Here is a 56,515-nt window from a genome sequence, read left to right on the forward strand (position 1 = left end):
CGACGGCGGCGAGCGCGTCGTCGACGAGCCGATCCCGATCCGCACGGCTGAGCTTCTTGTGCTTCAGCGGCAGCTCGACGTTGCCGCGGACGGTCAGCCACGGGTAAAGGCTGCGGCCGTACTCCTGGAAGACCAGGGCCATGTTGGGCGGCGGCCCGGTGACCTTCCGGCCGCCGAGCTCGATGACCCCCGACGTGGGCTTCAGCAGGCCGGCGATGCACTTCAGCAAGGTCGTCTTGCCGCACCCCGACGGGCCGACGATGCACACCAGCTCACCGGCATCCATCCGGAATCCGATGTCGCCGATCGCCTCGACGTTCCCCGTCGACGACTCGTACACCTTGCGCAGCTGCTCGACGTTCAGCAGCGGCTCACTCTTGCGCAGCGCGTCAGGCACGCTCCACCTCCTTGATTCCGTGGTACCAGCGAAGCACGCGCCGCTCGACGAACCCGAAGATCACCGCGAGCAGGACACCGATGAGGCCGAGCAGCACGATGCCGCTCCACATCTCGGCGATGAGGTAGTTGCGCTGGAAGAAGACGATTCGATAGCCGAGGCCCGAGGACGAGAAGAACATCTCGGAGATCACCATCAGGATGAGCGCGATCGAGAGGCACTGCCGCACGCCCGTCATGATCCGCGGGCTCGCCGCCGGAAGCACCAGGTAGCGCAGCCGCTCGCCGGAGGTCACCGCGAACGACCGTGCGGTCTCGGTCATCACCGAGTCCGTCGAGCGGACTCCCTCGATGGTGTTGAGCAGCACGGGCCAGATCGCGCCGGCGACGATCACGACCACCTTCATGAGGTCGTTCGCACCGACGAGCACGGCGACGATCGGGATGAGGACCGGCGGCGGCACCGCGCGGAAGAACTCGAACACGGGCTCGAGCAGCTCTCGCAGCCACTGCACCAGGCCGATGACGATGCCGGCCGCGATGCCCAGGCCGACCGCCAGCACGATGCCGATCGCGAGCCGGCCGAGGCTGGGCAGCACATCGTCGAAGAACGCCGGCCCCACCCAGGTCTCGACGAACGCCTCGGCGATGACGAGCGGGCTCGGGAAGAACGGGACGGAGGAGACGGACGACCAGATGCCCCACACGACGAGCAGGAGGATGGGCAGCCCGAGCGCGTAGGCGGTGTTTTCGCCGAACTTCGCCCAGACGCGCGACGGACGGCGCGGCGTGACGACGGTGCTCGTGTAGAGGGTCACAGGACCTCCTCCCCTCGGATGGACTGGTGCCAGGACAGCGACCGGCGCTCGATCGCGCGGAAGATGAGGTTGACGAGCAGGCCGAGCATGCCGGTCACGATGACGAGGGCATAAACCGTCGTCCATTGCCCCGACTCGCGAGCCAGCATGATGGCGCGGCCCAGCCCGGGGATGCTGATGAACATCTCGGCGGTGATGGCGAGGATCAGCGCGACGGTCGCGGCGAGCCGGAGGCCCGTCATGAGGTACGGCAGCGCGGTCGGGAAGACGAGGTTGACGATCCGCGATCCCCGCGACAGCCCGAAGCTGCGAGCCGTGTCGCGGGCGACGGCGTCGACGTCGGCGACGCCGTAGAGCACCTGGATGAACACCTGCCAGAAGCTCGCGTACACGATGATGAGGAGCGCCGCCTGCAGCTGATAGCCGAACATGAGGATCGCGAGCGGGATCAACGCGACCGACGGGATCGGCCGCAGGAACTCCACCGTGGTGTGGGTGGCGCGGCGGAGGAACGGCACCAGGCCGATGATCGTGCCGAGCACGACGGCGAGCACCGTCGCGATCACGAGGCCCAGCGCCCAGGACGTCAGCGTGCGGCCGACGTTGCGCCAGAACTCCAGATCGCCGAAGAGCACGAACAGCTGCGCGATCGTCTCCGTCGCCGTCGGGAAGTACGCCGGGTTCACGATCCCGAGCGTCGGCAGCAGCTGCCAGGTCGCCAGGAACCCGATGATTCCGGCCACGCCGAGCACGAGCTTGCGCAGGGTGCGGTGCTGGCGGGCGTGCGGCGTCGTGGCAGCGATCGCCGGAGCGTCAGCGGTGGCGGTCACGGTGCCTCCGTTCGGTGCGGTCGGGTGGTGGGGCACGTGGATGGAGGCGGATGCCGCGGGCCGCGGCATCCGTCACCATCCCACGTTCGCGCTACTGCTGCTGGAGCAGCCGGTCGAAGTCGGGCTCGGCCTCGATGTAGGCGTACTCGACCGCCAGTGCACCGAGGTCCTCGATGCCGGCGTCGGCGAGGTCCCACGTGAAGGTCGGGAGCGTGATGCCGGCAGCGGCCTCCTCGGGGATCTCGAGGTTGGTCGCGATCGCGGCGCGCACCGCGTCCTCGTTCTCGCTCGCCCACTCCAGGGCCTCGGCCATCGCGGCCGAGTAGTCGGCGACGAGCTCGGGGTCGTCGTCGAGGAGCGCCTGCGTCGTGATGTTGGTGAGCACCGAGAGCCCGGGGATCGTCGCCTGGTACGGCGCGACCACCGAGACGCCGCCGTCGCCGAGCACCATGCCGCGGAACGGGTCGGGCGCCCACGCGGCGTCCATCGTGCCGGCGGCGAGCTGAGCGGGCACGTCGGGGAACGCGACCTCGACGAACTCGATCGTCGACGGGTCGCCGCCGTCATCCTCGACCGCCTTGCGGATCGTGAGGTCTCCGGCGGCGCCGATGGTGTTCACCGAGACCTTCTTGCCGGCGAGGTCGGCCGGTCGCATGATGCCGGAGTCGCCCAGCGCGACGACCGCGTTGACGTCGTCGCCCTCGGCGAGGCTGTTGGCGTAGTTGCCGACGATCACGACGCCGAGATCCTGCGCGTCGGCACGGATGGGGCCGAACGGCTGGCCGATGGCGAACTGGATGTCGCCGCTCAGCAGTGCCGGGATGGCGTTGGCGCCGCCCTGCGCGGGGACGACCTCGATCTCGAGGCCGTGGTCTTCGAAGATGCCCTCGTCGATGGCGGCCCAGAGGGCGCCGGACTCGGCGATCGGCAGCGCGGCGACGCGGACTGCGGTCAGCTCGCCCGAGTCCTCCTCGCCGCCGGACGTAGCGGTGGATTCGGGATCGGCGGCGGAATCGGTGCAGCCGCTCAGCGCGAGCGCGGCGGCGGCGAGAACACCGAGGGTGGCAAGACTCTTCTTCATTGACGGGCCTCTCAGGAGCGGGTGCTGTGGGCACCGGCGGCCGCGTCCGTCCGACGGGAGTCGGCGTCGGCACCGCGGCGTGCCGGACACAGTCATCGTGCGCCACTCCGGATCGATTGTCAATGCTTTTGTGACGCCCGTCACGGATTGCGTGAACTAGACGCGCACCATGGCTGTCGGCATCCGCTCAATGGAAACTGCCGCGTGCGTCGCGGCCCGCGCCGCGCAGGATGGGTGCGCACGCACAGCGTGCCTATTGCCATTACCTATGGTGATAGGTATTCTCTGGATACCGCGGTGCAGCGACGCACGCGGAAGAGGAAAGGACCTCCCTCATGGCCCACGCGACTCCCGCCTCGCCCTCGGCGGCCGCTCTCGTCGAAGGCTTCTCACTGGAGATGACCGGCAAGGACATCGCCGGACTCGAAGAGGCGCGCGACACGATCCCGCAGGGGACGAAGGTCAACGTGACGTTCCTCGGCAACGAAGACCTCGAGATGCGCGTCGCGGCCGCGAAGGCCGTCAAGGAGATGGGGTTCGTCCCCGTCCCCCACATCTCGGCACGGCGGCTGAAGTCGCAGGGCGAGCTCGAGGAGTTCCTCGGGCGCCTGCAGGAGGTCGGCGCGACCGAGCACGTGTTCGCCGTCGGCGGCGACCCCGCCGAGCCCGAGGGCCCGTACCCCGACGCGCTGACCGTGATCCGCTCGGGCGTGCTGCAGCAGTTCGGCGTGCGCGAGGTGTCGATCGCCGGCTACCCCGAAGGCCACCCCGACATCCCCGCCGACGTGCTGTGGCGCCACCTCGACGAGAAGGCGCTCACGCTGGCGCAGCAGGGAATGGATGCCGTCATCCTGACCCAGTTCGCCTTCGACACCGATCCCGTGATGACGTGGATCGGGCAGGTCCGCGACCGCGGCATCGATGCGCCGATCCGCATCGGCACCCCTGGCCCCGCCGGCATCAAGCGGCTGATCGGCTTCGCGCGCCGATTCGGCGTGGGCGCCAACGCGATGATCGTGAAGAAGTACGGGTTCTCGCTCACCAACCTCATGGGCACCGCCGGCCCCGACCGCTTCGTGTCGGACCTGGCCTCGCTGCTGGCGGACCCTTCGACAGGCTCAGGGACCGGGGGTGGCTCCGGCGACGTGAAGCTGCACTTCTACACGTTCGGCGGCCTGCTCGCGACGAGCAACTGGGCGCGTGAGTTCGTGGCCGCGCAGTCCTCGGGAGCGCGCCGATGACGGCGCACCTCGACGCGCACCGCGACCACGCCTGCCTGACCGTGCACGGTCCCGACCAGCCGGGGATCGTCGCCGCCGTGACCGCCCTGGTCACGCGCGTCGGCGGGAACATCGTCACGCTCGACCAGTACTCCGACAACCCCGAGGGCGGCGAGTTCTTCCAGCGCGTGGTGTTCCATCGCCCCGACCTGCAGGCGGCGCTGCCCGACATCGAGGCCGATCTCGACCGGACGCTCACCCCGCTCGCGCTGGAGTGGCGCGTCACCGACCAGTCCATCCCGAAGCGGATGGCGATCCTGGCCTCGACGAGCGACCACTGCCTGCTCGAGCTGCTGTGGCGGCACCGTCGCGGCGAGCTGCCGGTGACGATCCCGATGGTCATCTCCAATCACACCAACACCGCGGAGGATGTGCGGGCCTTCGGCATCCCGTTCTTCCACGTTCCCTCGCAGGGCGCCGACAAGTCCGCCGCCGAGGCCAGGATCGTCGAGCTGCTGAAGGGCAACGTCGACTTCGTCGTGCTCGCCCGGTACATGCAGATCCTCTCGGACTCGTTCCTGGACGAGGTCGGGGTGCCGGTGATCAACATCCACCACTCGTTCCTGCCGGCGTTCATCGGCGCCGCTCCCTACCGCAAGGCCAAGGAGCGGGGCGTCAAGCTCATCGGCGCGACGTCGCACTACGTCACCGCCGACCTCGACGAGGGCCCGATCATCGAGCAGGACGTCGCCCGTGTCACCCATGCGATGACCGCCGGCGACCTGCAGGCCCGCGGCGCGTACGTCGAGCGCGCCGTGCTGTCCCGGGCGGTCCAGTGGCACGCCGAGGACCGCGTCATCCGCCACGGCAACAGCACGATCGTGTTCACCTAACCAAGCCCCAGTCGCTGAGCCCGTCGAAGCGCACCAACCGGTCGAAACGCTCGGCCCGCGGCATCCGTCCCCATCACCACACCCCACGAACAGAGAGGTTCATCATGGCGAAGAATCTGCAGGAGCTGCTCGACGGCCACAACGCCGTCGAGATGCTGCGCAACTCGCAGATCGGCTCGTACATCTACCCGGTCGTCCCCGCGGACTTCCAGAACTGGATCAAGGAGCAGAAGGCGTGGCGCGACACCGCCGTGCTCTACGACCAGTCGCACCACATGGACAATGTGTTCCTCAAGGGCTCGGATGCCATCCGGCTGATCTCCGACACGGCCATCAACTCCGTGGCGACCTTCCCCGTGAACCGCGCGAAGCAGTACGTGCCGACGACCGCGTCGGGGCACGTCATCGGCGACGGCATCCTCTTCCACGAGGCCGAGGACGAGTACGTCTACGTCGGCCGCGCTCCCGCGTCGAACTGGCTGCTCTACCACGGTGAGACCGGGGGCTATTCGAACCTCGACGTCACCGTCGACCGCCGCTCGCCCTCGCGCCCGTACGGCGACGCCGTGAGCCGGCGCTACTACCGGTTCCAGATCCAGGGACCGGCGGCGTGGCAGGTGATCGAGAAGCTCAACGGCGGCCCGCTCGAGCAGCTGAAGTTCTTCAGCATGTCGTCCATGCAGATCGGCGGCGCCAACGTCCGCACCCTCCGCCACGGCATGGCGGGCGCGCCCGGTCTCGAGGTGTGGGGGCCGTACGAGGACCACCACCGCGTGCGCGACATCATCGTCGAGGCCGGCTCCGAGTTCGGGCTGGTGCCCGTCGGGTCGCGCGCCTACCCGTCGAACACGCTCGAGTCGGGCTGGATCCCCTCGCCGCTGCCCGCGATCTACTCCGGCGAGGAGGAGCGCGGCTACCGCGAGTGGCTCGGCGTCGACAGCTACGAGGCCACGGGCACGCTCGCGGGCTCGTTCGTCTCGGACGACATCGAGGACTACTACCTCACGCCGTGGGAGCTCGGCTACGGCTCGTTCGTGAAGTTCGACCACGACTTCATCGGCCGCGACGCGCTCGAGAAGATCGATCCGGCGACGCAGCGGCGCAAGGTCACGCTCGCGTGGAACGCCGAGGACGTCACGAAGATCTTCGCGTCGCTCTTCGACGTCGAGGGCGACAGCTACAAGTTCTTCGACCTGCCGCTGGCGAACTACGGGTCGGCCAACTACGACTCGGTGACGGATGCCGGAGGCGACGTCGTCGGCTTCTCGATGTTCACCGGGTACAGCGCCAACGAGAAGCGCGCGCTCTCGCTCGCCACGGTCAACCCCGACGTGCCCGAGGGCGCCGAGGTGACGGTGGTGTGGGGCGAGCCCGACGGCGGCACGAAGAAGGCGTCGGTCGAGCCGCACAAGCAGCTCGAGGTGCGCGCGGTGGTCTCCCCCGTGCCGTATTCGACGGTCGTCCGCCAGAGCTACCACGGCGGCTGGCGCACCGGGTACCAAGAGTCCGCCTGAGATCGAACGCCACGGCCCGTCCGGTCGTTGAGCGAGCGAGCAACGCGGTCGTTGAGCGAGCTTGCGAGTCGAAACGCAGAGACGGAACGCGCCTGCCCATCTCCGAGGCTCAGTGCGTTTCGTCTCGCTTCGCTCGCTCAACGACCGGGACCGCCCCGCTAACCTCGGGAAGGCGAAGGGAGTCGCATGAGTCTGCGGTACGCGCTGCTGGCGATCCTGCGGGTGGGCCCACTCTCGGGGTACGACCTGCAGAAGCAGTTCAACCAGTCCGTCGGGCATGTGTGGCACGCGCCCGACTCCCAGATCTATCCCGAGCTGCGCAAGATGGAGGAGCTCGGCCTCATCGAGGGCGAGGAGCAGGCGCGCGGCGAGCGCGGCACGCGCCGGATGTACCACGTGACGGATGCCGGAAACCGCGCCTTCCACGACTGGATGGCCTCTCCCCTCGACTACCAGCGCGTGCGCGACCCCGCGCATCTGCGGGCGGCGTACCTCGAGACGACCACGCCCGAGGCGGCGCGCACCTTCCTGGAGCGCCACATCGCGCAGTGGGAGAGCGAGCTGGCGCAGTGGGAGGGCGAGCTCGAGCGCATCGACGCCATCGCCAACCCGATGCTCGTGCGCCGGCTCGCCGTGACGGCGGATGCCGACCGCGAGCGCACCATCGCCTACAAGCGCTTCGCGTACGAGGGCCTCGTCGAGCGCGCGCAGGGCGAGATCGCCTGGGCCCGTCGCGGCCTCGAACTCATCGACCGCCTCGAAGGCGCTTCGACAAGCTCAGCGACCGGCACCGCTGGTCACTGACCACCACCGGTCCCTGAGCCCGCCGAAGGGCGGTTCCTGATCCCGGTCGGTGAGCCGAGGGCGCTCTCGCGCCCGTAGGCGGAGCGCCACGGCCCGACGAATGCGCCGGGTGCAGGCGTTTCGTCTCGCTCGTTCCTCACTCGCTCAACGACCGAGAGAAAGGGTCCGGTCGTTGAGCGAGGGAGCGCCAGCGACCGAGACGAAACGCCTCCGACGCGGTCGCAACACCTGGTATCGCGAAGGCTGGCGCCCGCGGCCGGTCAGGGCTCAGTCTTCGTCGTCGGAGGCTTGCAGGTCGAACGCCAGTCGCCGGAGTGTCGTCAGGGCGGCGGCACGCTCGTCCGCACTCAGTCGCCGAAGCAGATCGGCGAAGGCGTCGTCGAGCGCCCGCCCGGCTTCCTCCGCCACCGCCTCTCCCTGCGGCGTCGCGCGGATCAGCCAGACCCGGCCGTCACGGGGATCCTTCGTACGGACGACGAGCCCCATGGCGACGACCTCGTCGACGAGACGCACCACGTGCGCTTTGTCCAACCAGAGGATGCGCCCGATATCGCGCTGCGAGAGGCCCCCGGACGACGCGGCGATCTCGACGAGTGAGTAGCTTCGGGTGCGCAGCCCGAAGCGCGCGAGCGCCCGGTTCGACACCGTCGCGGCGACGGACGTGAACCGCGCGGAGAGGAAGCCAGGATTGCCGACGAGGCGTCCTGCGGCGCGCGCATCGTTCACCTGTGCCAACGATTCCCCATCTCGTGCCGGCCGTCTGGCTCGCAGTCTAGTCACGCGCTCACCCGCTCACTGAGAAAACAGTTGCAATCCGCAACTATCTTGCCTAGCTTGTCAGCACGCCCGCAACGCAGCCGGCGCATCCCAGATCGTCCGGCGAGAACGACCTCGGCGGACCGGACCCGGAAGAGGGCTCTCATGTCACGCTTCTTCAACGGCATACGCCGGGGCATCTCCCGAGACGAACGACCGCGGCACGCGAGGATGCACCATCGCATGTCGGCGCTCGTCGGCGCGGCCGCGGCATCCGTCATCCTCACTGTCGGCCTCGCGATGCCCGCCGCCGCCGCGCCGCCAGCCGGCCAGGAAGCGCTGCCGCAGCTTTCGGCCGCCCAGCCGGGCACGCTGCAGGCGTGCGAAAGTCTCGTGGGCTTCACGTTCCCCTCGACGAAGATCACCCAGGTCTCCCGCGTCGCGGCGGGGACGGTCAGCAACGGCGGTCAGCCGATCGGCGAGCACTGCCTGGTGCGCGGCACCATGAACGAGCGTGTGAGCACGTTCGACGGCCAGACGTACGCCATCGGGTTCGAGATGCGGCTTCCCTCGGCGTGGGCGGGGCGCTTCCTCTACCAGGGCAACGGCGGCCTGGACGGCTCGATCGCCCCGGCGCTCGGCGCCACGCGCGGAGGGGAGAGCGGTCTGCAGATGGGATTCGCTGTCATCAGCTCCGACGCCGGGCACAACGGCAGCCAGAACCCGTTGTTCGGCCGTGAGCCGCAGGCGCGCCTCGACTACGGCTACCAGGCCGTCGGCACGCTCACGCCGATGGCCAAGGCGCTGATCACCGACGCCTACGGCCGCGAGCCCGACCGCTCGTACATCACGGGCGGGTCGAACGGAGGCCGCCACACGATGGTGGCCGCCGCCCGGTATGCCGACGAGTACGACGGCTTCCTGGCGATCGCGCCCGGCTTCAACCTGCCGCAGGCGGCGGTCGCACAGCTGTGGGGCGCGCAGCAGTGGGTGCAGGTCGCAACCACGCCGGCCGACCTCAGCACGGCCTTCACGCCGGCTGAGCGCACGCTGGTCGCGCAGGCGATCCTGACCCGCTGCGACGGGCTCGACGGCCTCGCCGACGGAATGGTCTTCGAGAGCACCACGTGCCAGCAGGCGTTCTCGATCAAGCGGGACGTGCCGCGCTGCGACGGCGATCGCGACGGGACGTGCCTGACGAAAGAGCAGCAGTCCGTCATCGAGGACGTGTTCGCCGGTGCGCGCACGAGCAACAACAAGGAGATCTACTCCTCGTTCCCCTTCGACCCGGGCCTCACGCAGAGCGGCTGGGCGGGCTGGAAGTTCGGCGCCCCGATCACCCGCGACGCTCCGGCCGTCGGCTTCATCTTCACCACGCCACCGGCTGACCCGAGCATCCTGGCGGATCTGCCGGGCTACGCGCTGGGCTTCGACGTCGACACCGAAGCGGCGAAGATCTACGCCACGTCGGGCATCTACACCGAGAGTTCGATGTCGTTCATGACGCCGCCCGACCCCACGCACCTCGACACGCTGCGTGACCGCGGCGCGAAGATGATCGTGATCCACGGCGCCTCGGACGGCGTGTTCTCGCCCGACGACACCGCCGCCTGGTTCGACGAGCTCGACCGGAACGAGGGCGGCGACGCGGAGCAGTTCGCGCGGTACTTCGAGGTTCCCGGCATGGGTCACGTCGCCGGCGGACCGGCCACCGACCAGCACGGCGGGCTCTCCGCGCTGGTCGACTGGGTCGAGCAGGGATCCGCGCCCGAGCAGCTGGTCGCGTCGGTCAACCCCGCCAACGCCGAGGTGCCGGCGGATTGGTCGCCGACCCGCTCGCGCCCGCTCTGCGTCTACCCGCAGGTCGCGCAGTACGTTTCGGGCGACCCCGAGACCGCGTCCAGCTTCGCCTGCGAGACGCCGCACCCCGGCCTCGCCTACGGCACGCGCTGACGCGTCGACCTGCATGCGCGAGAGGGTGGGTCCGGTGGGACCCACCCTCTCGCCGCTCCCGGTTGCGGCGCTCCCGGTCGACCGGGAGCCGGTCTCGGCTAGGCCGAGAGTGTGCCGATGGAAGCCCGGATCCGCGTGAAACGCCCCCGATTGACCGGCTCAACCACACGACATACCGTCGGCCCGCGCCCTCGACCGCGCCGCCACCTCGGGGCTCCACCTTCGACCTGGTCGTCGTCGTTGTCGGTTCCTCCCCAGGCGCTGCCAGCAACCTTCATCGCGGAGCAATCCACAATGGCTTTTACGCATCTGATCTGCGCATTTGAATGTCGGAGGCCCTCACCAAAATGGGGGTATGACAAACCTCGCCGACGCTCTCACAGAGCTCGGCGATGCGCTCGCGAAAGTGTCAGCGGCGGCGCTCGCCGACGGCGGGTTGCGGGGGTGCGATGACACCGACGTGCTCGGTGCACTCGCGACGGCCGGCCGAGTCCGGCGGAGCGCGGAAGCGGTCATGGTCGAGGCTGTCGCGGTGATCGTGGACCGTGATGGTGGCGTCGGTCACGCTGACCGGGTCACGACGCGGTACGGATGCCGCAACATGAGCGAACTCGTGCAGCGCGCGACGCGCGTGTCGGGGCGGACGGCGTCCGACATGATCGCCGCTGCGCACGCAGTGCAGCAGCCTGTCGCGTTGTCCACCGGTGAGGTGCTGCCGGCGGAGTTCCCCGGGCTGCGAGCCGGGCTGAGCGCGGGTCAGGTCGGGCTCGACGGGATGATCGCGGTCACCGGCGCGTTCCGCGGCTGTCAGACCGGTCGCGCCGAGATGCTCGCGGCCGACGCTGAGTTGGCCGCGGCCGCGTGTGGCGAGGGGGTGGATGCCGCACCGCCGGCGTCGGCGGACGAGTTGCGCGCCCTGGCGCAGGTGTGGGCGGCGTACCTCGACCAGGACGGCGCCGAGCCCGAAGACGCCCGCGCGCTCCGCAAGCGAGGCATCACCGTGGGTCGTCGCGGCGACGACGGTCTGGTCCCCCTCCGCGGACGCCTGCTCCCCGAACTGGCCGCGCAGCTGCAGCTCGGGTTCGACAGCGTTCTCAATCCGCGCGCGGACGGCGCACCGGCACCAGGGCCCTGCTTCGTCGAGGATTCGGACCGCGATCCATGGGAGCCCGTGGCGTCGGCGGCCGATCAGCGCAGCCCCGCCCAGAAGCAGCACGACGCGTTCGCGGTGCTGCTCACCGCCGCCGCGGCATCCGGCGAACTGCCCACCCTCGGCGGGGCGGCGCCCACCCTGGTCGTGTCCGTGCGGGCGGAAGACCTCGCCGCCGGCCGCGGTCGCGCCCACCTCCCCGGCGACGACCAGCCGGTCCCGCTCACCGTCGCCCGGCACATCGCCTGCACCGGCGCCATCCAGCGCGTCGTGCTGGGCGAGAACGGGCGGATCGTGTCGATCACGACCCTGGACCGCATCTTCAACCACCACCAGCGCAAGGCGATCACCCTCCGCGACGGTGGCTGCGTCATCCCGGGCTGTCAGGTGCCCCCGCAATGGTGCGAAATTCATCACGTCGAGGAGCACTCCCGCGGCGGCCCGACCCACACCGACAACGGAGTGTTGCTCTGCTGGTTCCACCACCGCACCATCGACACCGGCGGCTGGCAGATCCGCATGATCGACGGCATCCCATATGTGAAGGGTCCGTACTGGTGGGACGCGCAGGTGAAGTGGCGGCCCGCCACGAAGTCCCCCACCCGAAGACGCGACCTCATCGCCCTGCGCACATGACCCGGCGGGCCGAGTTGAGCGTCCAGCACGCGTAGCGATCTTCAGTGACCTGGTCGAGCACGACAATCACCTGCATGTCCACGGCCGGATGGTGGTTCCTGGGTCGACGGCGCGACGGAGTGGTGGGTCGGGTCTTCCCGGAGTCCCGAAGTCACTGCTCGAGAAATCGCACCGGGAGATCGGCGATGTGCAGCCGGGAGGACCGGATGATCTCCTCGATCGCTCCGTGCTGATCGTCCGGGGCGACGATCTGCACCTTTTCGACCCCGTCGATCGGCGTGCCGCCGCCGTCGGCCCAGTAACTGCTGACCGCACGATCTTCGGCGAGCTCGGTGAGCAGCGCGAGGTACCTGTCGCTCTCACCCGGCTCCAGGATGAGACCGAGGTTGGCAGAGTTGATCTCGACGACGTGGCTCCCAGCGAGACCGGCTGCTGCGAGCAGATCGTCGGCGTGGTCGATCAGCGGAAGAAGGTGCGTGAGGTCCGCTGGCACGTCTTCCTCGAGCGCAACGAGAGCCAATCTGCCGTCCTCCCACACGGCTGGCTGAACGGCGACACCGGGGGCGACACGATCCAGTTCGTCGACAACACGCACCGCATCCAGGCCGAAGTCAGGGCAGCGGCTCTCACCACCCGCAGCGTCGGAAGCTGTTGGTGCCGCGTGCAGCGACACCTCGGTACCGGCCGCCGTGCTGACGCGAACAGACCATGTGATGGGGTCGGGGTAGTCGGTCGAGCAGGCTGCTTCAAGCAGTCTTGGAAGCCCCGCCTGATTCACCGTGACGGACATCCATGACGTGGGGTTCGAGAACGTCGGCGCTTCGACCCACCGTTCCTTGTCGACGCGATCTATGCCGGGGAGGTTCTCTATCTCTCTTTCGAAGTCGTCGAACTCGGGCGTCGGGCGTTCGAAGTGGGTCTCGTCGATCATCCACCCGAACGTGACTACGGCGCCGCACACGACGCCGACGATCGCGAGTGCCCCAATCGACAGCCACACGGGCTTCACGTTCTTCGTGCGGCGGCTATCGGTGTCGTCGCCCCCGGGCGCCGGGTCAGGGACCACGGCGAGGGTCCTCGCCATCGCATCACCTCCGAAGGAAGCCCGCTTGCCTCGTTGGCATCGAACGTACCGCTCGAGGGCGACCCCTGACGTGTCGTGATCTGAAACCGAAGGCGAACATCTCCGGGGTCTGCCGCTGCGGCCGATTGGGTCACAGGCAGGGCGGAATCGCCGTGTATCGGACGCTTGCGTGGCGTCTCGCATCACACGACGGACAGAACGCCGATAGCGGCGAGCACCACCCATGCCAGGTAGACGAGGAGGCAGAACCTGTCCGGCCAACCGATTCGGATCTCAGGCGAGCCGCCCTCCCCATGGGCGGGAGCCACGGCGATGAGGAACCACACCAGGCCGGCCCACGGAACGACGGAGGCGATCGCCAGCATCCATCCCAGCGTGGGCGTCACTCCAATCCCCGCGATCAACGCAGCAGGGGGAAAGCCTGCGAGGAGCACGATTCCCAGTACCGTGTGCGCCCTGCCCACGCGCGTGGCCTGAGCGCGCGGAGTCATGATCGGATCGGCGTCGATGAACGCGGCACCGAGCGCGCCCAGTGCGACAGCAGCAAGGCCGAGGGTCCACGCGCCGCCGAACGGCCACAAGGCGACGCAGATTGCGGCGGGGCTGATGGCCATCGTCACGAAGGCGAGGCGCATGACCCACCCGTATTGCCCGACGGAGTACTCACTGATCATCCGCCACGACGGGTCATACTCGGGCTCGAGCACGTGAAGGATCGCGATCAGCCCCACCGTGATCCCGCCGGCGACGAGCGCCGTCACGGCGGCGATGGCAACGACGCTCAATATCCGACAGCCATACCTGGAACGACCACGGGCTTCCTCCTGCGGGGCACTCTATCCCGGCGGTGGCGCGGGGTCCCGGCTGAGCCGCCTGGCCTCCGCGTCACGTGGGTGGTCGCAGCACGGACCGCGGACACCGATCGAATGCCGGAGACGCTGCGCTTCTCCCACGTCCCCTGGCTGCGTTTCGCCTGTCGTGCGGATGTGCTGCTGGCACCGCCCTCTTGCGATCTCCTCTAGCGCCGCGCTGCTCGCCGTTTGCCGCGGGTTGGCTCGCCCTGCAAAGCTCCCCAGATACGATCGCACCCCTTCGCTGACCGCCGAGCAGATGCGAGCGCCCGCCGACACGCGCCCCTGATCGATCGAAGGATCTGCGCGATCGCCTGCCAGCGCGCGCCGAACAGGGCCTTGCCGAACGAGTGATCTGGATCTGTCATGTCGCGCCCCCACCGGTGGCATCCATGTCGAGCGATGCAGGCTCCATCACTAGCGCAGTGCGAAGACCCGCTCGCGGGCTGCCCTCCATCGAGGGCTGGACGCCGGGGTCTGGGGCGTTCTTCTCAGGCTACGCGGAGACGGGCAGACGCTGCGCGTTGCGGATCGGCTTCAACAGACCCAGCTCGCGAACAAAGCCCACGATCAGCGGTGCTCGTCCGCGACAGCCCCTGTGATAGCGGTCGAGTGTCGAGAGTACTGGCTCACCCAGAGCCCAGCGACGGTTTCGATATCACCGTCATGTGTGAAGCCGAGAGCTTCGTAAAGGGCGCGAGCGGGCGCATTCTCACGTCCGGTTGCGACGATGGCTCGCGCCTCGAGTGACATGACTTCGGTCACGAGGGACGATCCGAGACCCCTTCGGTGATACCTCGGGTCGATCATGAGACGGTCAATGTCAACCGACCCTCCCTCCACCGAGTACCCCAAGGCTCCAGCGATCCGGTCGCCATCGAGGGTCACGACCCAGTGCAGCTGCGCGGAGATGAGATCCTGCACTGATTCATGTAGTGGCGGGATTCGGTCGTCACCGATGAGCGCGGCCTCGACTCTGTACGCGCGTTGCTGGAGTTCCAGCAGATGCGGAGCCAAGCTCGCGACATCTTCGGGCTGAAGCTTCCGCGTGATCATGACCTCCTATCTTGGCAGCACGCTCGCGCACGCCCGCACAGATCCCCTTGGGGCACAGGCCGATTGAGGGATCCCTATCCGGGCAAGCGCTCGATTCGGATCCGTCTGCGAGCATCAGCACGGTGAGGGGCGCCTGTCGCGCATGTGGCAGACGGCGACTGGGATGCGGAGTGCTCTGACGAGGCGAAGTCCTGCACGATCCATTGCCGGAAGCTCCGCATCCGGCGCTCGAACTGGTCGCCGTGCGGGGCGGTCAGCCTTGGCTGGCGCGGACGAATCCGGTTCTGAAGGCGACGGACACGGCTTGTGCTCTGTCGGTGATGCCGAGCTTTAGGAAGATTCGATGGACGTGCGTCTTCACCGTGGCTTCGCTCAGGAACATGTCAGTCGCGATCTGTGAATTCGATCGCCCGTTCGCCATCGCCGCGAGAACTTCCCGCTCTCGACGGGTCAGCTGGTCGATCTCGGCGGAGGTCGGGAGCGAAGGCTCGGCACGTGATGCGAGCTCGTTCAGCAAAGATCGCGTCACCGTAGGGTCGAGCCACCCATCGCCCTTCGCGAGCGACCTCACCGCCTCCGGCAGAACCGCGGGGGCGGCGCTCTTGAGCAGGAACCCCGCGGCGCCGGCGCGGACGGCATCGCGTACAGCGGTGTCGTCGCTGAACGTCGTGAGGATCAGGATGCCCGGCGGCCCGCCATGTTCGTCCCTGTATTCGGGCGAGGTGAGGATCCTGGTCGCCTCGACGCCGTCCACACGCGGCATTCGCACGTCCATGACGACGACGTCGGGTTGCAGCTCTGCGACCAACGTCACGCCGGCCTGCCCGTCGGATGCCTCGCCGATGACCTCGATGCCGTCCTCGGCGTCGAGAAGCATGCGCAATCCGGCTCTGATGAGCGCTTCGTCATCGACGAGCACGACCCGCACGGAACGACCCGTGCCGGCGTCCTCAGGCTCGGTCGACATGTGCTCAGTGTCCCGCGGACGAGTGGTGTTGCGCCATGCCCCTGCTTGAGCGATGGATCCGGCATCAACCCTGGGATCGACCTGTGGGATCGACGCGCAGGTGGATGCGCGGGCCGGGTGGGCGCGGGAAGCTTGCATCATCCGGAAGGGAGGTGTCATGGGAGACGCGTACCGACCGTCGATCTCGCGTCGACGCCGACTTCGTCCGGCGTGGCCCGTGCGGTTCGATGTGCTGGTCGTCGGCTGTCTCGTTGCGTTCGACCTCGTCGTGCTCTTCACGATCGACGCGCACCGGAGCGGCGAGTGGCTCCTGCTGCTCGCTATCGTGGTCATCACCAGCCCGCTCCTATGGAGATCTCAAGCACCGGTACTCGCTCTTGCCGGCGTGATCGCTCTGCAGTGGGCGCTCCTGGCGCCCATCGGCGGCCTCACTGTCGGCGGAGGACTGCTCTGCATGCTCACCGTCGCGGTCGGCCTCGGCGCGGTCGCGGCTCGTCGTCATCTCTGGATCTCGCTGATCTGCCTGTGCGTAACGTACGCCCACACGACCCTCGTGTTCGTCGTCGCCTTTCCCGCGTCGAGCGCGGCTTGGAATTCCTTCGCCACCGCAGTCGTGTGTGCAGTCTCATGGGGGCTGGGCGCTTTCGCGCATGTGATTCGGACGCGGCTCGGACAGCTTCAGATTGATCAGGAGCGCGCAGCCGCGGCGGTGCTCGCCGAACGATCCCGAATCGCCTCGGAGCTCAGTACCATCGTCCGTGGCGCGGTGGCCGCCATGGTGGCCGAAGCGTCGGTCGCGCGCGTCACGATCGCGGACAATCGAGGCCGCGCGGTCGCTGCGTTCGCAGCGGTCGAGCGGACCGGGGTCGAAGCCATGCATGAGCTCCGGCGCCTGCTGCATCTGCTCCACGACGACCCGCAACTCGCCGTCGAGGAGCGAACCGAGCACGCCGACGACCCAGTCAGAGGGCGGTTTCGAGATCGCTTGACGATGGTCAGCGACCGCGATGCTCTCGTCACGATCAGCGCCATCGCGGGAACGATGCTTCTGGCATCGCTTTCATACGAGGGTGGGATGCGGCTGCTGGCGAGCCTCTTCCTCGGTCTGACGCTGTGCGTCCTGTTGTGGCGTCATCAGTTCCCCGTGGTGGTCTTCGGATCAGTCATCGCCGCGACGGCGCTCGCGGTCGTCCTCTTCCACGGCGGCGACTTCGTGTTCGACAATCAGACCCCGATCATTCCGGTCCTGGTCGCCCTAGCCGCCGTCGCCAGCGCGACATCCCTGTGGATCTCCATCCCGGCTTCGCTGATCGCCTGGGCGTACCTCTCCATCACAGCTTTCGAATACCCAGAAGTGATGGCATCGAACCTCATCGGCAGCGCGGCCATCGTCATCGCTGTATGGCTGGCGGGCGTGGTCACTGGACGAAGGCGGCGGCAGATCGATCGATTGGAGACCGCCGGCGGCGCCGCCCGTCACGCGATTCAACAGGAACGAGCGCGGCTTGCCTACGAACTCCATGACGTCATCGGCCACTCGATCACGGTCATGGTGCTGCAGGCTGCCGGAGCACGACGAATCATCGAGCAGAGCCCGGAGCGCGCGGCGGCGGCGATCGCGCCCATCGAAGAGTCAGGCGCAGAGGCCATGCGCGAACTCGATCAGCTCGTCGTCATACTTAGAGAGGATGACGCGACCGTCAGTCCCGACACAGCGGCGGATACTGCGCGCATCGGCGAACTGGACAGACTCGTCGAACGAACACGTCGCACCGTCAAAGACATCCACCTCGAGGTGATCGGCGCGCCCAAGCGCCTCGAGCCGAGCGTGGATATCGCCGCCTACTGCGTCGCACGCGAGGCGCTCACCAACGCCGTCAAGCACTCCGGACTGGATGCGCATATCGTCGTCACGGTTTCGTGGATGCCACAGCTCGTGCGGGTTGAAATCGCCAGCGATCCCGGACCGGAGTTCGTCGTGCCGACCCCGGAGCTGTCGGGAGGCTACGGCCTGCTGGGCCTTCGCGAGCGGGTGGATCTGGCAGGAGGCGAACTGCGCTGGTCTTCGAACGGCGAGACGTTCACGGTCGACGCGCGGCTGCCTGTTGCCGAGCCATCCGCACCTGCTGTGCACACGGCCTGAACCGTAGGCGAGGCTGGCCTTGCGAGGCTCGAACGGCGACGGACTTACCGTGTGTTCGAGGGGTTGGGTCATCCGTTCAGCGAGGTGCCGACACGGGCAGAAGGCCGCGCGCGCGGCCCTCAACAGGCGGGAGTCCGACCCCCCGCACGCATCGCAGCGAATGGCTTCCGAACGCCGCCCCCGGTCCACAGATCACGCCGGCCCTCTCAGGCACAACGACTTCGCCCTCGATCGCCGATGACGCGGAGGCGGTCGAGAAGGGGGCCGGCGCTGCGCCGATGCCGACGGCCGTCAGCACAGTGATCGCCGCGACAGCCGAGAGTCGTCGCAGGCGGCTCGACTCTCGTCGTTCACGAATGCGGGGCGATCGCTGTGTGCGCATGGCGTCCTCCCGGATGGCTGACTTGAGCCTGCTCCGGCGAGGCACCCCGCACATCGACCCGGGGTGTGCATTCGCCTGTACACCCACGGGTGCACCCGATGTGGGATCCGCTCGCGGCAGTCCACCCCCGGATCGACGCCGAAGTGACGCCCCCAGGGCGACGCGGCTCCCGCTTAGTGACCGGCACTCTGAATCCACTCGAAGAAAGGATCACGACATGGACAGCACAACGTCCGCCCGCGGAACCCACCTATTGCGTCTGATGTCAGGCGCCGGCGCTCTCTTCGGCGGAGTCGGGCTCGCGTGCACGGCAATCATCCACTCCGGTCAAGCCATCGGCTGTGTCGGACCCGAGGAGTGCGCAAGTCGCCCGATGCGGACCATGACACCGTTGATCGGGGTGATGGGCACCGCGGCCCTCGTCCTGCTGGTCCTCGGCGTCGCGGGGCTCGCGCTCCTGATGATTCGCGCAGGTCTCAAGCCGACTACGGCGGGGGCGGGACTCATCCTGCTCGGGATGGGCGTCGGACTGCTGCTGACGGGGGGCATCATCCAAACGGCGCTCGGCGACTTCCCGTGGATGCCGCTGTTTGTCGGGCCGGGAGTCATCGCCGTGCTGGCGGGGATCGCGCTCGTCGCGTGGTGCAGTGCCGCAGTCGGACTGCTGCCCCTGTGGATGGCGATCCTTGTCGGCGTGAGCGCAGCGGGGGCGCTCGCATCGAACGAGCAGAACACGACGATCCTCTTCGTCGTACCGTTCGCGATCGCTCTGGCGCTCATGGGCGGATACCTGTGCGTGTCGGCACTCCCTTCCCCGCGCTCGCGGGCATACGAGTCACGGGCGAGCACTAGCTGACTGAAGTCTCGTCGCTGGAGGAAGACCGGAGAGATGAAATGAGTACAGCACCCACTGAAGTAGCGACGTCCGAATCCAACGCCTCACCGGCGCGCACCGCTGTGGTCTCGCTTTTGTCAGCAATCGCCGTCGCCGCGGTGGCGGCTGCCCTGGGCAGCTGGGAGCTTCCGGCCGCGGCAGTCGCCTCGATCGCAACGGCATCCGGAGCATTGGTCCCGGCGTTGGCGATCAAACGCTCTGACCGTCGACGAGCTCACAAGACTCGGACGAGTGAGCTGCTCGCGGGGCGCTTCAAGCGACCTCCGGTCTACGTCCTGATCGTCGCGAGTGGGATGCTGGGCCTCGCCTTTCTGCTCAGTCTGGTGTTTGGCTACATGCTCGCATACATGACGCTGGCGGATGCAGAGTCGTCGGGCCACCTGACAGGAGCCGACTACAACGATCTGGTCGAGCGAGGCTCCGGAGCCGGCACGGCCGCAGGCCTAGTGTTGATTGTCATGCTCGCCGCATCCATGCCGGTCGGCAGGTACGTCGCGCACCGCATTCCTTCCCGTTCCTGGGCGTGGGGACTTGCCGCCGTGCTGGTGAACGAGGCGGTGCTCTACGCGAGCGGGAGCCTGGTCGTGGGAGATTGGTCGCTGCCACCCATCGAATACTTCGTCGTCTACACCTTGCCTGTCACGATCGGTGTCCTCCTGGGGATCTGGCGTGGGGGTAGGACCCGAGCACTGTTCTGGGCGAAACGGCTCTTCAAAGGGCTGTCGGAGACCGACCGTCGAACGGTCCTCAGCCTCATGGACGAATCGGTGTTGAGTGTGTCACCATCCGAGGCGTCCAGACGTCCGCGTGAGATGGCCTGACCCGCCGGACTGCGATCAAACGCGCACGCGCCGGTCGATGACGGGCAACCTGCCTCAAGCCGTCCAGGGATCCTCATGGGGCGCCCGGTAAGGGGCGGTCGCCGAGCCATTACGGGCACACGAGTAGTCGCGGTCAGTCAGCACGGGTCAAGGCGGAGGGTGGACGCCGCGGCTTCCGCGGTGACCATGCTGCGGGCTGCGAGATCGCCGTACTTCTTGCGGTAACCGGCGTCGACCGCGGCAGCATCCGTCACACCGGTCGCCGTGACGATCACGTCGATCGAGACGTCGCCGACACGGATTCGTGAGGCCGCCGACCTGACTGCCGCGCCGTACCATCCGGTGTCGCGCCGGTGCCATGTGCGGACGAAGACATCGGTTCCAGCGACGACGACCCAGATCGGGGTCCAGCGGCTGAGGCCGCCTTCGTGACGCGAAGCCGAGACCTCGATCTCGATCGCGTCGTCGAGCACGCGCAACTGCGCGGGGGTCCACGATGAACCGGAGTCGCTGTCAGAGGGCGCTGGATCGGGCATGGATCAGCGCCTCATCTCGCCGAGCGCGGCGAAGCGAATCATGTGCGCCTCGCCGGCATGCAAGGTGTACTCGTGCAGCATCTTGATGAGCGACCATCGCAGCGTCCGGCCATGACCGGGCCCGCGCGCATCGAGCGACGGCGAGGCCGCGATCGCGGCATCCGCTCGCTTCACCTCTGTCAGCCACCCGCTGATGTCATCGCCGACGCTCTCCAGCGATCCGCCTGTGAAGTCGTCGTCGCCGTAGAAGTCTCGCGCACCCTCACCGCTCAGACCCCACGCTAGATATCCCGCCTCCATCTGCCGCATGTGGCGAACGAGACCCAGAACCGATAACTCCACGGGCGGTACCGACCATCGCAGGGCCCGCTCCGCGGACAGGTCGCGGAGCTTCCGAAGGAACTCATGGCGCTGATACTCGAGCCATGCGACAAGGTCCGCGCGCTCGTCGCCGGTGTCATCTGGCTCGCTCCAGCGCGACACGTCGACATCCGAGAGCACAGGAACGGATGCCTCGTGCTGGGCGCGCTCGACATCGGATGGGTCGTTCGCGGGCCAGTCGCGCTGCAGGCCGATCGCGTCGGTCAGCGCCTCCACCGCGTCGGCGAGTTCGTCCAGCTCATCCGCGGACAAGGCGGGCAACGCGGCCGCGATGCGCGACACCTGCACGAGCGGCGCTGCGCCTTTTGATGAGTTCCAGGTCATGGGCGTCATTCTCGACCTCGCGCGTCGCGCTCGCTACAACCGGATGACGTCGTACGCGACAAAGGTGGCACATCATCCCAGCTGACCAGCTACCTAATCCTCCGCCTCCAAGGTTTCAGCCCCGCGATCCGCAGACGGTGCGAACACGATGCTGACCGATTGAAGTCACCACCTGAGCGCCCATAATTCCCCGCAGCGGATCCCCCAGCGGGCACGGGCACGATGAGGGGCGCCCGTCGCGCTTCACTGTGTTTTGTGTACCAGAGCCGCAAACGATAAGGGAGCGCCCGGAGGCGCCCCCTTGTGGTCGCGACCTTGGTTAGGTCGCGCAGTTGGTGTAGATGATCAGAGGTGAGGGTAGGCCTCGACCTTGCTGTCCAGCGGCACCATCCAGAACTCGACGTTCCACGCCGCCGTGCCGCCGGAGGGCACGCGGTCGGTGAAGGTGTAGTCGACGCCCACGATCTTCCCGCCGCCGTCGCGGGCGATCAGATCGATGCGAACCATGTCCTGGTCCTCGGAGAAGTTACTGGTGACGGTGCCGTTGACGGTCATGTAGTCGTACTCGGAGCCAGTCGTGATCGGCCCCATGGTGAACGACCCCGTCTCGGCGGCAGGCGAGTGAGTGGCCGCGTCCGCGGTAGGCCCGCGCACCTCAATGTGGTCGATCTGCGCCGAGCCGATGTCAAAGAAGTCCCCGACGTACCACGAGGTGCCCGACAGGATGGTGCCGTACGTGCTGTCGGTGTCAATCAGCACGCCGTTCGCGTCGTAGGCCTCCACGTCGACGCCGGCGCCGGCGAAGATGTAGTCCACGTTCGGGTTGGTAACCTCCACGGCGTACCAGCCCATGCCGCTCTCCATGTCCACGCCGAACGCGGTTTCCCCCAGCACCAGATCCTCGGCGTCGGCGACCGCCGGCTCCTCGTCGACCGCCGGCTCCTCGTCGGCCGACGTCTCGTCGTCGGCGACGTCGGAGGTGCCGACCTCCTCGGTGACGGAGTCGTCGATGGCGTCGCTGACGGCGCCGGCAGCGAGCGCCATGAATACGATCACGCCGACGATCGTGCCGACCACGGAGACGATGATTGCGGTCAGGCCCTGCCACTTGGGTTTGTCCTTTTGGAACAGGGCGATGATGCCGAGGATGAAGCCGATCGGCAGGAGAATCCACCCGACAATCAGAGCGCCGGGAATGCACGCGAAGATGAATCCGACGGCGGCTACTGCGAGGGCGACGATTCCGAGGATGTTGCGAGGCTTCTTCTCGGGTGCGGGGGCGGTCGGCGGCGCGGGAACGGCGCCGGTCACGGTGGCGATGCCCCCGACAGGACGCACCTGGTCGGTCCACGAGGTTCCGTCCCAGTAGCGCTCCTGGCCTTCAACGCCTGCAGGGAACCATCCGGCGGGTGCGGATGTAGGGGTCGAATCGGTCAAGTTGTTCCTTCCACGGAAAGGCCACGTCCGACGCCGTGACCCCGGTACACGAGTGCTCGCCGGGCACAGGCGAGCTAGCGAGATCTTATGAGAAGGTCCTCATCAGACCCGCGACTTTCGCTCAGGTTTCAGCCAGATTCGCGTCAGGCCATCGACCTCGCGGCGGCGGGAGACTTCCGGCGACATAGACGCGACGAGGGCGGAGGAGATGGATTCCCCGGGCATGCTTCATGTCAGTGGACGCGAGTTGCGGGAATGCCGATGCTCGTGGACATCGACTGCGCCTCCGCCGCGGGATGTCCGACATGTCGACCGTCGATACAGTGTGGCCATGAAGCGCGCCGCACTCGTTCTCGCCCTGGCATTGGCCCTCACCGGGTGTGCGTCCTCGCCCGCCGCCGAGCACGAAGGGCCGACGAAGACGCCGGCCGCCGAAGAAGAGAAGCCCACGCCCACGCCGACCGCGGAGGCTGACGCGCTCGTGCTGTGCGAGCTGATGTCGCAGAAGCTCTTCGCGTACCCCGATTACGTCCTGGCTATCGCCAACGGCGAGTTCGATCAGGCCACCCACGACGACTACTACGCGTGGGCGGAGGAGATGAAGTCAGTCGCGCCCGCGGACGCGAACGTGCCGCTGGCGAAGTTCACCGACCCCATCTACCAGGTGCAGGAGGTTGTCGAAGTCGGTGGCGGGTCGCTGACGTTCAACACCGACGACTACAAGGCGGGCAACCTCGAGATCATGGAGTACTGCGTGGACGCAGGCTTCAAAGTCGACAACTGAGCCCGATGCTTCCGACGCAGACCGGCCTGCTGACCGGCAAGACTCACCTGTCCCAGTACATGGCGGAGACGTACCCGAACACCCTTCCGTTGCGCCGCAGCATCCGTGACGCGTGAGGCCCCTTCGGCTTCACACCGGGCACCAGCAGCGACGGCGGTCCGGCGGGGTCCGCGTTCGACATGCTGGTCACCCTGACAGTCCAACCGGACCGTGTGCCGCTCGACCCGGCGCCGTCGTTGCTGTGGCGGCGCGAACAGGCCGAGCTTGCCGCGTCGTCATCGAGCGTGCCGCGGCCGGTGTGAAGTCCGGAGACCGCAGCGACGATATCCTGCGCGCGCTGTGGATCCTCGGGCTGCTCGTGAATTCCATCCGGTCCATTCAGTCGTATCTGTACAGCCCCGTCACCGCCGCCGTCCACGACTCGTCCGGCGTGAACTCCGCCCGCGTGGATGGGCCTACCGCGCGGATTCCAACGGGAGATTGCGACCCCGCGCGGCATCATCCGCGCCGAAGCCGAGCAGAGTGCCCGCAGGCTCGGTCACTGGCCGAGGCTGCGGGCACTGAGCATGCCGAAGGGCGTCAGTGGGCCATCGACGCCAGCGCCTCCGGGTCGATGGTCGCAATCGAGCGGGTGTCCTGGAAGGCACGCACGCCCTCGATGCCCTGCTCGCGACCGAAGCCCGACTGCTTCATGCCGCCGAACGGCGCGCGCAGGTCGAGGCGCGTCGCGCCGTGGTCGTTGACCCAGACGTAGCCGCACTCGAGCTGCGAACCCACGCGCTGCGCGGCATCCGGCGACCCGGTCCACACCGATCCGCACAGCCCGCCCCAGGTGTCGTTGGCGAGGCGCACCGCCTCGGTCTCGTCGTCGAACGGGATCAGCGGGATGACGGGACCGAACTGCTCCTGCGTGACCACGCGCAGATCGAGCCCCGGGTCGACGACGATCGCGGGGCGCACGAAGTTGCCGGCGGCGAGGTCACCCTCGGGCAGGGAGCCGAACTCGCGGACGTCGGCTCCGGCATCCTTCGCCTCCTGGATGATCTCGTCGACGAACGCCTTCTGCGCCGGCTGGTGCAGCGGCCCCATCGTGGTCCCCTCGTCGAGTCCGTGGCCGAGCTTCGCCTTCTCGAGGCGCTCGCTCAGCCCCGAGACGAGCTCGTCGAGACGCGAACGGTGCACGTAGACGCGCTTGGCGTTCATGCAGATCTGGCCGGTGGTGTCGTAGATCGCGGCGTAGAGCCGGTCGAGGTGCGCGTCGTCGAGGATCGCGTCGTCGAGGAAGACCGCCGCGTCGTTCCCGCCCAGCTCGAGCGTCACGCGGGTGAGCGTCTTGGACGCCATCTCCATGATCCGCTTGCCGCCGTTCACACTTCCGGTGAAGCAGACCTTGGCGACGTCGGGGTTCTGGATGAGGTCGGCCATGACCTGGTCGCGTCCCGTCACGACGTTCAGCACGCCCGGCGGCAGCTTCTCGGCCACCCGCTGCACGACACGCGTCGTCGCCAGCGGCGCCGAGGGCGGCGGCTTCACGATCGCGGTGTTGCCCGCGAGCAGCGCGTGCGGCAGCGAGGCACCCAGGATCGCGATCGGCCAGTTGAACGGCACGATCACCGTCACGACACCCAGCGGCTGGTACGACACCTCGGTCGACACCGGGATCGCGCCGGGCACCGGCGGCAGCGTCTTGGAGGCATCCACCTCGTCGGCGAGCATGAGGGCGAGGTTCCAGCGGATCTCGAACACCAGCCCGTCGATCCACGCCTCCATCCGCACCTTGCCGTTCTCCTGCGACAGGATCGCGGCGTCCTCGTCGCGGTCGTCCGCGATACCCGCGATGGCCTCGGCCATCTTCGCGGCACGCTCCTGCGGCGTGAGCGCCGCCCACGCCGGGAAGGCCTGCTTCGCCGCGGCGACCGCATCCTTCACATCAGAGACGGATGCCGCAGCCGCCTCGCCGACGACCACCCCGGGCCGACCGGGGTCGGGGATGGTCAGCACGTCCTCGGTGAAGCGCTCCTCACCGCCGATGTAGAGTCCAGTCCGAACCGCTGTCCCCATCGTCGTCTCGCCCATGGGACGCCTGCCTTTCGTCTTCTCCGCCTCCGGCTCTCACCGGGGCTGTGCCTTCGGGATCCCGGCTCTCACCCGGGGCTGTGCTCTCAGGCTCCGGTTCTCGCCGGAGCTGTGCTGTCGGGTCGGCAGCGGGTCGGCGGCGGGTGTGCGCCGTCGCCCACCTCATCAAGAGTGCCTCTCGCACCCAGGTGAATCAAGATTGTTGACGATTTTCGCGCGAATTTCGTATGAAATGCTTCCGGGTGGGACGCTGGTCGAGAGATAGTGTCAGTGCACGGACGAAGGCGCCGAAGGGGATGGGGCGAGATGACGGATGCCGCAGTGCGCAGTGACGACGACGCGATGGATCGCCCCGATCTGACGCAGGTGATCCGCGAGGCGATCCTCGATGCGCAGTTCGCCCCGCACCAGCGCCTCATCGAAGCCGACCTGAGCGAACGGTACGGCGCCTCGCGCGCCTCGGTGCGCACCGCGCTCCTCAACCTCGCCGGCGAGGGACTCGTCGAGCGCCTGCCCAACCGCGGCGCACGCGTGCGCGCGATCACCGTCGACGAGGCGATCGAGATCGTGGAGGTGCGCATCGGCCTCGAGACGCTCTGCGCGCGCAAGGCCGCCGAGAACCTCACCCCCGCCGACGCCGAACGTCTGCGTGCCCTGCGCGCCGAGATCGAGGCGGCGATCGGCTCGGGCGACCTCATGGCGTACTCGCGGCTCAACCAGGAACTCGACCGCCGCATCCGCGACCTCAGCCGCCACGGCACGGCGACCCAACTGCTCGAGCGGCTGCGTGCGCAGTCGGCGCGCCACCAGTTCCGTCTCGCGTTCCACCCCGGCCGCGCAGCGACGTCGGCTCCCGAGCACATCGCGATCATCGACGCGATCCTCGCCAAAGACCCCGACGCCGCCGAGGCCGCGACCCGCGCCCACCTCTCGGGCATCGTCGAGGTGCTGCACGGCCTGGAGTGAGCCACGCGCCGCGCGCCGCAGCATCCGTCGCCCGAAACAGGTGATCTGGCGAGCACAGGACGATCCACCGCGAAACTTCCTCTCTCCGCCAGAACACCTGTTCTGGGCAATGCGCGACGCCGGACCATGCGACGAACGAATGAGGAAGGGGCGACCGGATGCCTCCGGCCGCCCCTTCCCCTCACTCAAACGCCGTGCGAGCTAGATCACTCGTCCCAGCTCTCGGCCGGGGCGTAGCCCTTGCCGTTGTACTTCTGCACCTGCACGGTCGAGACGGCGGGCTGGCCGTCCTGGGTCGTGTCGACGGTGGAGCCCTCGAGCATGAGCGGCGCCGTGAAGCCCGAGACGTCGCGCAGCGCTTCCATGAAGTTCTCGCGCGTCGGCTCGGTCATGCTGCCGAACACCTCCTCGAGCGTCGCCCCGATCTGGTACGACCAGACGCAGTGCGGGAAGGCGGGGACGTCCGGGTAGTTCGCGTACTCCTTCAGCCCCTCGAGGAAGGCGGCGCCGTCCTCGCTCTCGGCGAACGTCGGCGCGGCCGCCGACTGCGCGAACGCCACGGTGTACACGCCGGGGAAGGCCGCCGCGCCACCGGGCTCGAGGATGGCCGTCGGGCTCGACGTGTTCGACGGCAGGAACCAGGACGGAAGCCAGCCGAGCTCCTGCGACTTCTGCAGCGACGAGATCACCAGCGGGGTGATCGACATGGCGTTGAAGAACACGTCGGCGCCCGAGCCGGCCAGTTCGGTCAGCTGCGCGTCCACCGAGGTGTCGGTGGCCTCGTAGGTGAGCTCCTTGACGACCTCGATGTTGTCGGCGCCCTCGATGGCGGTCTTGAAGCCCTCGACGTAGCCCTCGCCGTAGTCGTCGTTCTGTGACAGGATCGCGACCTTGTGGTCTTCGGCGGATCCGGCGAGCAGCTCGCCGAACGCCTCGCCCTCGTTCTGGTAGATCGGCACGAAGCCGAGCTGCCACGGGCTCTCCTCCTGGTTGCTGAAGATCGGGTCGCCCGTCATGATCAGCACCTGCGGCACCTCGTCGGCGATCGCCGCATCGAGCCACGCCCGGTTGGTGGGCGTGCCGAGGCCGGCGGTCATCGCGAAGACGCTGCTCTTGAGCTGGTCGTAGTTGGCCTTGGCCTTCTGCGGGTCGTACTCGTCGTCCAGCGCCTCGATCTCGACCGTGCGGGTGTTGCCGTCGCCGAACTCCACCCCGCCCTCGGCGTTCTTGGCGCCGAAGTACGCGGTGATTCCGGCGACCGTGCACGTGCCCGGGCCGGCGGTCGGACCCGACAGCGGCGTGGTGATGCCGAGGGTGATCGAGTCGTCGGTGATACCGGGGCTCGCCTCGGCGGCGCCGCCGTCGTCGGTGTCGTTCGGCGAGCCGCCGCCGCGTGCGCAGCCGGCAGCGAGGACGGCAACGATGCCGATCCCCGCGACGACCGAGGCGACGCGCATCCTTCTGCGATTCGTGCTCATGGGTCATGCCTCTCTGTGTGTTACGACTGCGTCGTAGATGGTGGTGGTGATTGCGTCGTAGGTGGTGGTGGTTGCGTCGAAGGGGCGCCCAGTGCGTCTCCGACGGTGGAGGCGCCGGCGACGGATGCCGCGGCATCCGCCTGCATGGCACCGCCGACGGGTCCACCCGGGCGACCGGAGCCGGCGTCGCGCCCGCGTCGCCGCCACAGGCTCGGAAGCGAGACCAGCCCGCCGGGCAGGATGAACAGCACCACCAGGAGGATGGCGCCCTGCAGCATGGCGGTGATGTTCGGGTCGATGAGGTTGGTGACCTGCGGCAGCAGCACGTACCAGACGCCCCCGAGGAGCGAGCCGAGGATGCTGCCGGCGCCGCCGATCACCATCGACGCGAGCAGCTCGATCGAGTGGCCGAAGTGCAGCGTCTCGGGCGACGTGTACTGGATGACGACCATGTAGAGGAAGCCGCTCACGCCGCCGATCAGCGATGCGATCGTGAACGCGAGCACCTTGAAGCGGTACGGCGACACCCCCAGCGACCCGGCGACCGCCTCGTTCCCCTTCACGATCGCGAAGGCCCTGCCGTACTTGCCCCGCACGAGGTTGCGCGTGAGCATGAAGGTGATGCCGCCGATGAGGAAGACGATGTAGAGCTGCCACTGGTCGTCGTACAGGCCGGTCCACTCCGGTGCGTCCGAGAAGCGGGCGGAGGTGCCCTGCGAGCCGCCCGTGAAGTCCGACAGGCGCTTGGCGAGGGGCACGCCGATGATCGGCAGCGCGATCGTGACCATGGCGATGGCGAGGCCGCCGAGACGCGCGGCGGCGAGGGCGATGACCAGGCCGATGACCGCGGGGACGAGGCACGCGAGCACGAAGACGAGCAGGATGTTCCAGTCGGCGTTGACCCCGAACGCCGTGACGTAGGCGCCGACGCCGACGAAGAAGATCTGGCCGAGCGAGACCTGGCCGGTGTAGCCCATCACGACGTTGAGGCCCAGGACGGCGACGGCGAAGACGCCGATGCGCGCGATCGTCTGGTTCGCGAACTCCGGGAGCATCAGCGGCAGCACGATCATCAGCACGATGACGAGCCCGATGACGGCCCAGCGCACCCAGGGGCGCTCGAGCAGGGGCGACCGGTGCGAGAGGTCCGTGTTCGCAGCCATCAGACGCGCACCACCGCTTTCCGCCCGAACAGGCCCTGTGGTCGCAGGAAGAGCACGACGAAGATGAGGATGAAGGGCACCGCGATCTTCAGGTCGTGACCGATGAACGGCACGTAGACGGCGGCGAGGTTCTCCAGCACGCCGATGAGCCACGCGGCCACCACCACCCCGATCGGGCTCGACAGACCGCCGAGGATGCACGCGGCGAGCGCGTAGACGAGGGCGGAGTCCATCATCCCGGGCGTCAGGGTCAGCTGCGGCGCCACGAGCACCCCGGCGACCGCGCCGAGCACGGCGGCCAGGCCCCAGCCGATCATGAGGTTGCGGCCGACGTTCACGCCCGAGAATGCGGCGGACGCGGGATTGATCGCGACGGCCCGCAGCGCGAGACCGAGCTTGGTGCCCAGGAACAGCGCCTGCAGCAGCAGCATGCAGGCGACGATCACGATGAAGGTGCCGAGCGAGCGGACGCTGATCACCGCGCCCGCGATCTGGATGGTCTCCAGCGGGAACAGCGAGGGGAACAGCCGGTTGTTGTACGTCCAGATCCAGGCGCAGAACCCCGTGATCAGGGTGAGCAGGCCGATCGTCACGACGACGGCGGTGTCGGGGTCGCCGCGTTCGAAGCGCCGGATGAGATACCGCTCGATGACGGCTCCGAGGAAGAACGAGATGACGACGGCGGCGAGGATCGCGAGCAGGAGCGGGATGCCGAGACCGTTCAGCGCCCAGGCGACGTAGGCGGACAGCACCGCCATGCCGCCCTGCGCGAAGTTGATGAGCCCGGTCGCCTGGTTCACCAGCACGATCGCGAGCGCGAGAGCGGCGTAGATCGAGCCGGTGGAGAGGCCGTCGATGACGAGCTGGATGAACGTGCCCACGTCAGCCTCCCAGGTATGCGCGGCGGATCTCGTCCATGCCCCTCAGCTCCGCCGAGGTGCCGGTGAGGGCGTTCCGCCCGGTCTCGAGCACCGTGGCGCTGTCGACGAGGGTGAAGGCGAGGTTGGCGTTCTGCTCGACCACGAGCATCGCGATGCCCGATTCGCTGCGCAGCCGGCCGATCGCCTGGTACACGCTCTTCGCGGTGCCGGGAGCGAGACCGAGGGACGCCTCGTCCAGCAGCAGCAGCCGCGGCTTCGACATGATGGCGCGGGCGATCGCGAGCATCTGCTGCTCGCCGCCCGAAAGGGCCGAGCCGTTGGAGCGGATCCGGTCCTGCAGCTGCGGGAACAGGTCGAGGCAGTAGTCCATGTCAGACGCGATGCCCTTGCGGTCCTTGCGCTTGTAGGCACCGACCCGGAGGTTCTCCCGCACCGTCAGATCGCCGAGCGTGCCGCGTCCCTCCGGCACGTGCGCGATCCCGAGTGCGGCGACCTGGTCGGGACGCAGTCCCCGCAGCTCCTTGCCGTCGAAGCGGATCGTGCCCGTCGAGCGCACGGTGCCCGAGATCGCTCGCAGCGTGGTTGTCTTTCCGGCGCCGTTCGCACCGAGGATGCCGACCGCGCCGCCGTCGGGGACCGTCAGCGAGACGCCCTCGAGCACCTGGATGCGGCCGTAGAAGGCGCGCACGTCGGCCAGTTCAAGCAGCGTCATCGACGGCATCCTTCCCGATGTAGGCCTCGATGACGCGGGGGTCGGCCTGCGCCTCGGCGGCCGAGCCCTCCATCAGCTTCCGGCCGTGATCGAGCACCACGACGCGGTCGGTGAGCGCCGAGATGAGCCCCATGTTGTGCTCGACGATCACCACCGTGATGTCTTCATCGCGCACCCGCCGCACCGTCTCGATGAGCTGCTCCACCTCGGAGTGCGGGAGCCCTGCGGCCGGTTCGTCGAGGAGCAGGAGGCCGGGGTGGGTGAGCAGCGCGCGGCAGAGCTCGATGCCCTTGTGCAGTCCGTGCGACAGCTCGTCGGCCCGCATCTTGGCGGCCCACCCGAGGCCGTTGCGGTCGAGGAGGTCGAGCGCCTCCTGCCGCAGCGCCTTCTCGGAGCGCACCGTGCGAGGCAGCCGCAGGGACCACTCCACCGGACCGCCGGGGAGACGCGTATGGGCGCCGAGGAGCACGTTCTCGAGCACGGTCTCGCGCAGCTGGAGCGCGGGATGCTGGAACGTGCGTGCGAGCCCCTGCCGCGCGAGCGTGGCCGGCGACGACCCGACGACCTCGACGTCGTCGATCGTGATGGAGCCGGCGCTCGGCCGGTAGTGACCGCTCACGCAGTTGAAGAGCGACGTCTTGCCGGCGCCGTTGGGCCCGACCAGGCCGAAGATCTGGCCCGGCTCCACGGTGAAGCTCACGTCCTCGAGCACCTTGACGCCGCCGAAGTGAAGGCTGACGTCGCGCACTGCGAGTCGAGCGCCCATGGCCCCACCTTTCGCGTCATCGCGTGTGGTCATCAAGGGGACTCGAGTCCTCCCCCTGCTGGGAAAACTACGGATCCCCGGAAAGATTGTCAACGATTTTGGTGTGAAGTTTCGCAACCGTGACCCTGCGATCCGATGCTGGCCCGCCCGACCGAGGGATGCGGCATCCGATTCCGTTCAACGGAACACCCGCGCCCAGCCACCAGAAGCAGCTCTTACGCTGACCGCAGCTTCCGCAACAACGAAGGAGGGTCGACGATGACCACGACCGACTCAGCAGAGACACTCGCCCAGGCGATCGATCGCGCAGGCAGCCCGGTGGATCTGCTGCGCAACCAGAACTGGCCGGCGTTCACCTTCCCGGTGGCGCCAGAGTTCACCAACTGGCGTGACGAGCAGCGGGCCTGGAACACCTCGGTGGCGCTGATGGACCAGTCGCACCACATGACGCAGCTGTTCCTCGACGGCGCCGACCTCATCCCGCTCCTGAGCTCGATCTCGCCGAACACCTTCGCGACGTTCCGGCCGGGCGTCGCCAAGCAGCTCATCTCGGTCAACAAGGACGGCTACCTGATCGGCGACGGCATCCTGTTCTACAACGCCGAAGGCCCCGAGGGTCTGGTGCTCATCGGGCACCACATCCTCATCGACTGGGTGCGCTTCAACGTCGAGAAGGCGAAGGATGCCGGCAAGGACGTGCGGTACCGCCTCGAGGCCAACTCGCACATGCGCCAAGGGCCGCCGACGTTCTACCGCTACGAGCTGCAGGGCCCCCACGCCGACCTCGTCATGGAGAAGGTGTTCGGCGGGCCGGCGCCCGAGATCAAGTTCTTCCACATCGGCGACGTCACCATCGCGGGGCGGCCGGTCAAGGCGCTCCGCCACGGCATGGCCGGGCAGCCCGGGTTCGAGTTCTACGGACCGTGGGAGGACAACGAGATCGTCCTGAACGCCCTCATGGAGGCGGGCGCCGAGCACGACATCCGCCGCGTCGGAGCCAAGGCGTACTCGTCGTCGCCGCTGGAATCCGGCTGGGTGCCGACGCCCTTCCCCGCCGTCTTCGACGAGGACTTCGCCGAGTACCGCGCGTGGCTCCCCGCTGCGCGCATCGGGTCGGTCGCCGGCTCGCTGTACTCGACCGACGTCCACGACTTCTACCTGACGCCGTTCGACATCGGGCTCGGGCGCTCCGTGCGCTTCGACCACGACTTCCACGGACGCGAGGCGCTCGAGAAGCACGCCGAGAACCAGCGCCGCCGCAAGGTCACGCTGATCTGGAACGCCGACGACGTCGCGGCGGTCGTGCGCTCGCAGGTCGAGCCCGGCACGCCGGCCAAGTACCTCGACTTCCCGAAGGCCCGCTACGGGCTCTACCAGATGGACGAGATCCTGAAGGACGGCGAGCGCGTGGGGATCTCGACGGATGCCGGTTACGTGGCGTACGACCAGCTCTACATGTCGCTGGCCACCCTGGACGTGGGCCTCCGCGACGGCGACGAGGTCGAGGTGGTGTGGGGCGAGGACCCCATCTCGCGCAAGGACTCGGTCGACGCCGACCACCGCCAGGTGCGGATCCGCGCGACCGTCGCCCCCGCCCCGTACCACGACTACGCACGCACGGTCTATCGCGCGAACGCCTGAGCCGCGTCCGGGGCGTTTCGTCTCGCTTCGCTCGCTCAACGACCGGGTCCCGGTCGTTGGGCGGCGTGATCCAGTCGTTGAGCGAGCGAGGAACGAGCGAGACGAAACGCCCCACCCCCGGTCGTTGAGCGAGCGAGGAACGAGCGAGACGAAACGCCCCACCCCCGGGTCGTTGAGCGAGCGAGGAACGAGCGAGACGAAACGCCCCACCCCCGGTCGTTGAGCGAGCGAGGAACGAGCGAGTCGGAACGCCCCTGGCTTCCGCTCAACGGAACCCCCGGCGCTGGCGGGGTTACGATGGCGGCGTCATCGAGGAGGATGCCGTGGCACGAGGATCTGCGGGCGAGTCGGTCCTGCACCGCCACCTGCGCGTGCTCGAGAGCTTCGACGCGTGGCATCCGTTCCTCACGCTCAGTGAGATCGCGGACGCCGCGGGCGTGCCCCGCTCGAGCGCGCACCGCCTGATCGCCGAGCTCGAGCGCGAGGGGCTGCTCGAGCGGCTGCCCGACCGCACGTACCGCCTCGGCGTGCGGCTGTGGGAGTTCGCCAGCCGCACGCCGGGTGCCGTCGGTCTCCGCGAGATCGCCCGGCCCTGGCTGGGCGCCGTGCACGAACGGGTGCGACAGCACGCGCAACTGGGGGTGCTGAGCGGGCGCGACGTGCTGTTCATCGACCGGATGTCGACCCGCGAGGCCGTCGTGAACGCGACGCTCATCGGCGGCCGCATCCCGCTGCACGCGTCGTCGAGCGGTCTCGCGCTGCTGGCCTACGCCGACAGCGCCCTCGTGAACGACGTGATCGCGCGCGGGCTGCGTCCGTACACGCCGCGCACCATCCGCACGGGCGCAGAGCTGCGCGCGCAGCTGCGACGCGTGCGCGAGGACGGGTACGCCGTGACGGAGGGGGCGATCCACCCCGAGTCGCGCGGCATCGCGGTGCCGGTGATGGGGCCGGGCGGCAGCGTCTACGCCGCGATCGGCGTGGTGGTGCCCAACGACGGCGCCTCGACCCACGGCTACGCCGAGCTGCTGCGCCGCGCCGCCACCGGCATCGCGCGCGAGCTCGCCGCCGCCTACCGGCCCGACGTCGACGAGCGCACGCACGGCATCCGCTCGCTCGTCAGCGGGTCGCGCCGCTCGCTCGAGTACCTCGAGAGCCTCGACACCGACCCGCACGACGCCGGTGTGCAGGTCGCCGCGGGCGCCGTCGAGCCCGCCACCGCGGCCGGCGCGCAGGTCGCCGCGGGCGCCGTCGAGCCCGCCACCGAGGCCGGCCGCGGCCCCGCACGGGTGCTCTAGGGTGTCGGCCATGACGACGATCGCGGTCCTCGGGCTCGGCGAAGCGGGGCGTCGTTACGCCCGCGGCCTCGCGCATGCCGGAGCCGACGTCCGCGCCTTCGACCCCGCCCACGATCTGGGCGACCCCGACGTGCCGCAGTTCTCGACGCTGGCCGACGCTCTCGCCGGGGCCGACGTGGCGCTGAGCCTCGTCACCGGGCATGCCGCGGCATCCGTCGCCCGCGAGGCGCTGCCGCACATCGCCGCGGGTGCCGTCTACGCCGACCTCAACACCGCTGCGCCCGACCTCAAGCAGCGCATCGCCCGCCTCGCCGCCGACCGCGGACTCGCGATGGCCGACGTCGCGGTGCTCGCGCCCGTGGTGCGCGCCGGTCACCGGACGCCGCTCCTCGCGAGCGGGCCCGGGGCGCGCGAGTTCGCCGAACGCGTGCGGCCGTTCGAGGTGCCCGTCGAGGTCATCGACGGCGGCGCGGGCGAGGCCGCGCGCCTGCGGCTGCTGCGGAGCGTGTTCATGAAGGGACTCGCGGCGCTCGTGCTCGAGGGGCTCGGCGCCGCGCGCGCCGCCGGCGCCGAGGAGTGGCTGCGCGCACAGATGGCGGACGAGCTGGGTCCCGACGGCGCCGCACTGGTGGACCGGCTCGTCGACGGCTCGACCCTGCACGCCGTGCGCCGCGAGCACGAGGTGCGCGCCGCACTGGCGGCACTCGAGTCGTCGGGACAGCCCGCCGACATGACGCGCGCGACGCTCGCATGGTTCGAGCGGCTCGTCGCAGAGCGCGATCAGGACTGAAGCCCCGGCAACATACCCGCATCCTCCGCCCGGCACAACGGCGAGACGCATTGGACGGAAGTGCCGTTGCCGCGGGCTCGAGCGGATGACATCCTCGCCGCACACGCACGGCGCCGGCCCCACGGCGGCTGCAATTCACAACGCGAAGGAGCGTCGATGAAATCCACGTTCAGGCGGCTGACAGCGGTGTCGCTGGGCATCGCCGCAGCTCTCGTCCTCACGGCCGGCGTCTCGTCGGCCACGGCAGCACCGGGTGGTCCCCACGCCGGGTCGCCGACCCTCACGGCATCGGAGTGCACGTCGCTCGCGGGCCTCACCATCCCCGCGAAGGACATCGGACTGCCGACGAGCGGCGCCGACGTCGAGACGGCGGTGTGGGATGCCGCCGGCAGCTACTGCGCGGTCACCGGCTGGATCCGCGCGGTCACGGCCCCGCAGGACATGCAGTTCCGGGTCAACCTCCCCGCCCTCTGGAACGAGCGCACCCTGCAGTTCGGCGGCGGAGGGTTCGACGGGTCGCTGGTCACTGCGACCGGGGCCTACACCGCGCAGCCCGCGGGCACCCCGACCGCACTGTCGCAGGGCTGGGTCACCCTCGGCTCCGACGGCGGGCACCAGGGAGCACCCGGGTTCGACGGCACCTTCCAGCTCGACGAGGAGCTGTTCCTCAACTACGGGCAGTGGTCGGTGAAGAAGGCGCACGACGCGGCCGCGGTCGTGATCGAGGCGGCCTACGGCATGGAGGCCGAGTGGTCGTACTTCATCGGCGGCTCCCAAGGCGGGCACGAGGCCCTCGACGCGGCGGCGCGGTACCCGAAGGACTACGACGGCGTCATCGCGAACTACCCGGCCTACAACGTCACGATGATGCACGTGGGAGCGGTCAACTTCCGCGATGCGCTGCAGCTCGAGGGCGGGGCCGGGCACCTCAACTCCGCCGAGACGGCGACGATCACGAACGCGGTCTACGCCACCTGCGACGGGCTCGACGGGGCGGTCGACGGGATCATCAGCGATGTCGCCGGCTGCGACGCGGCGTTCGACATCCAGTCGCTCGCGTGCCCGGCGGGAGTGGATGCCGCCACCGTCGACACGTGCCTCTCGGCGGTCGAGATCGCCGCCGCGGTGAAGATCAGCACCGACTACGACCTGGGAATCGACATCGAGGGCAACTCGATCTTCGCGAAGAGCGCACTCCTCGAGGGCGCGCTCTACCAGGGCTTCGCGGGCTTCGGCTCGAGCGCACAGGCGCAGGGGCTGCAGTTCGCCGTGTTCGAGGCGACGATGCGGTATGGGGTGGCGGGGAATCCTCCCGGCTTCGACCCGTACACGGTCGATCCGCTGGACTACGCCGACCGGGTGCAGGAGGTGGGCGAGATCATGGACGTGACGGATGTCTCGCTCAACCAGTTCCGCGCACACGGGGGCAAGATCATCCTGACCCACGGCACCATCGACGACTTCATCACGCCGCACAACACCGTGCAGTACTGGGAGGCGCTCCAGGACGAGTTCGGCAAGCGCCTCGACAGGTTCGCGAAGTTCTACATGGTGCCCGGCTGGGGTCATGGCCAGGGTCGATTCGTGGCGCAGTACGACGGTCTCGACGCCATCGTCGACTGGGTCGAGCAGGGCGTCGCCCCGTCCGGCCTCGTCGCGAGCGACGGCAACGCGGGCGCCGATCGCACGCGCCCGATGTGCGAGTACCCGGCGTGGCCGCAGTACTCGGGCCCCGGATCGATCGACGACGCGAGATCGTACGCCTGTGTGACGGGATGACCGCACGCCCCGTCGCGTGACGCACGAAGGCCCCGGGTTTCGCCCCGGGGCCTTCCGTCCGTGGCCCTCGCGCCGATCAGCCGGCGGATGCCGCGGGCAGGGTGTGCGCGTCGCGCGACGCGAAGTAGTCCAGCGACCTCCGCGAGGTGCTGGCGAGCGTGCGCATGCCGTGCCCACCCGCACCGCCCGCCGCCTCGAGTGCGCGGGAGATGCCGGCCGCGGCCACGGTGAGGAGCTCGACCGCCGCCTGCGGCGAGGTGCGATCGTTGGGGACGACGACGCCCAGCGACGCGTGCACCAGACCGTGCGCATCGAGGACCGGCACCGCGATGCCCCGCGATTCGCCGTGGATGTGCCCGTCGGTGACGGCGAAACCGTCCGCCCGCACCCGCCGCAGTCGCGCGCGCAGCTCGTCCCCGGTGCGGATGGTCGCCGACGTGTAGACCGGCCAGCCGGCCGCGATCACGTCCGCCACGATGCCCGGCTCGGAGTGCGCGAGCAGCACCAGGCCGCTCGAACTGACCGGCAGCGGCACGCGGCCGCCGATCACGGTGGCGTTGACCACGGCCTCCCGGGTCGAGAGACGCTCGATGAAGAGCACGTCCCGCCCGCTCCGCACCCCGAGCTGCGTGTGCTGACGCACGCGCGAATGCACCGCCTCGAGCCACGGCCGCGCCAGTTCGCGCAGGCCCAGCGCCCCGGGGGTCCGCGACGCGAACTCCCACAGCCGGATGCCGAGCCGGTACGAGCGGTCCGGCATCCGTTCGAGCAGGCCCTCCCGCTCGAGCTCGGCGACGAGGCGATGGGTGGTCGATACAGCGAGGCCGGTCGTCTCGACGATCTCGGTCAGCGTGAGGAACGGGCGCAGCACATCGAACGCCTGCAGCACCCGCAGGTGCTTGTGCAGGACGGACTCGCCGTCCGAGCCCCGTGCCACGTCGAACCTCCCTCGAGCTACGCCGCTCCCGCGGTGCGCCAGCCGCCGTGATACTCCTGCCGCACGGTCTCGGCGTACGGCACGGGGCTGACGACGGCGCGCACCGCGATCTGCTCGTGCGGTTCGACCGTGGTCTTCTGCGAACCGCCGTCGGGCTCGCCCCACACCACGCGCACCTCCGCGCCGATCGGCACGTCGCGGTCGACGGTCGCGAGCGACAGACCGCGCTTCTCGTTGGCGGTGACGCCGGTGAAGAGCGACAGTCCGACCGTGCTGCCGTCGGCGTCGAGCACCGCGTCGTAGTTCGACGAGCCGTAGTTCGCGTTCGGCAGGTCGAAGAACTGGTACCCGGGGCCTTCGCGGTCAAGCACGCTGGTGAGGATGCGGCCGAGGTCTTCGTCGTTCCAGGCGAGCGTGACCTTCTTGCGCTGCGCCTCGGGGTCGACCTGCTCGAGGGCCTCGCGGCCGATGAAGTCGTGGTCGAACTTCACGAACGAGCCGTAGCCGAGGTCCCACGGGTTGAGGTAGTAGTCCTCGATGTCGTCGGACACGAACGACCCGGCGAGGGCGTTGATCGCCTCGTAGCTGCTCGCGGGCAGCCACTCCCGGTAGCGCCGCTCGATCTCTCCGCCCGTGTAGATCGCGGGGAGCGGCGACGGGATCCACCCCGACTCGAGGGTGTTCGACGAGTACGCGCGCGAACCGCACGGCTCGATGCCGAACTCGCGTCCCGCCTCGAGCACGGCATCCCGGATCCTGCCGTGCTGCGCGTACGACCCCCAGATCTCGAGGCCGGGCGCACCGGCCATGCCGTGCCGGAGCGTGCGCACGTGCTCGCCGGCGATCTCGAGCTCGCCCATGTGGAAGAAGCGCACCTGCTCCACCTCGCGGCCCGCGAGCTTCTCGATGATCTGCCAGGCGTTCGGACCCTGGATCTGGAAGCGGTAGAACTCCCGCGTCACCGCCTCGCCGTACGGCCGCGACGGCGAGCGGTCGTCGTAGCGGGTCTCGACGTCGTAACCGCCGGTCTCGGCGTGGAACTGCAGCCAGTTGGCGCCGGGCGCGCGGCCCACGTAGACGTACTCGTCCTCGGCCAGGTGGAAGAGGATGCCGTCGCCGATCACCCCGCCGGTCGATGAGGTCGGCACGAACTGCTTGGCCGTGTTCACCGGGAACTTCGCGAACGAGTTGATACCGGTGTCCGACAGCAGCTTCAGCGCGTCGGGGCCGGTCATGAAGAAGTTCACCATGTGGTGCGTCTGGTCGTAGAGCACCGCGGTCTCGCGCCAGGCCTTCTGCTCGCGCCGCCAGTTCGTGAACTCCGCGGGCACGACGGGGTAGATGTAGGTGCCGAGCTGCGAGTTCCGCAGCATCTCGACGACGCTCCCCCGTTGATCCATGAGCTCCTGCAGGTTGCTCGCCATGAGTTCCTCGACTTCCTCGTCCAGTGTTTCCGGGGTGACCTGAGCGCGATGCTACGTGTCCGCTATACCTACGTCCAGAGGTATTTGGTCGCCATGATTGTAGACAATATGTTGACCATTTCGCCACGGGTGTGATTCGCTGGCCCCATGACAGACACTGCCGACACGCTCCTCGTCGTCAGCGCCCACGCCGGCGACTTCGTCTGGCGGGCGGGCGGCGCGATCGCCGCCGCAGCCCTCCGCGGCGAGCGCGCGGTGGTCGCGTGCCTGTCGTACGGCGAGCGCGGCGAGTCGGCCAGCCAGTGGCTCGATGGCAAGTCGCTGGATGAGATCAAGCGCATCCGCCGCGACGAGGCCGAGGCCGCGGCATCCGCTCTCGGAGCCGAGATCGAGTTCCTCGACCTCGGCGACTACCCGCTCGTCGAGTCGCGCGAGGCCGTCTCACGCCTGGTCGATCTGTACCGGCGGGTGCAGCCTACGGTGGTGCTCACGCATACGCTCCGCGACCCGTACAACGGCGACCATCCCGCCGCGGCGCGCATGGCGCTCGAGGCCCGCGTGCTCGCGCAGGCGATCGGCGTCGCGAACTCCGACGGCTCGTATCCGGGCAAGGACGACATCATCGGCGCCCCGCCCGTCTTCTTCTTCGAGCCGCATCAGCCCGAGCAGTGCGACTTCACGCCGAACGTGCTGCTCGACATCACCGAGGCGTTCCCGCGCAAGCGCGCGGCGATGGAGTGCCTGCCCGCGCAGAAGCACATGTGGTCGTACTACACCGACCTCGCCGTCCGCCGCGGCGTGCAGCTGAAGCGCAACGCCGGCCCCAACCTCGGACTCCCCCACGAGACGATGGGCGAGGCGTACATGCGGCACTTCCCGCAGGTCGCCCAGGCGCTGTCATGAGCGGGACGGCGGGCATGGGGGCGGTCGAGAACGGACGGATGCCGTGACCGCCGTCATCGTCACCGACATCGCCCGCGCGGACGCGGCGACCGTCGACGCGCTGGGCGTGCACGGTGTCGCGACGGTGCACGAGGCGATGGGCCGGACGGGACTCGTGGGTCCCGGCATCCGTCCCATCCAGGATGGCGTGCGCCTCGCCGGCACCGCCGTCACCGTGCTGAGCCACCCGGGCGACAACCTCATGATCCACGCGGCGATCGAGCAGTGCCGCGCGGGCGATGTGCTCGTCGTGACGACGACGTCGCCCTCGGTCGACGGGGCGTTCGGCGAACTGTTCGCGACGGCGCTGCACGCGCGCGGCGTGCGCGGGCTCGTCACGACGACCGGCGTGCGGGATGTCGCCGAGCTCCGCGCCCTGGGCTTCGCGGTGTGGTCGTCCGCGGTCTTCGCGCAGGGCACGGTCAAGGCGACGCCCGGCTCGGTCAACGTGCCGATCACCGTCGGGGCCGTCACCGTCGCACCCGGCGACGTCGTCGTCGCCGACGACGACGGGGTGCTGCGCGTGCCCCGACTCCAGGCGGATCGGGCGCTCGCCGCGGCCGATGCGCGCCTCGCCAAGGAGGAGGCCGACCGTGCCGCCTACCGCGGGGGCGAACTCAGCCTCGATCGCAAGGGGCTGCGGCCCCTCCTGTCCGAGCTCGGCATCGAGTATGTGACGCAGGCCGACTACGAGGCCCGGGGCGATGGGCGCGCCTGACGCGGCATCGGCAGTGCGTGACGGCATCCGCTGCATGCTCATGCGCGGCGGCACGTCCAAGGGCGCGTACTTCGTCGCGACGGACCTGCCGAGCGACCCCGCAACGCGCGACGACCTGCTGCTGCGGATCATGGGATCGCCCGACCCGCGCCAGATCGACGGCATCGGCGGTGCCCACCCGCTCACCAGCAAGGTCGCGATCGTGTCGCCCTCGACGGCCGAAGGGATCGACGTCGACTACCTGTTCCTGCAGGTCGGCGTCGACACCGCCACCGTCGGCGACGCGCAGACCTGCGGCAACCTGCTCGCCGGCATCGGGCCGTTCGCCGTCGAGCGAGGACTCGTGCCCGCGACCGGCGAGCGCACGACGGTGCGGATCCGGCTGCTGAACACCGGCGACATCGCGACCGCCCAGTTCCCGACCGTCGACGGACGCCCCGAGTACGACGGCGACGCGGTCATCGACGGCGTCCCGGGCACGGCATCCTCGATCGAGCTGGAGGTCGGCGGCGGCCCCGACAAGCCGCTCCTGCCCACCGGCAGCCCGACCGACGACGTCGACGGGAACACGGTCACGCTCATCGACAACGGGATGCCGGTGGTGCTCCTGCGCGCCGAGGATTTCGGCGTGGCCGGCACCGAGTCGCCCAGCGCGCTCGAGGACGATGCCGTGCTGGCCGAGCGCCTGGAGCGCATCCGGCTCGAGGCGGGTCCGCGGATGGGCCTCGGAGACGTCGCAGAGCAGACGGTGCCCAAGCTGATCCTGCTCTCGCCACCGCGCGACGGCGGTGCGATCTCGACCCGCGCCTTCATCCCGGCGCGCGTGCACACGGCGATCGGCGTGCTGATGGCGGCATCCGTCGCCGCGGCGCTGCGCATTCCCGGCGCGGTCGGGCACGACATCGCCGGCCCGCTCGCCGGCGAGGAGACCGCGGTCGAGCACCCCAGCGGCACCTTCCCGTCGCGCGTGCGGGTGACTCGCGACGCCGACGGCACGTGGCGCGCGACCTCGTTCTCGCTGCGCACCGCCCGCAAGCTCTTCGACGGCACGGTCTTCCCGAGACCGCGCCGGTGACCCCAACCCGGTCGCTGAGCCTGTCGAAGCGCCCGACCGCACCGCTGAACCCGTCAGAGAGGACGCCCCATGACCGCCGACACGTCGTTCGACGTCGCCCACCTCGCCCACGTCGAACTGCTGACCCCGAAGCCGGCGGAGAGCCGCTGGTTCTTCGAGGAGCTGCTCGCCATGCGCGTCGTCGCCGAGGACGGCGACTCGATCTACCTGCGCACGTGGGACGAGTACCAGCTCTACACGATCAAGCTCACCGCATCGGATGCCGCGGGCGTGGGCCGCACGTCGTTCCGGGCGTCGTCGCCCCAGGCGCTCGAGCGCCGGGTCGCCGCCGTCGAGGCGGCCGAACGCGGCACCGGATGGACCGACGGCGACGTGGGCTGCGGACCGACGTACGGGTTCACCGACCCCGACGGGCACTCGATGGCGATCTTCTATGAGGCCGAGCGCTACGTCGCGGGCGACGAGGACCGCCCGGCGCTCAAGAACCAGGCCTCGCGCTTCCCGGGGCGGGGCGTCAACGCCCGCCGCCTCGACCACATCAACTACCTCGCGAAGGATGTCGAGGCCAACGGCGCGTTCCTGCGCGACGCGCTCGGCATGCGCGAGTCGGAGCGCATCCGTCTCGACAGCGGAAAGTTCGCGGCCTGGTGGTTCCACTTCTCGCTGAAGTCCTACGACGTCGTCTACTCCGACGACTGGACCAAGCACGGCAACCGCCTGCACCACATCGCGTTCGCGCCCGACACGCGCGAAGACATCCTGAAGGCCGCCGACATCTTCCTCGAGAACGGCATCCACATCGAGTCCGGCCCCCACAAGCACGCCATCAACCAGACGTTCTTCCTCTACGTCTGGGAGCCGGGCGGCAACCGCATCGAGTTCGCCAACGCCGGCGCCCGCCTGCTGCTCGACCCCGATCAGCCCGTCGTGGAGTGGTCCGAGGCCGAGCGCCGCAAGGGCCAGGCCTGGGGCATGAAGACGATCGAGACCTTCCACACCCACGGCACCCCGGTGGTCGACGCCCCCGACCACTGACCGGGCGTCACGACGGTTCCGGCACGAGCACCGTCGCCAAGCTGACCCGGCGCCGGCCGGCGTCACCGGTCTCTGACAGGTACGGCGCGAGGAGTTCCGAGAGGCCGGACTGGATGGCGGCGAGGCCGGCGGCGTCGACATAGAGCGGAACGCGTCCGAAGCCGACGAAGTCGCGCAGCGTCGCCTCCTCGCTGTCGACGAACCGGTCGAAGTCCGCCGACAGGTCACCCAGGAAGGCGAGGAACGCCGAGCGCAGCTGGGCATCGCTCATGGCGCGCAGCTCGGTCTGGTCCACGTGAGCCATGCGGTCACCCAGCGCCAGCGTGCGCTCCACTGCCCCGCGCACCCTGCGCTCCTCGACGACCGACAGGATGCCGGAAGCCACGAGAGTCGCGACATGCCGGTACAGCGTCGCCTGTGTGACATCCGGCAGCGCGGCGCGCAGCTGCGCTGTGGTGAGGCTGCGTCCGCCGAGCTGCTGGATGATCCGCAGACGCACCGGATGCATCACGACGTCGGCGATCGAGGAGTCGTCCACCTCGGGCTCCCTTCATTGTTATCAGCGTGATAATGTTCTCTTCGTTAGAACGATTCTACCGAACGGGGTACGCGAATGAAGATGCTCATGGATGCCGAGTGCGAGGTCTCGGCATGACGCGCGCAGCGATCGAGGTGACGGGCCTCAGCAAGCACCTCGGCGCTATCCACGCGGTGACCGACGCGAGCTTCACAGTTCACGCGGGACGCGTGACCGGCTTCCTCGGGCCGAACGGGGCCGGCAAATCCACGACCCTGCGCATGCTGCTGGGTCTCATCCGCCCGGATGCCGGAACCGCCCTCATCGACGGGCAGCGGTATCGCGACCTCGCTGCCCCGGTCCGCACCGTCGGCGCCGTGCTCGACATCGCCTCCGCGCACCCCCGGATGACCGCGTCCGCGCACCTGCGCACGATGGCTGCGCTCGCGGGCCTGCCCGGCGAGCGGGTCGACGCGGCGCTGGCCGCCGTCGGCGCCGAGGACTTCGCCGGTCGCTGCATCGGCACCTTCTCCACCGGCATGCGGCAGCGGCTGTCGCTCGCGACGGCGCTGCTCGGCGAGCCGCGGATCCTGGTGCTGGACGAGCCTTCCAACGGCCTCGACCCCGCGGGGGTCGTGTGGCTGCGCGGATTCCTGCGACAGTTCGCCGCCGACGGCGGTGCGGTCCTGATCTCGAGCCACCTTCTCAACGACCTCGAGCACAGCATCGACGACGTGGTGCTCATCGACCGGGGTCGGATCACGTGGACGGGTCCACTCGCCGAGGTCCTCACCGACCGGCCCTCCCTCGAAGCGGCATTCCTTCATCTCACGCAGGAAGGCGCGCAGCGATGAACGCGATCCACGGCGAGCTCATCCGCCTCCTCGCGACCCGGCTCCCGCTGTGGACGCTCCTGGCCGCCGCCTGCACCGGCAGCATCACCGGACTCCTGGCCCTGATCGGACCCGAGAACTCGACGACGCCCATGCCCGGCATCGACACCACCCAGGGCGCCGGCCTCGTGGTCGGGCTCGGTGCCCTGATGCTGTTCGTGCCCGCGCTCATCGGCACCGTCGCGATCACCAGCGAATACCGGCACCGCACGATCGGCACCACGTTCCTCGCCGTCCCGCGACGCGGGCGCGTCCTGGGCGCGAAGCTCGCGGTGTACACGGTGCTCGGCCTGCTCTACGGCGTCGTCGCGTCGGTCACGGCGGGCCTGACCCTGATCGGCGCCGCCGCCCTGCGCGGCGTGACCCTCGGGCTCACCACCGAGCAGCTCGTGGTCATGCTCGGGCAGCTCGCCGTGGCATCCGCCGTCTATATGGTGCTGGGAGTTGGCATCGGCGCGCTCGCCCGCCACCAGCTCCTCGCGATCGGGATCGTGCTCGGGTACTTCTACTTCCTCGAGCACGTGCTCATGCTGATCCCCGGTGTCAACGCGCTCTACCCGTACCTTCCGGGCGGGGCCACCGCGTCGCTCACGCGCTTCACGTTCCTCACCGACGCCATCGCGGAGCAGACCTCGCTCACCGCGGCGCCGGTCGCCTCGCCCCTCATGGGGGCGGCGATCCTCGTCCTCTACGCGCTGCTCGCGGCCGCCGCGGCGCTCCTCGCCCCACTGCGCCGGGATCTGCGCTGACCCGGTCCCGTGCGTCGGATGCGTTTCGTCTCGCTTCGCTCGCTCAACGACCGGGAGAGAAGCTCGGTCGTTGAGCGAGGGAGCGCCAGCGACCGAGACGAAACGCCCCGAGCCGGTCCCGTCGTCGGATGCGTTTCGTCTCGCTTCGCTCGCTCAACGACCGGGAGAGAAGCTCGGTCGTTGAGCGAGGGAGCGCAGCGACCGAGACGAAACGCGACGGGTCAGCGCCAGACGTCGGCGGCGATGTCGACGACCTCGCGCACCTTTGCCCACTGCTCGTCCTCGGTGAGGACGTTGCCCTCCTCGGTCGACGCGAAGCCGCACTGCGGGCTCAGCGCGAGCTGCTCGAGGGGGGCGAACGCGGATGCCTCGTCGATGCGCTTCTTGACGGCATCCACGTCCTCCAGCTCGCCGCTCTTGGACGTGATCAGGCCGAGCACGACCGTCTTGTCGCCTTCGGGCAGGAAGCGCAGCGGCTCGAAGCCGCCGGCGCGCTCACTGTCGTACTCGAGGAAGTAGCCGTCGTACGCGGTGTTCCCGAGCAGCTGCTCGGCGACCGGCTCGTAGCCGCCCGAAGAGATCCACGTCGAGCGGAAGTTGCCGCGGCACACGTGCGTCGTGACGACGAGATCGTCGGGCTTGCCGTCGAGGATGCGGTTGAGGATGCCCGCGTACCGCTCGGCGATGCCGTCGGTGCGGATGCCGCGCTCCCGCGCCTTCTCGAGCTCGACGTCCGAGCAGAGGTAGGCCCAGGCGGTGTCGTCGAACTGCAGGTAGCGGGCGCCGGCGTCGTAGAAGGCGGCCACGGCGTCGCGGTACGCCTGGACGAGGTCGTCGACGATGTCGTCGCGGCCGTCGTACGCCGCGCCGTCGATGTGCCCCGGCTCGAGCCGGAAGTCGAGCACCGTCGGCGCCGGGATGCTGAACTTCGGCACCGCGCCGGTCGTGCGCTCGAGCAGGCTCTTGAGCGAGCGGAAGTGGTCGAGGAACGGGTGCGTGTCGCTGAACCCGATCTTGCCGCTGATCTCGAGGCCGCGGGGCCGGGTCTGCACGCCCTGGAACTGGATGCCGTGATCGAGCTCGACCACCTCCACACCGTCGAGCAGGCCGAAGAAGTCGAAATGCCACCAGGAGCGGCGGAATTCGCCGTCGGTCGCGAGTTTCAGGCCCGCGTCGGCCTCGCGCACGACGAGCTCGGCGATCGCGGTCTCTTCCGCGATGCGCAGCGCGTCGGCGTCGATCTGGCCGGAGGCGAAGCGGCGGCGCGCCTCGGCGAGCTCGGTGGGACGGAGGAAGCTGCCGACGATGTCGGCGCGGAACGGCGGTGTTGACACCCTTGCCACGGTAGTCGATGCCTTCCCCCGTAGGGAAACCCCCCGTCACGGAAAGACGCCCGCGTCAGAACACGTACTCCATGAGGTCCGTGCCGAGGATGCGGAACGCGTCGTGGACGCGGAGGCGGTGCGAGATCGACAGGTCGTCGAAGCAGACGATGAGCGCGTACGACACCCCGGCTCGAGGACCTGCCAGCACCCCGGCTTCGACCCGGACGCCGGCATCCCGGCCCGTCTTGTTGATGAAGAGCAGCCCGTGCTCGTCGTTCTCGTGCGAGAACGGGTCGAGACCGGTGGCGGATGCCACGAGCGACAGGTCGTGGTTGAGGCTCAGCCACTCGGCCACCTGGGCGCTCACGCTCGGTGAGACGACCTGCGAGTTGACCAGGGCGGCGAACACCTCGGCGAGCTCGCGGGCGGAGCCGAGGGCGAAGTGCGGGGCGTCGTCGGGCCCGCGCTCGTCGCGGAAGCGATCGAGCAGCGCCGAGCGCGAGAGCCCCAGGTCTTCGATGCGGGCGCGCACCGCCGGGAGGCCCACGCGCTTGAGCAGCGCGTTCGCCGCCATCGCGTCGCCCGTCGACGCGGTGAGCACCGCGAGGTCGGACAGCGGCAGGGCGGGCGCCTTGAGGTGCTGCCACACGCCCCCGACGCCCACCGGCTCGAGGTGCGCGCGGTCGATGATCTCGAGCGGCTCGAGCCGCCCCGCCTCGAAGGCGGCCGCCACCTCGACGAGCAGCGGCACCACGCCGAGGCCCGCGACCGGCAGGGTGACGAAGTCGTCGCCGGACAGCACCGACGTGCCGCGGTCGAGATCGGTGATGCGCACCGAGATCTTGGCCCCCGACGCGGCGAGGTCGTCGAGCGCCTTCAGCGTCGACGTGAATGATCGACGGCCGGCAGCTGCCCTCTTCGGCAGCCGCCGTCCTGTGCTCCGTCGCGCCCCCCGCAGCGACTCGGCATCCTTTCTGGGCTCGATGCCCACGGAGTTTCCCTCTCGTTCTCGATAGTGCGGGGTGAACGGGCCGCATGCGGCCCGCATGTCACCAGATGGTGACGCGCTGGTCCTGATCGAGCCAGAGTGCATCCGACTCCGTCACACCGAAGGCATCGTAGAACGCGTCGATGTTGCGGACGATCTGATTGCACCGGAACTCGTTGGGCGAGTGCGGGTCGATCGTGAGCAGACGGATGGTCTCGGCATCCCGCCCCTTCTGCTGCCAGATCTGTCCCCAGCTCAGGAGCAGGCGCTGGATGCCGGTGAACCCGTCGATCTCGGGCGCCTGGGCGGGCTGACCGTCCCCGTCCGTACCGAGCGACAGGGCGTAGGCCCTGATCGCGATGCCGAGACCGCCCAGATCGCCGATGTTCTCGCCGATCGTGAGCGCGCCGTTGACATGGTTCTCGGGGGCGAGCCGCTCGCCCTCCACGCCCCGGGGCACGAGCGCGTCGTACTGCGCGATGAGGTTCTTGGTGCGCTCGTCGAAGGCGGCGCGGTCGTCGTCGGTCCACCAGTCCTGCAGCAGCCCGTCGCCGTCGAAGCGGCTGCCCTGGTCGTCGAAGCCGTGGCCGATCTCGTGGCCGATGACCGCGCCGATGCCGCCGTAGTTCGCGGCCGCGTCGCGCTCGGCGTCGAAGAAGGGGTACTGCAGGATCGCCGCGGGGAACACGATCTCGTTCATCAGCGGGTTGTAGTACGCGTTGACGGTCTGCGGCGTCATGAACCACTCGTCGCGGTCGATCGGCTGACCGATCTTGGCGAGCTGGCGGTCGTGCTCCCACACATGCGCGCGGCGGACGTTGCCGACGAGGTCCCCGGCGTCGATCTCGAGGGTCGAGTAGTCCTTCCACTTCACCGGGTACGCGATCTTCGGGGTGAAGGAGTCGAGCTTCGCGAGCGCGCGCTCGCGGGTCTCGGCGGTCATCCACTCGAGATCGGCGATCGACTGCCGGTACGCCTCGATGAGGTTGGCGACCAGCTCGTCCATCGCGACCTTCGAGGCCGGCGGGAAGTGCCGCTCGACGTAGACGTGGCCGATCGCCTCGCCCAGCGCCGCCTCGGTGAGGCTGACGCCCCGCTTCCAGCGCTCGCGGTTCACGGGGACGCCGGTGAGCTGCGTGCCGTAGAACCCGAAGTTCTCGGCGACGAACTCGTCCGACAGGAACGGCGCCGCGGAGTGGACGACGGCGAAGCGCAGCCACGCCTTCCAGTCCTCGAGGCGCTCCTCCACGAGCAGCGTGCCGAGGCCCTCGAAGAAGCTCGGCTGGTAGACGTTGATCTCGGCGAACGCGTCGGCGTGCTCTGCCGCCGCGCCCTCGCGCCACGGCGTGAGGTCGACGCCCACGAGCGCCTGCACCTCGTCCCAGGTCTTGAGGTTGTACGTCTTGACCGCGTCGCGACTCGCGACGTTGTCCCAGTGGTGCGTGGCGAGCTCGGTCTCGATCGTCACGATGCGGTCGGCGGATGCCTCGGCCTCGGCGACGCCCGCGAGCTCCAGGATGCGCTGCACATGCGCACGGAACGCGATGCGCGTCTCCTGGAAGTTGTCGAGACGGTAGTAGCTCTCGTCGGGAAGCGACAGCCCGCCCTGGATGAAGAACGGCACGTAGCGCTGCGGGTTGCCCGGGTCGGGCTCGATGTAGAGGTGGATGAGCGCCGCGATGCCCTCGCGCTCGAACTCCCCGATGGTGCGGAGGAACCCGGGGATGTCGGTGATCGCCTCGACGCGTGCCAGAACGTCCGCGAGGGGCGCCGCACCCTGCTGCTCGATGCGCTCGGTGTCCATGAAGCTCGTGTAGAGGTCGCCGATCTTGCGCGCCTCGGTGCCGGGCTCGGCCTGCTGCGACTCCTCGACGATCGCGTGCACGTCCTTCTCGGCCTGCTCCGCGATGAGGTGGAAGGAGCCCCACCGCGCCTTGTCCTCCGGGATCTCGGTGCGATCCAGCCACGCGCCGTTGACGTGGCGGAAGAGGTCGTCCTGAGGGCGGATCTCGGCGCTGAGTTCCTCGAGCGCGAGACCGGAGCGTGGGGCGTCGGTCATGCGTTCCAGGGTAGTCGTCCCGAGACGGGCGATCCCTCGTGCAGGCCCCGCTGTGGAACCTCTGGGACGCCCGTGACCGCATTGTGATGTCGACGGATGCCGCAGCACCGTTGTCCGACCGCGCGCCGGGCGTCGGCTGCGCCTTCTAGGCTCTGAGGGTGACGACCGACACCCTGAACCGCGACATCCTGCGGCTCGCGGTGCCGGCGCTCGGCGCCCTGATCGCCGAGCCGCTGTTCCTCATCGTCGACTCGGCGCTGGTCGGCCATCTCGGCGTCGAACCGCTCGCGGGTCTCGGCATCGCGTCGGCGGTGCTGCAGACCATCGTCGGGCTGATGGTGTTCCTCGCCTACTCGACCACACCGGCCGTCGCCCGGCGCTTCGGCGCCGGCGACCCCTCGCGCGCGGTGTCCGTCGGCATCGACGGCATGTGGCTCGCACTCGGCCTCGGCGCCGTGCTGGCCCTCGTCGGCTATGTGGCGACGCCGTTCCTCGTCGGCCTCTTCGGCGCGACGCCCGAGGTCGCGGAGCAGGCCGAGATCTACCTCGGCATCTCGATGTGGGGTCTGCCCGCGATGCTGGTCGTGTTCGCCGCGACCGGCCTCCTCCGCGGCATGCAGGACACCGTGACGCCGCTGTGGATCGCAGGGCTCGGCTTCGGCGCGAACGCCCTCCTCAACTGGGCGTTCATCTACGGCTTCGGGTGGGGCATCGCAGGCTCCGCGGTCGGCACGGTCGTCGCGCAATGGGGCATGGTCGCTGCGTACGCGCTCGTCGTGGGCCGGCTCGCGCGGCGGCACGAGGCATCCATCCGCCCCCAGCGAGAAGGCGTGCGCGGTTCGGCACGATCGGGCGGCTGGCTGTTCCTGCGCACGGTCTCACTCCGGGTCGCGCTGCTCGCGACGGTGGCCGTGGCCACCGGCCTCGGCACGGTCGAGCTGGCCGGCTGGCAGGTGGCGTTCACGATCTTCTCGACCGCGGCATTCGCGCTCGACGCACTCGCGATCGCCGCCCAGGCGCTCATCGGCAAGGGACTCGGCGCCGAGGACCGCCGGCTCGTGCACCGCGTGCTCGGCCGCACGGTCGCGTGGGGCGCGTGGTTCGGCGTGATCACCGGGGCGCTGATCGGCGCGCTCTCGGGGGTGATCGGCCTGCTGTTCACCGGCGACCCGGGCATCGCGACGCTGGTGCAGCCCGCACTCATCGTGCTCGCGATCGCGCAGCCGCTGTGCGGCATCGTGTTCGTGCTGGACGGCGTGCTCATCGGCGCGGGCGACGCGAAGTACCTCGCGATCGCCGGCATCCTCAACCTCGTGCCGTACCTGCCGGCGCTGGTGCTCGTCGCCGTGCTGCAGCCCGTGGGTGCCGCCGGGCTCGCGTGGCTGGCGGTCGCCTTCTTCGGCGTCTACATGCTGGCGCGGCTCGCGACGCTCGGCTGGCGCGTCCGCGGCGCGGCCTGGATGTCCGTCCCCGCCTGACGCCGAGCCCTTCGCGGCGCGGCACCCTCAGGGCCGGCTCCGTCCCGCCCGTGCGGCACGCACCGCACGACCCTCGCCGAGGGCGTATCAGCGCCGCCCCGGGCCACTCCTTGCTCGCATGGCGCGCATTCGGCGGCGCCGGAAGGAGCACCCATGTCGGGCACCGGAACCTTCGCGTTCACCGTTCACCCCCGCGCCCGCCTGCGCGAAGACCTCGCGCGCGCCTGGCGGCCGCTGGGACTCGTTCCCGAGCGCGTCTACGACACCGCGCTGCGGCGCCTGCCGCTGGCCCCGGTGACGATGGCGAGCGTGCAGATCGGCGGCGAGCGCGTCGGCCACGTCGTGCTGGTGCCGTTCGGTGCACGCCACCTCCTGTCGAACGTCGAAGAGGGCCGCCGCCGCGTCAGCCGCGCGGTGGATCGCGCCGCGGCGCTCGGCGCCGACGTCGTGGGCCTCGGCGCCCTGACCGCGACGGTGACGGCGGGCGGCATCACGCTGCGCGAGCGCACCGACATCGCGGTGACGAACGGCAACGCGTTCACCGCGGCGATCGTCGAGGACCAGATCCGGATGCTGCTTCCCCACGTCTCGTCGAAGACCTCGCGGCCGCACGTGGCCATCGTGGGCGCGACGGGCAGCGTGGGCACCGCTGTCACGAGGCTCCTCGCCCGGGACTCCGCCGGCGCCCGTCTGACGCTCATCGCGCGGACCGCTCCGCGCCTGGAAGCGCTCGCCGCGAGTGTCGCCGGCGACGTCGACGTCGCGACCGCCCAGAGCATCGACGCGGTCGGCGACGCGGACCTCGTGGTGCTGCTGACGGCGTCCGCCGACACGCTGCTCGGGCCCGAGCATCTGGCGCCCGGCGCCGTCGTGCTCGACGCCACGCAGCCCCGGAACACGTCTCCCGGGCTCGCGGCCGCGCGGCCCGACGTGCTCGTCGTCGACGGGGGCATCGTCTCCATCCCGACCCTCCGTCTCGTCGGCGGCGAGATCGGCCTGCCCGACGGTCGCTCGTACGCCTGCTTCGCCGAGACCGCGATCCTCGCCTTGTCGGGGCACACCGGTCACTTCTCGCTCGGCAACCCGACGCTCGACCAGGTCGACGCCATCCGCGAGCGCGCGCGGGGGCTCGGCCACCTCGGGTTCCGCGCCGCCGACCCGACCAGCTTCGGCAGGCCGGTCACGTTCGAGTCGCGTGCGGCGGTGATCGCATGACGCGCGTGGTGCTGCTCGGTGGCGGCTACGTGACCCTGCACGCGTACGCGACGCTGGCACGCCGGAGCGGGCGCGACCTCGCGAGCGGGGAGCTCGAGATCGTGGTGATCTCGGCCGATCGCGCGCACCGCTTCCACGGCTTCACGGGCGAACTCGTCGCCGGCATGATCGACCCCGATCGCGTCGCCACTCCCCTCGCGGAGGCCATGCCGCTCGCCCGCATCATCGACGGCCGGGCCCTGAGCATCGACACCGTCCACCAGTCGGTCTCGTACGGGCGCGGCGAGAATGCCGTCGAGGTGCTGGCCTACGACCACCTCGTGGTGGGCACCGGAGCCAGGGAGCCGGCGTCGGAAGTCGTGGGACTGGAGCAGCACGGCCGCACGCTCCGAGGTCCCGACGAGATCGCCGCCCTCGCCGACCACCTCGGGACGGTTCCAGGATCGCCCGTCGTCGTGGCCGGCGGCGGGATCGCGGGCGCCGAGCTCGCGGCCGCCATCGCCGACCGCGGACATCCGGTCACCCTCGTGCACTCGGGAAGCCGGATCCTCGGCGAGTGGTCCGACCAGCCAGGGCTGGTGGCGCGCGCCGAGAAGGAGCTCGACCGCCTCGGGGTCCGGGTGCTGCGGGGCGTGCGTCTCGCCGAGGTCACGCCGACGACGGCGGTGCTGTCGGACGGCACGACGCTCGCCGCGGCGACCGTCGTCGCGGCGACCGGGCAGCGTCCCGTGCACATCCCGGGGCTCGACCCGTGGCGCGACGAGCGCGGACGACTGCGGACGGGCCGAACGCTCGCCGTCAGGTACGGCGTGTGGGCGGCCGGCGACGGTGCCCGGGTCGAGCATCCCAAGAGCGGGGAGCCCGTGCCTGCCAACGCACTGTGGGCGATGAAGGGCGGCGACCACATCGGCCGCGCGATCGCACGCAGGCTGAGCGGCAAGGCGCCCCGGGTCTTCACGTACCGCGGGCTGGGCCGCGCGGCCTCGTTCGGCCTCGGCCACGGCATCTCCGAGCTGTACGGGGTCCCGTTCACCGGTGCGCTCGCCTGGATGCTGCGGCTGGTGTTCTTCCTGCGCTTCATGCCCTCGCCGGCACGTGCGGTCGGCGTCGTGTCGGACCTCACCCGTTTCGCCGTCACGCCGCGAGCGCGTGCGGGGGTCGACATGCCGCCCCGCAGCGAGCCCGCCCTCGGCGCCGGCGCCGCCTGACCGGGGCCGCAGCGGGTGGTCGAAGATCAGTGAGCTCACTGATGCGCCTGTGCGCACGCGGGACGACGATGCCCACATGGCAACCCGTGCCCCGAGGCCGCGTTTCACCGCCGCGTTGAAGCACCGCGACCTGCGCATCCTCGCGCTCGCGTTCATCGCCGACGGCGGCGCATCCTGGGCGTACAACGTCGTCCTCATCTCGTACGTCTTCGAGCGCACGCACTCCGCCGGCTGGATCACCGCGCTCGTCACCGTCCGCTGGATCGTCGGCATGCTGTGCGGCGGGTTCGCCGGTGTGCTCGCCGACCGCTACGACCGGCGCACCGTGCTCATGATCAGCGCGATCCTCGCGGCCGTCGTCACGTTCGGGATCGCCGCTCTCGTCGCGTTCGATGCACCGCTGTGGCTGCTCCTCGTCGGGGCGGCGCTGCTGACGGCCGTCTGCTCGCCGGTGCGGGCGGCATCCGGTGCACTCATCCCCGAGGTCGTCCCCGAATCCGATCTCGTCGCAGCGAACGCGCTGTTCGCGGTGCTCGAGAGCGTGATCGTCGTCGTCGGCCCCGGCATCGGCGCCGTGCTGCTGCTGGCCGGCGAGCCCGTCTGGGGTGTCCTCATCAACGCGGCGAGCTTCGTCGTGGCCGCGCTGCTGTACCGCGCGCTGCGCGTTCGATCGCGCGGCAGCGCGGAGCCCGGCGGGGGTGCGCTCACCCAGTGGGCGTCGGGCGTCGCTGCGCTCCGCCAGCACCGCAAGGCGCTCGTGCTGACCCTTTTCCTCGTGCTCGATTCGGCCGTGGCCAGTTCCGCCAGCGTGCTCCTGCCTTCCCTCGCGGCTCATCTGAACGGCGGTGTCGCGGGCTACAGTCTGCTTCTCGCCGCCAACGCCTTCGGCAGCGTCATCGTCGCAGGCATCGCCCAGCGCCTCACGGGGTCGCGGCGCCTGACCCTGCTCATCACCGGCGCGCTGTTCCTCCAGTGCGTACCGCTGTGGATCTCGGTGTTCGCCGGATCCATCGCGAGCGCGATGATGCTGCAGGTGATCGCCGGCGTCGGGATGGTGATCGTCGACGTGCTGGCCTTCACCACGCTCCAGCGCGACCTGCCGCGTGACGTACTGGGACGCGTGCTCGGCACCGTCGACGTGCTGATCCTCGCTGCCGCGGTGCTGTGTTCCATCCTGGGCAGCTGGCTGCTCGCGCAGGTGGGGATCGAGTGGGCGTTCGCCGTGATCGGCCTCGGTGTGCCGCTGCTCGGCCTGCTCGGCATCCCTGTGCTGCGACGCATCGACAAGGACATGGCGCAGAAGGCCGCCCGGCTGGAGCCTCGCACGCGCACCCTCGAACAGCTGGACCTGTTGGCCGGCGCACCGCGCAGCGTCCTGGAGCACCTCGCCGAGGCCGCCGAAGAGTGCACGGTGCCGGCCGGCGAGACGATCATCCGGCAGGGCGACCCCTCTGACGCGCTGTGGGTGCTCATCGACGGGACGCTGGCGGTCGGTGCCGTCAGCGCCGAGGGGGTCGCGATAGACCTGCCGGATGTCGAGGCGCCCGGATACGTCGGCGAACTCGGCCTGCTCAACGACGCCACGCGGTCGGCGACCGTGACCACGGCGAACGAATGCCGGCTGCTGCGCATCCCCGGTGCGGATTTCAGCGCCGCGCTGGAGGCATCCACTCCGTCGCCGTCGATGCTCGACCGCGCCGGGGCGCGCACGTCCCGCACGTCGATCGCCGCGACGCCCGCCGCCGAACTCGCCGAAGACTGAGCGCGGCCTCTCCCGCGGCTACGCCCAGCGGCGGCACCACTCGTACATGACGACGGCGGCCGCGGCGCTGGCGTTCATCGAGCGCGTCGAGCCGTACTGCTCGATCTGGACCGTGGCGGATGCCGCAGCCAGCGCCTCCGGCGAGAGTCCGGGTCCCTCCTGACCGAACAGCAGCACGCACCGCTCCGGCAGGTCGGCGGCGGGGAGCGGCTCGGAGCCCTCGACGTTGTCGATGGCGACGACGGGAAGGGATGCGGCATCCGCCCACGCCGCGAAGTCCTCGACGGTCTCGTGGTGACGCACGTGCTGGTACCGGTCGGTGACCATGGCGCCGCGGCGGTTCCAGCGACGCTTGCCGATGATGTGCACCTCGGCCGCCAGGAACGCGTTGGCGCTGCGCACGATCGAGCCGATGTTCATGTCGTGCTGCCAGTTCTCGATCGCGACGTGGAACGCGTGGCGGCGGGTATCGAGGTCGGCGACGATCGCGTCCATCGTCCAGTAGCGATAGGCGTCGACGACGTTGCGCGCATCGCCGTTCGCGAGCAGCTCGGGGTCGTACCGCGGGTCGTCGGGCCATGCGTCGGGCCCACCCGGCCACGGCCCCACACCGACGGGCAGGGTCGGCTCGGCCGGCGTCGGCTCGGCGGGCTCGGGGGTGGGCGGGGCGGGCGAGATCACGGGCCCAAGGCTATCCGCGCCGAACACCCGCGCCCTTGCCGTCGTTGAGCGAGCGAGGAACGTGGTCGTTGAGCGAGCTTGCGAGTCGAAACGCAGAGACGAAACGCCTCAGACCTTCTCGCAGACCCAAGGCGTTTCGTCTCGGTCGCTGGCGCTCCCTCGCTCAACAACCGGGACGGGGCCGGTCACCAGGTTTCGTCTCGGTCGCCGGCGCTCCCTCGCTCAACGACCGGGACGGGGCCGGTCA

The 56,515-nt window shown here is 69.5% G+C and carries 51 protein-coding genes (1 of these 51 only partly in view); 25 read left to right on the forward strand and 26 right to left on the reverse strand.

Going from position 1 to position 56,515, the window contains the following annotated elements:
* The 4 genes from ABG085_RS18135 to ABG085_RS18150 all read right to left on the reverse strand — a co-directional run.
* A protein-coding gene (locus tag ABG085_RS18135; protein ID WP_347977144.1) for an ABC transporter ATP-binding protein crosses the window boundary here: on the reverse strand, positions 1-397 show its beginning. 425 nt of this gene lie to the left of the window's left edge; 397 of the gene's 822 nt are visible here — the first part of the coding sequence; it begins with the start codon at positions 395-397; the stop codon falls past the left edge of the window.
* Positions 390-1,214, reverse strand: coding sequence for an ABC transporter permease (locus tag ABG085_RS18140; protein ID WP_347977145.1), 825 nt, complete (start codon positions 1,212-1,214; stop codon positions 390-392). The genes ABG085_RS18135 and ABG085_RS18140 overlap by 8 nt, the downstream gene beginning before the upstream one ends.
* Positions 1,211-2,044: an ABC transporter permease gene (locus ABG085_RS18145; protein WP_347977146.1), complete on the reverse strand. Its 834-nt coding sequence runs from the start codon at positions 2,042-2,044 to the stop codon at positions 1,211-1,213. The genes ABG085_RS18140 and ABG085_RS18145 overlap by 4 nt, the downstream gene beginning before the upstream one ends.
* A gap of 91 nt (positions 2,045-2,135) precedes the next feature.
* The gene (locus ABG085_RS18150; RefSeq protein WP_347977147.1) at positions 2,136-3,125 is read right to left on the reverse strand and encodes an ABC transporter substrate-binding protein; all 990 of its coding nucleotides are present in this window, start codon (positions 3,123-3,125) and stop codon (positions 2,136-2,138) included.
* Between the two features lie 335 nt (positions 3,126-3,460).
* Here ABG085_RS18150 and ABG085_RS18155 point away from each other — a divergent pair, with 335 nt between their 5' ends.
* The 4 genes from ABG085_RS18155 (at position 3,461) to ABG085_RS18170 (ending at position 7,556) form a co-directional block, all read left to right on the forward strand.
* Positions 3,461-4,366 (forward strand): methylenetetrahydrofolate reductase, encoded by a 906-nt coding sequence (locus tag ABG085_RS18155; protein WP_347977148.1) that lies wholly within the window; start codon positions 3,461-3,463, stop codon positions 4,364-4,366.
* Entirely contained in the window at positions 4,363-5,238 is an 876-nt protein-coding gene (purU, locus tag ABG085_RS18160) for a formyltetrahydrofolate deformylase (RefSeq protein ID WP_347977149.1), read from the forward strand. The genes ABG085_RS18155 and purU overlap by 4 nt, the downstream gene beginning before the upstream one ends.
* Positions 5,239-5,342: 104 nt before the next feature.
* Positions 5,343-6,752 carry an aminomethyl transferase family protein gene (locus ABG085_RS18165; protein ID WP_347977150.1) on the forward strand — a complete coding sequence of 470 codons (1,410 nt, stop codon included), beginning with the start codon at positions 5,343-5,345 and terminating at the stop codon, positions 6,750-6,752.
* A gap of 186 nt (positions 6,753-6,938) precedes the next feature.
* Positions 6,939-7,556: a helix-turn-helix transcriptional regulator gene (locus tag ABG085_RS18170; protein ID WP_347977151.1), complete on the forward strand. Its 618-nt coding sequence runs from the start codon at positions 6,939-6,941 to the stop codon at positions 7,554-7,556.
* 267 nt (positions 7,557-7,823) lie between these two features.
* Here the strand turns inward: ABG085_RS18170 and ABG085_RS18175 are convergent, their stop codons facing one another.
* On the reverse strand, positions 7,824-8,282 hold the full coding sequence (locus ABG085_RS18175) for a MarR family transcriptional regulator (protein WP_347977152.1): 459 nt from the start codon (positions 8,280-8,282) through the stop codon (positions 7,824-7,826).
* A gap of 273 nt (positions 8,283-8,555) precedes the next feature.
* Here ABG085_RS18175 and ABG085_RS18180 point away from each other — a divergent pair, with 273 nt between their 5' ends.
* Both ABG085_RS18180 and ABG085_RS18185 read left to right on the forward strand, forming a co-directional pair.
* Positions 8,556-10,265 carry a tannase/feruloyl esterase family alpha/beta hydrolase gene (locus tag ABG085_RS18180; RefSeq protein ID WP_347977153.1) on the forward strand — a complete coding sequence of 570 codons (1,710 nt, stop codon included), beginning with the start codon at positions 8,556-8,558 and terminating at the stop codon, positions 10,263-10,265.
* A 355-nt stretch (positions 10,266-10,620) separates the two neighbouring features.
* Complete coding sequence (locus tag ABG085_RS18185; RefSeq protein ID WP_347977154.1) at positions 10,621-12,051, forward strand: DUF222 domain-containing protein; 1,431 nt, start codon at positions 10,621-10,623, stop codon at positions 12,049-12,051.
* Positions 12,052-12,202: 151 nt separating this feature from the next.
* Here ABG085_RS18185 and ABG085_RS18190 read toward each other — a convergent pair whose 3' ends face one another.
* The 4 genes from ABG085_RS18190 to ABG085_RS18205 all read right to left on the reverse strand — a co-directional run bounded on the left by ABG085_RS18190 (position 12,203) and on the right by ABG085_RS18205 (position 16,009).
* Entirely contained in the window at positions 12,203-12,982 is a 780-nt protein-coding gene (locus tag ABG085_RS18190) for a hypothetical protein (protein ID WP_347977155.1), read from the reverse strand.
* A 335-nt stretch (positions 12,983-13,317) separates the two neighbouring features.
* A complete protein-coding gene (locus ABG085_RS18195; protein WP_347977156.1) occupies positions 13,318-13,896 on the reverse strand; it encodes a DUF998 domain-containing protein in 579 nt (192 codons plus the stop codon).
* Between the two features lie 660 nt (positions 13,897-14,556).
* A complete protein-coding gene (locus tag ABG085_RS18200) occupies positions 14,557-15,042 on the reverse strand; it encodes a GNAT family N-acetyltransferase (RefSeq protein WP_347977157.1) in 486 nt (161 codons plus the stop codon).
* A 253-nt stretch (positions 15,043-15,295) separates the two neighbouring features.
* A complete protein-coding gene (locus ABG085_RS18205; RefSeq protein ID WP_347977158.1) occupies positions 15,296-16,009 on the reverse strand; it encodes a response regulator transcription factor in 714 nt (237 codons plus the stop codon).
* A gap of 157 nt (positions 16,010-16,166) precedes the next feature.
* Here ABG085_RS18205 and ABG085_RS18210 point away from each other — a divergent pair, with 157 nt between their 5' ends.
* The 3 genes from ABG085_RS18210 to ABG085_RS18220 all read left to right on the forward strand — a co-directional run bounded on the left by ABG085_RS18210 (position 16,167) and on the right by ABG085_RS18220 (position 20,250).
* Positions 16,167-18,152, forward strand: coding sequence for a histidine kinase (locus ABG085_RS18210; RefSeq protein WP_347977159.1), 1,986 nt, complete (start codon positions 16,167-16,169; stop codon positions 18,150-18,152).
* A gap of 599 nt (positions 18,153-18,751) precedes the next feature.
* A complete protein-coding gene (locus tag ABG085_RS18215; RefSeq protein WP_347977160.1) occupies positions 18,752-19,390 on the forward strand; it encodes a hypothetical protein in 639 nt (212 codons plus the stop codon).
* Between the two features lie 38 nt (positions 19,391-19,428).
* On the forward strand, positions 19,429-20,250 hold the full coding sequence (locus ABG085_RS18220; protein WP_347977161.1) for a hypothetical protein: 822 nt from the start codon (positions 19,429-19,431) through the stop codon (positions 20,248-20,250).
* Between the two features lie 137 nt (positions 20,251-20,387).
* Here the strand turns inward: ABG085_RS18220 and ABG085_RS18225 are convergent, their stop codons facing one another.
* From ABG085_RS18225 to ABG085_RS18235, 3 genes are all read right to left on the reverse strand, one after another.
* Positions 20,388-20,786 (reverse strand): DUF2255 family protein, encoded by a 399-nt coding sequence (locus ABG085_RS18225; RefSeq protein WP_347977162.1) that lies wholly within the window; start codon positions 20,784-20,786, stop codon positions 20,388-20,390.
* Between the two features lie 3 nt (positions 20,787-20,789).
* Positions 20,790-21,491, reverse strand: coding sequence for a DUF664 domain-containing protein (locus ABG085_RS18230; protein ID WP_347977163.1), 702 nt, complete (start codon positions 21,489-21,491; stop codon positions 20,790-20,792).
* Positions 21,492-21,836: 345 nt separating this feature from the next.
* Complete coding sequence (locus tag ABG085_RS18235; RefSeq protein WP_347977164.1) at positions 21,837-22,928, reverse strand: DUF2510 domain-containing protein; 1,092 nt, start codon at positions 22,926-22,928, stop codon at positions 21,837-21,839.
* Between the two features lie 331 nt (positions 22,929-23,259).
* Between ABG085_RS18235 and ABG085_RS18240 the strand changes: the two genes are divergently transcribed.
* Positions 23,260-23,712, forward strand: coding sequence for a hypothetical protein (locus tag ABG085_RS18240; RefSeq protein ID WP_347977165.1), 453 nt, complete (start codon positions 23,260-23,262; stop codon positions 23,710-23,712).
* A gap of 43 nt (positions 23,713-23,755) precedes the next feature.
* Here ABG085_RS18240 and ABG085_RS18245 read toward each other — a convergent pair whose 3' ends face one another.
* Both ABG085_RS18245 and ABG085_RS18250 read right to left on the reverse strand, forming a co-directional pair.
* Positions 23,756-23,902: a hypothetical protein gene (locus ABG085_RS18245; protein WP_347977166.1), complete on the reverse strand. Its 147-nt coding sequence runs from the start codon at positions 23,900-23,902 to the stop codon at positions 23,756-23,758.
* 389 nt (positions 23,903-24,291) lie between these two features.
* A complete protein-coding gene (locus ABG085_RS18250) occupies positions 24,292-25,788 on the reverse strand; it encodes an aldehyde dehydrogenase family protein (protein WP_347977167.1) in 1,497 nt (498 codons plus the stop codon).
* 306 nt (positions 25,789-26,094) lie between these two features.
* Between ABG085_RS18250 and ABG085_RS18255 the strand changes: the two genes are divergently transcribed.
* Positions 26,095-26,754 (forward strand): GntR family transcriptional regulator, encoded by a 660-nt coding sequence (locus tag ABG085_RS18255; RefSeq protein ID WP_347977168.1) that lies wholly within the window; start codon positions 26,095-26,097, stop codon positions 26,752-26,754.
* Positions 26,755-26,960: 206 nt separating this feature from the next.
* Here ABG085_RS18255 and ABG085_RS18260 read toward each other — a convergent pair whose 3' ends face one another.
* Genes ABG085_RS18260 through ABG085_RS18280 form a run of 5 tightly spaced genes read right to left on the reverse strand, consistent with a single transcriptional unit; the run spans position 26,961 to position 31,754 of the window.
* Entirely contained in the window at positions 26,961-28,232 is a 1,272-nt protein-coding gene (locus tag ABG085_RS18260; protein WP_347977169.1) for an ABC transporter substrate-binding protein, read from the reverse strand.
* A 20-nt stretch (positions 28,233-28,252) separates the two neighbouring features.
* Positions 28,253-29,395: a branched-chain amino acid ABC transporter permease gene (locus tag ABG085_RS18265; protein ID WP_347977170.1), complete on the reverse strand. Its 1,143-nt coding sequence runs from the start codon at positions 29,393-29,395 to the stop codon at positions 28,253-28,255.
* Complete coding sequence (locus ABG085_RS18270; protein ID WP_347977171.1) at positions 29,395-30,276, reverse strand: branched-chain amino acid ABC transporter permease; 882 nt, start codon at positions 30,274-30,276, stop codon at positions 29,395-29,397. Before ABG085_RS18270 ends, ABG085_RS18265 begins: the two co-directional genes overlap by 1 nt.
* 1 nt (position 30,277) lies before the next feature.
* Positions 30,278-30,988, reverse strand: coding sequence for an ABC transporter ATP-binding protein (locus ABG085_RS18275; protein WP_347977172.1), 711 nt, complete (start codon positions 30,986-30,988; stop codon positions 30,278-30,280).
* Complete coding sequence (locus ABG085_RS18280) at positions 30,975-31,754, reverse strand: ABC transporter ATP-binding protein (protein WP_347977173.1); 780 nt, start codon at positions 31,752-31,754, stop codon at positions 30,975-30,977. Before ABG085_RS18280 ends, ABG085_RS18275 begins: the two co-directional genes overlap by 14 nt.
* A 258-nt stretch (positions 31,755-32,012) precedes the next feature.
* On the opposite strand from ABG085_RS18280, the gene ABG085_RS18285 reads away from it, so the two are divergent.
* From ABG085_RS18285 to ABG085_RS18300, 4 genes are all read left to right on the forward strand, one after another.
* On the forward strand, positions 32,013-33,395 hold the full coding sequence (locus ABG085_RS18285) for an aminomethyl transferase family protein (RefSeq protein WP_347977174.1): 1,383 nt from the start codon (positions 32,013-32,015) through the stop codon (positions 33,393-33,395).
* Between the two features lie 323 nt (positions 33,396-33,718).
* Entirely contained in the window at positions 33,719-34,693 is a 975-nt protein-coding gene (locus tag ABG085_RS18290) for an IclR family transcriptional regulator (RefSeq protein ID WP_347977175.1), read from the forward strand.
* Positions 34,694-34,703: 10 nt separating this feature from the next.
* A complete protein-coding gene (locus tag ABG085_RS18295) occupies positions 34,704-35,483 on the forward strand; it encodes a DUF1932 domain-containing protein (protein WP_347977176.1) in 780 nt (259 codons plus the stop codon).
* A 156-nt stretch (positions 35,484-35,639) separates the two neighbouring features.
* Positions 35,640-37,262, forward strand: coding sequence for a tannase/feruloyl esterase family alpha/beta hydrolase (locus ABG085_RS18300; RefSeq protein ID WP_347977177.1), 1,623 nt, complete (start codon positions 35,640-35,642; stop codon positions 37,260-37,262).
* A 76-nt stretch (positions 37,263-37,338) separates the two neighbouring features.
* Here ABG085_RS18300 and ABG085_RS18305 read toward each other — a convergent pair whose 3' ends face one another.
* Together ABG085_RS18305 and ABG085_RS18310 are read right to left on the reverse strand one after the other, a co-directional pair.
* Positions 37,339-38,199 carry an IclR family transcriptional regulator gene (locus ABG085_RS18305; RefSeq protein ID WP_347977178.1) on the reverse strand — a complete coding sequence of 287 codons (861 nt, stop codon included), beginning with the start codon at positions 38,197-38,199 and terminating at the stop codon, positions 37,339-37,341.
* A gap of 17 nt (positions 38,200-38,216) precedes the next feature.
* The gene (locus ABG085_RS18310) at positions 38,217-39,623 is read right to left on the reverse strand and encodes an aminomethyl transferase family protein (RefSeq protein ID WP_347977179.1); all 1,407 of its coding nucleotides are present in this window, start codon (positions 39,621-39,623) and stop codon (positions 38,217-38,219) included.
* A 147-nt stretch (positions 39,624-39,770) separates the two neighbouring features.
* Between ABG085_RS18310 and ABG085_RS18315 the strand changes: the two genes are divergently transcribed.
* From ABG085_RS18315 to ABG085_RS18330, 4 genes are all read left to right on the forward strand, one after another.
* A complete protein-coding gene (locus ABG085_RS18315; protein ID WP_347977180.1) occupies positions 39,771-40,526 on the forward strand; it encodes a PIG-L deacetylase family protein in 756 nt (251 codons plus the stop codon).
* Positions 40,527-40,569: 43 nt separating this feature from the next.
* Complete coding sequence (locus ABG085_RS18320) at positions 40,570-41,283, forward strand: 4-carboxy-4-hydroxy-2-oxoadipate aldolase/oxaloacetate decarboxylase (protein WP_347977181.1); 714 nt, start codon at positions 40,570-40,572, stop codon at positions 41,281-41,283.
* Positions 41,270-42,358, forward strand: a complete 1,089-nt coding sequence (locus tag ABG085_RS18325) for a 4-oxalomesaconate tautomerase (protein WP_347977182.1) — start codon at positions 41,270-41,272, stop codon at positions 42,356-42,358. Before ABG085_RS18320 ends, ABG085_RS18325 begins: the two co-directional genes overlap by 14 nt.
* Positions 42,359-42,427: 69 nt before the next feature.
* Positions 42,428-43,393: a VOC family protein gene (locus ABG085_RS18330; RefSeq protein WP_347977183.1), complete on the forward strand. Its 966-nt coding sequence runs from the start codon at positions 42,428-42,430 to the stop codon at positions 43,391-43,393.
* Positions 43,394-43,400: 7 nt separating this feature from the next.
* Here the strand turns inward: ABG085_RS18330 and ABG085_RS18335 are convergent, their stop codons facing one another.
* Positions 43,401-43,931 (reverse strand): helix-turn-helix domain-containing protein, encoded by a 531-nt coding sequence (locus tag ABG085_RS18335; RefSeq protein ID WP_347977184.1) that lies wholly within the window; start codon positions 43,929-43,931, stop codon positions 43,401-43,403.
* A 113-nt stretch (positions 43,932-44,044) separates the two neighbouring features.
* Here ABG085_RS18335 and ABG085_RS18340 point away from each other — a divergent pair, with 113 nt between their 5' ends.
* Entirely contained in the window at positions 44,045-44,764 is a 720-nt protein-coding gene (locus tag ABG085_RS18340) for an ATP-binding cassette domain-containing protein (RefSeq protein WP_347977185.1), read from the forward strand.
* The gene (locus ABG085_RS18345) at positions 44,761-45,552 is read left to right on the forward strand and encodes an ABC transporter permease (protein ID WP_347977186.1); all 792 of its coding nucleotides are present in this window, start codon (positions 44,761-44,763) and stop codon (positions 45,550-45,552) included. The genes ABG085_RS18340 and ABG085_RS18345 overlap by 4 nt, the downstream gene beginning before the upstream one ends.
* 221 nt (positions 45,553-45,773) lie before the next feature.
* Here the strand turns inward: ABG085_RS18345 and ABG085_RS18350 are convergent, their stop codons facing one another.
* The 3 genes from ABG085_RS18350 to ABG085_RS18360 form a co-directional block, all read right to left on the reverse strand.
* On the reverse strand, positions 45,774-46,886 hold the full coding sequence (locus tag ABG085_RS18350) for a 5-methyltetrahydropteroyltriglutamate--homocysteine S-methyltransferase (RefSeq protein ID WP_347977187.1): 1,113 nt from the start codon (positions 46,884-46,886) through the stop codon (positions 45,774-45,776).
* A gap of 64 nt (positions 46,887-46,950) precedes the next feature.
* Positions 46,951-47,862 carry a serine hydrolase gene (locus tag ABG085_RS18355; RefSeq protein ID WP_347979238.1) on the reverse strand — a complete coding sequence of 304 codons (912 nt, stop codon included), beginning with the start codon at positions 47,860-47,862 and terminating at the stop codon, positions 46,951-46,953.
* 64 nt (positions 47,863-47,926) lie between these two features.
* The gene (locus ABG085_RS18360) at positions 47,927-49,924 is read right to left on the reverse strand and encodes a M13-type metalloendopeptidase (protein WP_347977188.1); all 1,998 of its coding nucleotides are present in this window, start codon (positions 49,922-49,924) and stop codon (positions 47,927-47,929) included.
* A 158-nt stretch (positions 49,925-50,082) separates the two neighbouring features.
* Between ABG085_RS18360 and ABG085_RS18365 the strand changes: the two genes are divergently transcribed.
* From ABG085_RS18365 to ABG085_RS18380, 4 genes are all read left to right on the forward strand, one after another.
* Positions 50,083-51,402 carry an MATE family efflux transporter gene (locus ABG085_RS18365; RefSeq protein WP_347977189.1) on the forward strand — a complete coding sequence of 440 codons (1,320 nt, stop codon included), beginning with the start codon at positions 50,083-50,085 and terminating at the stop codon, positions 51,400-51,402.
* A gap of 153 nt (positions 51,403-51,555) precedes the next feature.
* A complete protein-coding gene (locus tag ABG085_RS18370) occupies positions 51,556-52,617 on the forward strand; it encodes a semialdehyde dehydrogenase (protein ID WP_347977190.1) in 1,062 nt (353 codons plus the stop codon).
* A complete protein-coding gene (locus tag ABG085_RS18375; RefSeq protein ID WP_347977191.1) occupies positions 52,614-53,825 on the forward strand; it encodes an FAD-dependent oxidoreductase in 1,212 nt (403 codons plus the stop codon). The genes ABG085_RS18370 and ABG085_RS18375 overlap by 4 nt, the downstream gene beginning before the upstream one ends.
* A gap of 76 nt (positions 53,826-53,901) precedes the next feature.
* Positions 53,902-55,587, forward strand: a complete 1,686-nt coding sequence (locus ABG085_RS18380; RefSeq protein ID WP_347977192.1) for an MFS transporter — start codon at positions 53,902-53,904, stop codon at positions 55,585-55,587.
* A gap of 18 nt (positions 55,588-55,605) precedes the next feature.
* On the opposite strand, the gene ABG085_RS18385 is transcribed toward ABG085_RS18380, so the two are convergent.
* Entirely contained in the window at positions 55,606-56,208 is a 603-nt protein-coding gene (locus tag ABG085_RS18385) for an RNA methyltransferase (RefSeq protein WP_347979239.1), read from the reverse strand.
* Positions 56,209-56,515 lie beyond the last annotated feature (307 nt).

The organism is Microbacterium sp. ProA8 (genome assembly GCF_039905635.1).
Lineage (GTDB): Bacteria > Actinomycetota > Actinomycetes > Actinomycetales > Microbacteriaceae > Microbacterium > Microbacterium chionoecetis.

What these genes read in the sequence shown, in the direction of transcription:
- ABG085_RS18325 (WP_347977182.1), top strand. Translation starts at nt 41,270, where the DNA reads ATGGGCGCGCCTGACGCGGCATCGGCAGTGCGTGACGGCATCCGCTGC.
- ABG085_RS18215 (WP_347977160.1), top strand. Translation starts at nt 18,752, where the DNA reads ATGGACAGCACAACGTCCGCCCGCGGAACCCACCTATTGCGTCTGATG.
- ABG085_RS18345 (WP_347977186.1), top strand. Translation starts at nt 44,761, where the DNA reads ATGAACGCGATCCACGGCGAGCTCATCCGCCTCCTCGCGACCCGGCTC.
- ABG085_RS18300 (WP_347977177.1), top strand. Translation starts at nt 35,640, where the DNA reads ATGAAATCCACGTTCAGGCGGCTGACAGCGGTGTCGCTGGGCATCGCC.
- ABG085_RS18380 (WP_347977192.1), top strand. Translation starts at nt 53,902, where the DNA reads ATGGCAACCCGTGCCCCGAGGCCGCGTTTCACCGCCGCGTTGAAGCAC.
- ABG085_RS18200 (WP_347977157.1), bottom strand. Translation starts at nt 15,042, where the DNA reads ATGATCACGCGGAAGCTTCAGCCCGAAGATGTCGCGAGCTTGGCTCCG.
- purU (WP_347977149.1), top strand. Translation starts at nt 4,363, where the DNA reads ATGACGGCGCACCTCGACGCGCACCGCGACCACGCCTGCCTGACCGTG.
- ABG085_RS18180 (WP_347977153.1), top strand. Translation starts at nt 8,556, where the DNA reads ATGTCGGCGCTCGTCGGCGCGGCCGCGGCATCCGTCATCCTCACTGTC.
- ABG085_RS18370 (WP_347977190.1), top strand. Translation starts at nt 51,556, where the DNA reads ATGTCGGGCACCGGAACCTTCGCGTTCACCGTTCACCCCCGCGCCCGC.
- ABG085_RS18310 (WP_347977179.1), bottom strand. Translation starts at nt 39,623, where the DNA reads ATGGCGAGCAACCTGCAGGAGCTCATGGATCAACGGGGGAGCGTCGTC.
- ABG085_RS18265 (WP_347977170.1), bottom strand. Translation starts at nt 29,395, where the DNA reads ATGGCTGCGAACACGGACCTCTCGCACCGGTCGCCCCTGCTCGAGCGC.
- ABG085_RS18185 (WP_347977154.1), top strand. Translation starts at nt 10,621, where the DNA reads ATGACAAACCTCGCCGACGCTCTCACAGAGCTCGGCGATGCGCTCGCG.
- ABG085_RS18295 (WP_347977176.1), top strand. Translation starts at nt 34,704, where the DNA reads ATGACGACGATCGCGGTCCTCGGGCTCGGCGAAGCGGGGCGTCGTTAC.
- ABG085_RS18155 (WP_347977148.1), top strand. Translation starts at nt 3,461, where the DNA reads ATGGCCCACGCGACTCCCGCCTCGCCCTCGGCGGCCGCTCTCGTCGAA.
- ABG085_RS18210 (WP_347977159.1), top strand. Translation starts at nt 16,167, where the DNA reads ATGGGAGACGCGTACCGACCGTCGATCTCGCGTCGACGCCGACTTCGT.
- ABG085_RS18340 (WP_347977185.1), top strand. Translation starts at nt 44,045, where the DNA reads ATGACGCGCGCAGCGATCGAGGTGACGGGCCTCAGCAAGCACCTCGGC.
- ABG085_RS18360 (WP_347977188.1), bottom strand. Translation starts at nt 49,924, where the DNA reads ATGACCGACGCCCCACGCTCCGGTCTCGCGCTCGAGGAACTCAGCGCC.
- ABG085_RS18170 (WP_347977151.1), top strand. Translation starts at nt 6,939, where the DNA reads ATGAGTCTGCGGTACGCGCTGCTGGCGATCCTGCGGGTGGGCCCACTC.
- ABG085_RS18255 (WP_347977168.1), top strand. Translation starts at nt 26,095, where the DNA reads ATGACGGATGCCGCAGTGCGCAGTGACGACGACGCGATGGATCGCCCC.
- ABG085_RS18285 (WP_347977174.1), top strand. Translation starts at nt 32,013, where the DNA reads ATGACCACGACCGACTCAGCAGAGACACTCGCCCAGGCGATCGATCGC.
- ABG085_RS18315 (WP_347977180.1), top strand. Translation starts at nt 39,771, where the DNA reads ATGACAGACACTGCCGACACGCTCCTCGTCGTCAGCGCCCACGCCGGC.
- ABG085_RS18230 (WP_347977163.1), bottom strand. Translation starts at nt 21,491, where the DNA reads ATGACCTGGAACTCATCAAAAGGCGCAGCGCCGCTCGTGCAGGTGTCG.
- ABG085_RS18165 (WP_347977150.1), top strand. Translation starts at nt 5,343, where the DNA reads ATGGCGAAGAATCTGCAGGAGCTGCTCGACGGCCACAACGCCGTCGAG.
- ABG085_RS18250 (WP_347977167.1), bottom strand. Translation starts at nt 25,788, where the DNA reads ATGGGCGAGACGACGATGGGGACAGCGGTTCGGACTGGACTCTACATC.
- ABG085_RS18205 (WP_347977158.1), bottom strand. Translation starts at nt 16,009, where the DNA reads ATGTCGACCGAGCCTGAGGACGCCGGCACGGGTCGTTCCGTGCGGGTC.
- ABG085_RS18240 (WP_347977165.1), top strand. Translation starts at nt 23,260, where the DNA reads ATGAAGCGCGCCGCACTCGTTCTCGCCCTGGCATTGGCCCTCACCGGG.
- ABG085_RS18375 (WP_347977191.1), top strand. Translation starts at nt 52,614, where the DNA reads ATGACGCGCGTGGTGCTGCTCGGTGGCGGCTACGTGACCCTGCACGCG.
- ABG085_RS18260 (WP_347977169.1), bottom strand. Translation starts at nt 28,232, where the DNA reads ATGAGCACGAATCGCAGAAGGATGCGCGTCGCCTCGGTCGTCGCGGGG.
- ABG085_RS18330 (WP_347977183.1), top strand. Translation starts at nt 42,428, where the DNA reads ATGACCGCCGACACGTCGTTCGACGTCGCCCACCTCGCCCACGTCGAA.
- ABG085_RS18150 (WP_347977147.1), bottom strand. Translation starts at nt 3,125, where the DNA reads ATGAAGAAGAGTCTTGCCACCCTCGGTGTTCTCGCCGCCGCCGCGCTC.
- ABG085_RS18280 (WP_347977173.1), bottom strand. Translation starts at nt 31,754, where the DNA reads ATGGGCGCTCGACTCGCAGTGCGCGACGTCAGCCTTCACTTCGGCGGC.
- ABG085_RS18225 (WP_347977162.1), bottom strand. Translation starts at nt 20,786, where the DNA reads ATGCCCGATCCAGCGCCCTCTGACAGCGACTCCGGTTCATCGTGGACC.
- ABG085_RS18190 (WP_347977155.1), bottom strand. Translation starts at nt 12,982, where the DNA reads ATGATCGACGAGACCCACTTCGAACGCCCGACGCCCGAGTTCGACGAC.
- ABG085_RS18275 (WP_347977172.1), bottom strand. Translation starts at nt 30,988, where the DNA reads ATGACGCTGCTTGAACTGGCCGACGTGCGCGCCTTCTACGGCCGCATC.
- ABG085_RS18220 (WP_347977161.1), top strand. Translation starts at nt 19,429, where the DNA reads ATGAGTACAGCACCCACTGAAGTAGCGACGTCCGAATCCAACGCCTCA.